Annotated in this window: 53 protein-coding genes and 1 pseudogene (2 of these 54 only partly in view); 39 read left to right on the top strand and 15 right to left on the bottom strand. The window is 70.2% G+C overall.

Annotation, left to right across the window (positions count from 1 at the left end; translation table 11 throughout):
- Nucleotides 1-541, top strand: the 3' portion of a protein-coding gene (locus OQ789_RS15815) for an aldolase (RefSeq protein ID WP_324686915.1). 245 nt of this gene lie to the left of the window's left edge; 541 of the gene's 786 nt are visible here — the last part of the coding sequence; its start codon lies beyond the left edge, outside the window; the stop codon is at nucleotides 539-541.
- An 11-nt stretch (nucleotides 542-552) separates the two neighbouring features.
- Nucleotides 553-1428, top strand: a complete 876-nt coding sequence (locus OQ789_RS15810; protein ID WP_324686914.1) for a dihydrodipicolinate synthase family protein — start codon at nucleotides 553-555, stop codon at nucleotides 1426-1428.
- Here the strand turns inward: OQ789_RS15810 and OQ789_RS15805 are convergent.
- Genes OQ789_RS15805 through OQ789_RS15790 form a run of 4 tightly spaced genes read right to left on the bottom strand, consistent with a single transcriptional unit; the run spans nucleotide 1425 to nucleotide 4684 of the window.
- The gene (locus OQ789_RS15805; protein ID WP_324686913.1) at nucleotides 1425-2300 is read right to left on the bottom strand and encodes a neutral zinc metallopeptidase; all 876 of its coding nucleotides are present in this window, start codon (nucleotides 2298-2300) and stop codon (nucleotides 1425-1427) included. The two genes, OQ789_RS15810 and OQ789_RS15805, sit on opposite strands and share 4 nt — an antisense overlap.
- Before the next feature lie 9 nt (nucleotides 2301-2309).
- Nucleotides 2310-2819 (bottom strand): SRPBCC family protein, encoded by a 510-nt coding sequence (locus OQ789_RS15800; protein ID WP_324686912.1) that lies wholly within the window; start codon nucleotides 2817-2819, stop codon nucleotides 2310-2312.
- Nucleotides 2820-2828: 9 nt separating this feature from the next.
- Complete coding sequence (locus OQ789_RS15795; RefSeq protein WP_324686936.1) at nucleotides 2829-3716, bottom strand: oxidoreductase; 888 nt, start codon at nucleotides 3714-3716, stop codon at nucleotides 2829-2831.
- A gap of 26 nt (nucleotides 3717-3742) precedes the next feature.
- Complete coding sequence (locus OQ789_RS15790) at nucleotides 3743-4684, bottom strand: alpha/beta hydrolase (protein ID WP_324686910.1); 942 nt, start codon at nucleotides 4682-4684, stop codon at nucleotides 3743-3745.
- 170 nt (nucleotides 4685-4854) lie between these two features.
- On the opposite strand from OQ789_RS15790, the gene aspS reads away from it, so the two are divergent.
- From aspS to OQ789_RS15775, 3 genes are read left to right on the top strand one after another with little or no spacing between them, the layout of a single operon-like run.
- Complete coding sequence (gene aspS / locus OQ789_RS15785; RefSeq protein WP_324686909.1) at nucleotides 4855-6630, top strand: aspartate--tRNA ligase; 1776 nt, start codon at nucleotides 4855-4857, stop codon at nucleotides 6628-6630.
- Nucleotides 6627-7058 carry a nitroreductase family deazaflavin-dependent oxidoreductase gene (locus tag OQ789_RS15780; RefSeq protein ID WP_324686908.1) on the top strand — a complete coding sequence of 144 codons (432 nt, stop codon included), beginning with the start codon at nucleotides 6627-6629 and terminating at the stop codon, nucleotides 7056-7058. The genes aspS and OQ789_RS15780 overlap by 4 nt, the downstream gene beginning before the upstream one ends.
- Nucleotides 7059-7061: 3 nt before the next feature.
- The gene (locus OQ789_RS15775; RefSeq protein WP_324686907.1) at nucleotides 7062-8132 is read left to right on the top strand and encodes an FUSC family protein; all 1071 of its coding nucleotides are present in this window, start codon (nucleotides 7062-7064) and stop codon (nucleotides 8130-8132) included.
- Nucleotides 8133-8136: 4 nt separating this feature from the next.
- On the opposite strand, the gene OQ789_RS15770 is transcribed toward OQ789_RS15775, so the two are convergent.
- The gene (locus tag OQ789_RS15770) at nucleotides 8137-8526 is read right to left on the bottom strand and encodes an MmcQ/YjbR family DNA-binding protein (protein WP_324686906.1); all 390 of its coding nucleotides are present in this window, start codon (nucleotides 8524-8526) and stop codon (nucleotides 8137-8139) included.
- A 99-nt stretch (nucleotides 8527-8625) separates the two neighbouring features.
- Here OQ789_RS15770 and OQ789_RS15765 point away from each other — a divergent pair, with 99 nt between their 5' ends.
- Entirely contained in the window at nucleotides 8626-9609 is a 984-nt protein-coding gene (locus tag OQ789_RS15765; protein WP_324686934.1) for a transglutaminase family protein, read from the top strand.
- Complete coding sequence (locus tag OQ789_RS15760; RefSeq protein ID WP_324686905.1) at nucleotides 9602-10666, top strand: putative zinc-binding metallopeptidase; 1065 nt, start codon at nucleotides 9602-9604, stop codon at nucleotides 10664-10666. Before OQ789_RS15765 ends, OQ789_RS15760 begins: the two co-directional genes overlap by 8 nt.
- A 52-nt stretch (nucleotides 10667-10718) precedes the next feature.
- Here the strand turns inward: OQ789_RS15760 and OQ789_RS15755 are convergent, their stop codons facing one another.
- The 3 genes from OQ789_RS15755 to OQ789_RS15745 all read right to left on the bottom strand — a co-directional run bounded on the left by OQ789_RS15755 (nucleotide 10719) and on the right by OQ789_RS15745 (nucleotide 17853).
- Nucleotides 10719-13376, bottom strand: a complete 2658-nt coding sequence (locus OQ789_RS15755) for a circularly permuted type 2 ATP-grasp protein (RefSeq protein ID WP_324686903.1) — start codon at nucleotides 13374-13376, stop codon at nucleotides 10719-10721.
- Entirely contained in the window at nucleotides 13376-16720 is a 3345-nt protein-coding gene (locus OQ789_RS15750) for a transglutaminase family protein (protein WP_324686902.1), read from the bottom strand. Before OQ789_RS15750 ends, OQ789_RS15755 begins: the two co-directional genes overlap by 1 nt.
- A 74-nt stretch (nucleotides 16721-16794) precedes the next feature.
- A complete protein-coding gene (locus tag OQ789_RS15745) occupies nucleotides 16795-17853 on the bottom strand; it encodes a hypothetical protein (RefSeq protein ID WP_324686901.1) in 1059 nt (352 codons plus the stop codon).
- A gap of 111 nt (nucleotides 17854-17964) precedes the next feature.
- Between OQ789_RS15745 and OQ789_RS15740 the strand changes: the two genes are divergently transcribed.
- Entirely contained in the window at nucleotides 17965-19320 is a 1356-nt protein-coding gene (locus OQ789_RS15740) for a replication-associated recombination protein A (RefSeq protein ID WP_324686899.1), read from the top strand.
- A 9-nt stretch (nucleotides 19321-19329) separates the two neighbouring features.
- On the opposite strand, the gene OQ789_RS15735 is transcribed toward OQ789_RS15740, so the two are convergent.
- Entirely contained in the window at nucleotides 19330-19953 is a 624-nt protein-coding gene (locus OQ789_RS15735) for a hypothetical protein (RefSeq protein ID WP_324686898.1), read from the bottom strand.
- Nucleotides 19954-20118: 165 nt separating this feature from the next.
- On the opposite strand from OQ789_RS15735, the gene OQ789_RS15730 reads away from it, so the two are divergent.
- The 6 genes from OQ789_RS15730 to OQ789_RS15705 all read left to right on the top strand — a co-directional run bounded on the left by OQ789_RS15730 (nucleotide 20119) and on the right by OQ789_RS15705 (nucleotide 26323).
- Nucleotides 20119-20508 (top strand): secondary thiamine-phosphate synthase enzyme YjbQ, encoded by a 390-nt coding sequence (locus OQ789_RS15730; RefSeq protein WP_324686933.1) that lies wholly within the window; start codon nucleotides 20119-20121, stop codon nucleotides 20506-20508.
- Between the two features lie 97 nt (nucleotides 20509-20605).
- Nucleotides 20606-23308: an alanine--tRNA ligase gene (gene alaS, locus OQ789_RS15725; protein WP_324686897.1), complete on the top strand. Its 2703-nt coding sequence runs from the start codon at nucleotides 20606-20608 to the stop codon at nucleotides 23306-23308.
- Nucleotides 23309-23827: a Holliday junction resolvase RuvX gene (gene ruvX, locus OQ789_RS15720; RefSeq protein ID WP_324686895.1), complete on the top strand. Its 519-nt coding sequence runs from the start codon at nucleotides 23309-23311 to the stop codon at nucleotides 23825-23827.
- Nucleotides 23820-25070, top strand: coding sequence for an endolytic transglycosylase MltG (locus tag OQ789_RS15715; RefSeq protein ID WP_324686894.1), 1251 nt, complete (start codon nucleotides 23820-23822; stop codon nucleotides 25068-25070). Before ruvX ends, OQ789_RS15715 begins: the two co-directional genes overlap by 8 nt.
- On the top strand, nucleotides 25045-25875 hold the full coding sequence (locus tag OQ789_RS15710) for a shikimate dehydrogenase (RefSeq protein WP_324686893.1): 831 nt from the start codon (nucleotides 25045-25047) through the stop codon (nucleotides 25873-25875). The genes OQ789_RS15715 and OQ789_RS15710 overlap by 26 nt, the downstream gene beginning before the upstream one ends.
- A 10-nt stretch (nucleotides 25876-25885) precedes the next feature.
- Nucleotides 25886-26323, top strand: coding sequence for an A24 family peptidase (locus OQ789_RS15705; protein ID WP_324686892.1), 438 nt, complete (start codon nucleotides 25886-25888; stop codon nucleotides 26321-26323).
- Nucleotides 26324-26327: 4 nt separating this feature from the next.
- Here OQ789_RS15705 and OQ789_RS15700 read toward each other — a convergent pair whose 3' ends face one another.
- Nucleotides 26328-27401 (bottom strand): LLM class flavin-dependent oxidoreductase, encoded by a 1074-nt coding sequence (locus OQ789_RS15700; protein WP_324686891.1) that lies wholly within the window; start codon nucleotides 27399-27401, stop codon nucleotides 26328-26330.
- Between the two features lie 226 nt (nucleotides 27402-27627).
- Here OQ789_RS15700 and OQ789_RS15695 point away from each other — a divergent pair, with 226 nt between their 5' ends.
- The 5 genes from OQ789_RS15695 to aroQ all read left to right on the top strand — a co-directional run bounded on the left by OQ789_RS15695 (nucleotide 27628) and on the right by aroQ (nucleotide 32173).
- Entirely contained in the window at nucleotides 27628-28824 is a 1197-nt protein-coding gene (locus OQ789_RS15695; protein ID WP_324686890.1) for an acyl-CoA dehydrogenase family protein, read from the top strand.
- A gap of 73 nt (nucleotides 28825-28897) precedes the next feature.
- Nucleotides 28898-30103, top strand: coding sequence for a chorismate synthase (aroC, locus tag OQ789_RS15690; protein WP_324686932.1), 1206 nt, complete (start codon nucleotides 28898-28900; stop codon nucleotides 30101-30103).
- The gene (locus OQ789_RS15685; protein WP_324686889.1) at nucleotides 30103-30627 is read left to right on the top strand and encodes a shikimate kinase; all 525 of its coding nucleotides are present in this window, start codon (nucleotides 30103-30105) and stop codon (nucleotides 30625-30627) included. The genes aroC and OQ789_RS15685 overlap by 1 nt, the downstream gene beginning before the upstream one ends.
- Entirely contained in the window at nucleotides 30624-31715 is a 1092-nt protein-coding gene (gene aroB / locus OQ789_RS15680; protein ID WP_324686887.1) for a 3-dehydroquinate synthase, read from the top strand. The genes OQ789_RS15685 and aroB overlap by 4 nt, the downstream gene beginning before the upstream one ends.
- On the top strand, nucleotides 31712-32173 hold the full coding sequence (gene aroQ, locus OQ789_RS15675; RefSeq protein ID WP_324686886.1) for a type II 3-dehydroquinate dehydratase: 462 nt from the start codon (nucleotides 31712-31714) through the stop codon (nucleotides 32171-32173). The genes aroB and aroQ overlap by 4 nt, the downstream gene beginning before the upstream one ends.
- Here aroQ and OQ789_RS15670 read toward each other — a convergent pair.
- Nucleotides 32170-32871: a B-4DMT family transporter gene (locus tag OQ789_RS15670; RefSeq protein ID WP_324686885.1), complete on the bottom strand. Its 702-nt coding sequence runs from the start codon at nucleotides 32869-32871 to the stop codon at nucleotides 32170-32172. The genes aroQ and OQ789_RS15670 overlap by 4 nt on opposite strands.
- A gap of 33 nt (nucleotides 32872-32904) precedes the next feature.
- On the opposite strand from OQ789_RS15670, the gene OQ789_RS15665 reads away from it, so the two are divergent.
- The 7 genes from OQ789_RS15665 (at nucleotide 32905) to OQ789_RS15635 (ending at nucleotide 40307) form a co-directional block, all read left to right on the top strand.
- Nucleotides 32905-34014 (top strand): aminopeptidase P family protein, encoded by a 1110-nt coding sequence (locus OQ789_RS15665; protein ID WP_324686884.1) that lies wholly within the window; start codon nucleotides 32905-32907, stop codon nucleotides 34012-34014.
- A gap of 109 nt (nucleotides 34015-34123) precedes the next feature.
- Nucleotides 34124-34687 (top strand): elongation factor P, encoded by a 564-nt coding sequence (efp, locus tag OQ789_RS15660; RefSeq protein ID WP_066945215.1) that lies wholly within the window; start codon nucleotides 34124-34126, stop codon nucleotides 34685-34687.
- A complete protein-coding gene (gene nusB, locus OQ789_RS15655; protein ID WP_324686883.1) occupies nucleotides 34684-35193 on the top strand; it encodes a transcription antitermination factor NusB in 510 nt (169 codons plus the stop codon). The genes efp and nusB overlap by 4 nt, the downstream gene beginning before the upstream one ends.
- The gene (locus OQ789_RS15650; RefSeq protein WP_324686882.1) at nucleotides 35190-35591 is read left to right on the top strand and encodes an antitermination protein NusB; all 402 of its coding nucleotides are present in this window, start codon (nucleotides 35190-35192) and stop codon (nucleotides 35589-35591) included. Before nusB ends, OQ789_RS15650 begins: the two co-directional genes overlap by 4 nt.
- A 95-nt stretch (nucleotides 35592-35686) precedes the next feature.
- Entirely contained in the window at nucleotides 35687-38545 is a 2859-nt protein-coding gene (locus tag OQ789_RS15645; RefSeq protein ID WP_324686880.1) for an aminotransferase class I/II-fold pyridoxal phosphate-dependent enzyme, read from the top strand.
- Between the two features lie 104 nt (nucleotides 38546-38649).
- Nucleotides 38650-38835: a hypothetical protein gene (locus OQ789_RS15640; protein ID WP_324686878.1), complete on the top strand. Its 186-nt coding sequence runs from the start codon at nucleotides 38650-38652 to the stop codon at nucleotides 38833-38835.
- A 41-nt stretch (nucleotides 38836-38876) separates the two neighbouring features.
- Nucleotides 38877-40307, top strand: coding sequence for a HAMP domain-containing sensor histidine kinase (locus tag OQ789_RS15635; RefSeq protein ID WP_324686877.1), 1431 nt, complete (start codon nucleotides 38877-38879; stop codon nucleotides 40305-40307).
- Here OQ789_RS15635 and OQ789_RS15630 read toward each other — a convergent pair.
- Entirely contained in the window at nucleotides 40289-40957 is a 669-nt protein-coding gene (locus OQ789_RS15630) for a response regulator transcription factor (RefSeq protein WP_324686876.1), read from the bottom strand. The two genes, OQ789_RS15635 and OQ789_RS15630, sit on opposite strands and share 19 nt — an antisense overlap.
- A 195-nt stretch (nucleotides 40958-41152) precedes the next feature.
- On the opposite strand from OQ789_RS15630, the gene OQ789_RS15625 reads away from it, so the two are divergent.
- Genes OQ789_RS15625 through OQ789_RS15600 form a run of 6 tightly spaced genes read left to right on the top strand, consistent with a single transcriptional unit; the run spans nucleotide 41153 to nucleotide 47871 of the window.
- Entirely contained in the window at nucleotides 41153-41926 is a 774-nt protein-coding gene (locus OQ789_RS15625) for a GntR family transcriptional regulator (protein WP_324686875.1), read from the top strand.
- Nucleotides 41923-42153 (top strand): ferredoxin family protein, encoded by a 231-nt coding sequence (locus tag OQ789_RS15620; RefSeq protein ID WP_324686874.1) that lies wholly within the window; start codon nucleotides 41923-41925, stop codon nucleotides 42151-42153. The genes OQ789_RS15625 and OQ789_RS15620 overlap by 4 nt, the downstream gene beginning before the upstream one ends.
- 27 nt (nucleotides 42154-42180) lie before the next feature.
- Entirely contained in the window at nucleotides 42181-43566 is a 1386-nt protein-coding gene (locus OQ789_RS15615) for an ABC transporter substrate-binding protein (protein WP_324686873.1), read from the top strand.
- Nucleotides 43563-44438, top strand: coding sequence for an ABC transporter permease (locus OQ789_RS15610; RefSeq protein ID WP_324686871.1), 876 nt, complete (start codon nucleotides 43563-43565; stop codon nucleotides 44436-44438). The genes OQ789_RS15615 and OQ789_RS15610 overlap by 4 nt, the downstream gene beginning before the upstream one ends.
- Complete coding sequence (locus tag OQ789_RS15605) at nucleotides 44435-45187, top strand: ABC transporter ATP-binding protein (RefSeq protein ID WP_324686870.1); 753 nt, start codon at nucleotides 44435-44437, stop codon at nucleotides 45185-45187. Before OQ789_RS15610 ends, OQ789_RS15605 begins: the two co-directional genes overlap by 4 nt.
- Entirely contained in the window at nucleotides 45184-47871 is a 2688-nt protein-coding gene (locus tag OQ789_RS15600; protein WP_324686869.1) for a fumarate reductase/succinate dehydrogenase flavoprotein subunit, read from the top strand. The genes OQ789_RS15605 and OQ789_RS15600 overlap by 4 nt, the downstream gene beginning before the upstream one ends.
- Here the strand turns inward: OQ789_RS15600 and OQ789_RS15595 are convergent.
- The 3 genes and pseudogenes from OQ789_RS15595 to OQ789_RS15585 form a co-directional block, all read right to left on the bottom strand.
- Nucleotides 47838-48855 (bottom strand): annotated as a pseudogene (locus tag OQ789_RS15595) (FAD-dependent monooxygenase). The gene OQ789_RS15600 and the pseudogene OQ789_RS15595 sit on opposite strands and share 34 nt — an antisense overlap.
- Nucleotides 48856-48870: 15 nt before the next feature.
- On the bottom strand, nucleotides 48871-49410 hold the full coding sequence (locus OQ789_RS15590) for a GNAT family N-acetyltransferase (protein ID WP_324686868.1): 540 nt from the start codon (nucleotides 49408-49410) through the stop codon (nucleotides 48871-48873).
- Between the two features lie 4 nt (nucleotides 49411-49414).
- Nucleotides 49415-50629 (bottom strand): serine hydrolase domain-containing protein, encoded by a 1215-nt coding sequence (locus OQ789_RS15585; RefSeq protein ID WP_324686867.1) that lies wholly within the window; start codon nucleotides 50627-50629, stop codon nucleotides 49415-49417.
- A gap of 99 nt (nucleotides 50630-50728) precedes the next feature.
- Between OQ789_RS15585 and OQ789_RS15580 the strand changes: the two genes are divergently transcribed.
- From OQ789_RS15580 to carB, 7 genes are all read left to right on the top strand, one after another.
- Nucleotides 50729-51010: a hypothetical protein gene (locus OQ789_RS15580; protein WP_324686866.1), complete on the top strand. Its 282-nt coding sequence runs from the start codon at nucleotides 50729-50731 to the stop codon at nucleotides 51008-51010.
- A 217-nt stretch (nucleotides 51011-51227) separates the two neighbouring features.
- Nucleotides 51228-51806 carry a bifunctional pyr operon transcriptional regulator/uracil phosphoribosyltransferase PyrR gene (pyrR, locus tag OQ789_RS15575; RefSeq protein ID WP_324686864.1) on the top strand — a complete coding sequence of 193 codons (579 nt, stop codon included), beginning with the start codon at nucleotides 51228-51230 and terminating at the stop codon, nucleotides 51804-51806.
- On the top strand, nucleotides 51803-52756 hold the full coding sequence (locus OQ789_RS15570; protein ID WP_324686862.1) for an aspartate carbamoyltransferase catalytic subunit: 954 nt from the start codon (nucleotides 51803-51805) through the stop codon (nucleotides 52754-52756). Before pyrR ends, OQ789_RS15570 begins: the two co-directional genes overlap by 4 nt.
- Nucleotides 52753-54054, top strand: a complete 1302-nt coding sequence (locus tag OQ789_RS15565) for a dihydroorotase (protein WP_324686861.1) — start codon at nucleotides 52753-52755, stop codon at nucleotides 54052-54054. Before OQ789_RS15570 ends, OQ789_RS15565 begins: the two co-directional genes overlap by 4 nt.
- Nucleotides 54051-54551 (top strand): transporter, encoded by a 501-nt coding sequence (locus tag OQ789_RS15560; protein WP_324686860.1) that lies wholly within the window; start codon nucleotides 54051-54053, stop codon nucleotides 54549-54551. The genes OQ789_RS15565 and OQ789_RS15560 overlap by 4 nt, the downstream gene beginning before the upstream one ends.
- A 20-nt stretch (nucleotides 54552-54571) precedes the next feature.
- Nucleotides 54572-55693, top strand: a complete 1122-nt coding sequence (gene carA, locus OQ789_RS15555) for a glutamine-hydrolyzing carbamoyl-phosphate synthase small subunit (RefSeq protein ID WP_324686859.1) — start codon at nucleotides 54572-54574, stop codon at nucleotides 55691-55693.
- On the top strand, nucleotides 55693-56709 hold the beginning of the coding sequence (gene carB, locus OQ789_RS15550) for a carbamoyl-phosphate synthase large subunit (protein WP_324686858.1). The gene runs 2358 nt beyond the window's last position; 1017 of the gene's 3375 nt are visible here — the first part of the coding sequence; its start codon is at nucleotides 55693-55695; its stop codon lies beyond the right edge, outside the window. The genes carA and carB overlap by 1 nt, the downstream gene beginning before the upstream one ends.

Raw genomic sequence — 56709 nt, 5'->3', positions numbered from 1 at the left:
GCTTGTGGTCGACGAGGACCTCAATGTCCTCGACGGTGACGGAATCGCCAACCCCGCCAATCGTTTTCATAGCTGGATCTATCGCGCCCGGCCGGACGTCCAATGCATCGTGCATACCCACGCGTTTCACGTGGCGGCACTGTCGATGCTCGAGGTGCCACTGATCGTCTCCCACATGGACACCACGCCGCTCTACGACGACTGCGCGTTTCTGCCCGACTGGCCGGGCGTGCCCGTCGGCAACGAAGAGGGCGAGATCATCACCGCCGCCCTCGGAAACAAGAAGGCGGTGCTGTTGGCGCATCACGGCCACGTCATCGCCGGCGCCAGCGTCGAGGAGGCGTGCTCGCTGTCGATCCTCATCGAGCGCGCCGCCAAACTGCAGCTGGCCGCCATGGCCGCCGGCACCGTCAAGGAACTACCCGCGGAACTGGCGCGCGAGGCGCACGACTGGACGTTGTCACCGCAGCGCAGCCGCGCCAACTTCGCCTACTACGCCCGGCGGGCGCTGGCCCGCCATCCCGACGTCCTGACCGGCTGAGGAGCCCGTTCGTGCCCGAAACTCCCGAATTTCACGGCATCATCGCCTACCCGGTGACTCCGTTCGCCGGCCAGGGGGTCGACACCGAAAGGCTTGCCGGGCTGGTCGAGCGGCTGGTGTCCGCCAAGGTGCACGCGATCGCGCCGCTGGGCAGCACGGGCGAACTGGCGTACCTCGACGAACCCGAATTCGACACCGTCGTCGACACCACGATCGCCGCCGTCGCCGGCCGCGTCCCGGTGATCGTCGGGGTGTCAGATGTGACCACCGCCAAGACTGTTCGGCGCGCCGAGTACGCACAGCGGGCCGGGGCCGACGCGGTGATGATCCTGCCGGTGTCCTACTGGAAGCTCACCGAGCGAGAGATCTTCCAGCACTACCGCAGCGTCAGTGGCGCCATCTCCATTCCGATCATGGCCTACAACAACCCGGCCACCAGTGGCGTCGACATGCCTCCGGAGCTACTCGTGCGCATGTTCGACGGCATCGACAACGTCACCATGGTCAAGGAATCCACCGGTGACCTGACCCGCATGCGGCGCATCGCCGAACTGTCCGGCAACCGGCTGCCCTTCTACAACGGCAGCAACCCGCTGGTCCTCGACGCGCTGAAGGCCGGGGCCTCCGGATGGTGCACGGCCGCACCGAATCTGCGGCCGCAACCCTGCATCGACCTCTACGAGGCGGTCCGCACACACGACCTCGACACCGCGCAGAAGCTCTACGACGACCTCAAGCCGTTGCTCACCTTCATCGTCGCGGGGGGACTGGCCACCACCGTGAAGGCCGGCCTGGCGCTGCTCGGCTTCCCGGTAGGCGATCCGCGCGCACCGCTGTTGCCGCTCGACGATCAGGGCCTCGCCCAATTGCGGGGCCTGCTCGCCTAATTCAATTCGGGCGCGGCAAAGGTGTCACACTTGTGCGGGTCGCCGGTCTGATACCCGATGGTGAACCACTTCTGCCGCTGTTCCGACGAACCGTGCGTCCAGGACTCGGGGTTGACCCGCCCGGTGGACTCCTTCTGGATGCGGTCATCGCCCACCGATGCCGCGGCGGAGAGCGCATCGGCAATGTCCTTGTCGCTCAATGGATTCAGGTAGGGCACCCCGGTGCTCTCCTGCTTGACGGTGGAGGCGTAGTGCGCCCAGATCCCGGCGTAGCAATCGGCCTGCAACTCGGTGCGCACGCCGTTGCCGCCCGCGCCCTGCGCACCCTGCTGCGCTCGGCCCAGGATGCCCTGCAGGTTCTGCACGTGGTGGCCGTATTCGTGGGCGACCACGTACTCCTGGGCGAACGGCCCACCGCTGGAACCGAATCGGTCGACCAGCTCCTTGAAGAAGTCGGTGTCGAAGTACGCCGTCCGGTCGACCGGGCAGTAGAACGGCCCGACCGCGGTGGTCGCGTGCCCGCAGCCGGTCTCCACCGATCCGGTGAACAGCCGGACGTTGGGGCGGGTGTAGCCATGCAGCAGTTGGTGCCACACCGCGTCCACCGAGTTGCCGGTGGCGACCACGCGGCATTGCACGTACTTGTTCGCGTCGGCGCCGGTCTTGCACTGGTTCAGGTCGAAGCCGGGTGCGGAGTAGCCGCTGGTGCTCTGCTGCGGCGGCATCACGCGACCGGGGTCGACGCCCAGGAGCAGCGCCCCGATCAGGATGAGCAGCCCGAGGCCCCCACCCCCGAGGGCCATTCCCATCCCGCCCCCGCCGGACGAGGACGCGGTGCTGGTGTCGATCTGCATGCCCTCGTTGAAGGTCATGACACTCTCCTAACGTTGCCGGGTCGCGAAGGAGTCGGTGAGGCTGCGCAGGTTGCGTAGGTAACGGCGCAGGGCAAGGTTGAGCAGCGGTCCCACCACGACCATCACCAGCTTTGCCGGGCCGGCGGGCTTCTGGGCCATGGTCCACGTCAGTCGGCAGCCGCCCGGGATGGCCTCCACCCGGTAGTCTTCGGCGAAGGCCGCCACGGATCGGGTCGAGCATTCGTTGAACCGAAATGCCATGCGCGTGAACGGTTCCCAGACGAGAAATTCTTCGTTGCCGACGATCCCGCCGCGCATCTCGACGACCCGGGTGGTCCCGACGCCGCGCGGCTCGGGGCTGGTCCAGGTCACCTTGGTGATCACCTTCGCCCACCGTGGCCAGGACGCGGCATCGGACAGGACCTCGAACAGTTGCTCGGGGGTGACGGCCAGGTCGACGCTGTTGCGGAAGCGGTGACGGCCCTCGGCGGAGTCAGCGTTGATGAAGTCGGTGTCGACCCGTTCACAGGGGAACATGACAACAACTTAGCCGGGGCCGTCACTGGCCGCGGCCATTAAGGGCACGATGACGTCGCTGATCGGTGTCGCCAGGCCGTGCGCGCGGCCCTTCCGGACGATCACGCCGTTGCGGATGTCCCATTCCATCGGCCGCCGGTGTTCCGCATCGGTCAGGATCGACGTACTCATGTCCTCGGCGACGTTGCGGAACATCTCGACCAGCTCGTCGACGACGCCGTCGCCCAGCCGGGCGCCCTCGGCCCGCGCGACGGCCAGGCACTCGGCGACATAGGTGCGGGACAAGGCGGCGACGTCGTCGCGGCGGAACATCCCGGACCGCCGCCGGGCCAGCGCCATGAACCCGGCCAACGCGTTGGTGAGCAGCTTGCGCCAGGCCGCGGTGACGATGTCGGACTCGCAGTCCACCCGGCACCCGGCGCCGCGCAACAGCCCGGCGACGGTCTCGCCGGACGGTCCGCTGGGCAAAACCAGCGCCGCCTCGCTGCGCAGTCGCACCCAGCCGCCGGGCTGGCTCTGGGCCGAATACCACACGATGCCGGGGAGGACGGTCGACCGCGGGCAGTGTGGCTGCACCTGCTCGACCTGCTCGACACCGTTCTGCAGCACCACGACGTCGGTGTGGGCGTCGCAGAGCCGGGCCAGCCAGCCGGCCGCCGCCTCGTTCTGGGTGGCCTTGACGGCCAACAGGACAACGTCGACCGGGCCGGGCACCCGGGCGGGATCGGTGAGCACCGGACCGGGCACCACGATCGGATCCTGGCCGTCGGGGCGCAGCTCGATGCCGTCGCGGGCGGTGCGGCCGCACACCAGGACCGAATGGCCCGCCCGGTGCAGCAGCGCGGCGGCCGTGGTGCCGACGGCGCCCGGGCCGACGAGTGCGATGTTGGTGGTGATGCCACCGAAACTACCGCCCGCCGCGGCTACAGCGCGAGCGCATGACGCAGCACGGCGACCTTCTCCGCCGCCTCCCGCTTCGAGACCGCCGCGTCCTGGATCAGCATCGAGCCGTGGAAAGTCCCAGGGAACAAATGCAATTCGACGCTCACGCCCGCGGCGAGCATGGCCAACGCATAGGCCACACCCTCGTCGCGCAGCGGGTCGAAGTGCATGACCGACACGTAGGCGGGCGGCAGCCCGGCCAGATCGGTGGCGCGAGCCGGCGCGGCGTAGATCGGGACGTCGCCGGCGCCGGCGCGGCCGGGCCCCAGATAGCAGTCCCAGCTCAGGATCGCCCGAGGGCGACTCCACAGCGGGGTGTCGGTGAAGTCGGTCATGCTCGCCGTGGTGAGCCGATCGTCGAGTTCGGGCACGGAAAGACACTGGAAGACGATCTGCGGGCCGCCGCGGTCACGGGCCAGCAGTGCCAGCGCCGCACACAGCCCGCCGCCGGCGCTGGTGCCCGCAATGGCGATCCGCGCGGGGTCGATGCCCAGCTCGCCGGCGTGCCCCGCGGTCCACGCCAGGCCGGCGTAGCAGTCTTCCAGCCCGCCGGGGAAGGGTGTTTCGGGCGCCAATCGATAGTCGACCGATACCACCACGATGCCGAGTTCGCGGGCGAGCATGACGTTGGTGGCGTGTTCGGTCTCCAGATCGCCCGCGACGAACCCGCCCCCGTGCACGCTGTACACCGCGGCCGGGGCGCTGCGCCGGTCGGGGCGGTAGATGCGGATCGACACCGCGGGATCGCCTCCCGCGCCCGGGATTTGGCGGTCCTCCAGCTGCACGCCGGTGGTGTCCGGCGGCGGCATTTGGGCGATCATCGTCGACAACGCCGCGCGGATCGCCAGGGGATCGTTGGCCGGGAGATCGGGAAGCAGCGGCACCACCGCGGCGATTTCCGGATCGAACGCATACGTCGTCATGTGCACTCCCCAATCCATCGGCGGCTGCGTCGCCTGAGTAATCCTGCCCGCGGGCCCGCGATCTGGCTAGATCCCCTCGGCGTCGTCCCGCGGTCCCACGGCGCTGCGTGCCGGCCCGGTCGCGCCCTTTAGACTGATCCCTCGTTTAGCCGGGTGAAAGGGAGTGTTTCGTGCTGCGCAGTCATGCCGCGGGTGCGCTGAGGAGTAGCGACGCCGGGCAGCAGGTGACGCTGGCGGGCTGGGTGGCCCGTCGCCGCGACCACGGCGGCGTCATCTTCATCGACCTGCGCGACGCCTCCGGTATCGCCCAGGTGGTATTCCGCGACGAGCAGGTGCTGGCCCAGGCCCACCGGCTGCGCGCCGAGTTCTGCATCGCGGTCAGCGGTGTGGTGGAGATCCGCCCCGAGGGCAACGCCAACCCCGAGATCGCCACCGGCGACATCGAGGTCAACGCCACCTCGCTGACCGTGCTGGGGGAGAGCGCCGCGCTGCCGTTCCAGCTCGACGAGCCTGCCGGGGAGGAAACCCGGCTCAAGTATCGATACCTCGACCTGCGCCGCGATGCCTCCGCTGCGGCAATTCGGTTGCGCTCCAAGGTGAATGCCGCCGCTCGGGGCGTGCTGGACACGCACGACTTCGTCGAGATCGAGACGCCGACGATGACGCGTTCGACACCCGAAGGCGCGCGCGACTTCCTGGTGCCGGCCCGGCTGCAGCCGGGCTCGTTCTATGCCCTGCCGCAGAGCCCGCAGCTGTTCAAACAGCTGCTCATGGTGGCGGGCATGGAGCGCTACTACCAGATCGCGCGCTGCTATCGCGACGAGGATTTCCGCGCCGACCGCCAGCCCGAATTCACCCAGCTCGACATGGAGATGAGCTTCGTCGACGCCGAGGACGTCATCGCCATCTCCGAGGAGATCCTGTCCGCGCTGTGGGCGTTGATCGGCTACCAGATCCCGCGGCCCATCCCGCGGATCAGCTACGCCGACGCGATGCGACGATTCGGCTCCGACAAGCCCGACATGCGCTTCTCGCTCGAGCTCGTCGACTGCACCGAGTTCTTCAAAGACACCACATTTCGCGTTTTCCAGGCCCCCTACGTCGGTGCCGTGGTGATGCCCGGCGGCGCCTCGCAGCCGCGGCGCACGCTGGACGGCTGGCAGGAGTGGGCCAAACAGCGCGGCCACCGCGGCCTGGCCTACGTGCTGATCGCCGACGACGGCACGCTGGGCGGCCCGGTCGCCAAGAACCTGTCGGACGCCGAGCGCGCCGGATTGGCCGCCCACGTCGGGGCGAAGCCGGGCGACTGCGTGTTCTTCTCCGCGGGCCCGCCCAAGCCGTCGCGGGCCCTGCTGGGGGCGGCGCGCGGCGAGATTGCCCACCGGCTGGACCTGATCGACCCCGACGCCTGGGCGTTCGTCTGGGTGGTGGACCCGCCGCTGTTCGAGCCGGCCGGCGACGCGACCGCCGCCGGCGACGTGGCCGTCGGGTCGGGGGCATGGACCGCCGTGCACCACGCGTTCACCTCGCCCAAGCCCGGGCATGAAGACGCCATCGACGCCGACACCGGCAACGTGCTCGCCGACGCCTACGACATCGTCTGCAACGGCAACGAGATCGGCGGCGGATCGATTCGTATCCACCGCCGCGACATCCAGGAGCGGGTGTTCGCGGTGATGGGCCTGGACCACGCCGAAGCAGAAGAGAAATTCGGATTCCTGTTGGAGGCGTTCACTTTTGGCGCGCCCCCGCACGGCGGGATCGCGTTCGGGTGGGACCGGATCAACGCCCTGCTTTCCGGGGTGGACTCCATCCGCGAGGTCATCGCCTTTCCGAAGACCGGCGGCGGTGTGGACCCGCTCACCGACGCCCCGGCGCCGATCACCGCCCAGCAGCGCAAGGAGTCCGGAATAGACGCCAAGCCCAAGCGGGTTGACGAGGCATGACCGACTTCCATGACGCCGCAACCATCAAGGCGCTCAACAACAACGTCGTCGAGGAATTCCGGGCCAATGGCGGCAAGGTCACGGGGCCCTTCGCGGACGCCGAGTTGCTGCTTCTGACTTCAACCGGCGCCAAGTCCGGCCAGCCCCGGGTGTCTCCGCTGGCCTATTTCCACATCGATGACAAGCTGATCGTCATCGGCTCCTTCCACGGCGCCGCATTCGATCCGGCCTGGGTGCACAACCTGCGGGCCGACCCGCGGGCACGCATCGAGGTCGGGACCGACGCGTTCGGTGTGACGGCGCGCGAACTGCCCGCCGCGGAACGCGAGCGCCTCGTCCCGAAGCTGACCGCGCTGGCGCCGGTCTTCGCCGAGTCCCAGGCCAAGGTCAGCAGGGTGATTCCGCTGTTCGAGTTAATCCGGACCTAGCCGGTGGGCGCTTCGCGGCCGGCGGTGCCCTCGAGGGTGGCCGCCGCCGCGCGCGCTGGCGCCAAGCGGTTGCGCGCGGTGTGGTTCAACCTGGTGCAGGCCGGGGTGGCTGCGGGCCTCTCTTGGTATCTGGCCCACGACGTACTGGCGCACCCACAGCCGTTCTTCGCGCCGATCGCCGCCGCGGTGTCGTTGTCGACCAGCAACGTGCTGCGCGCGCAACGCGCCGTCCAGATGATGATCGGGGTGACCCTCGGGATCGGGCTGGGTTCGTTGGTGCAGGGCCTGCTCGGGCCCGGCTCTGTGCCCATCGCGCTCGCCGCGCTGGTGGCGCTGGGCGCGGCGGTGTTCATCGGCGGCGGCTTCATCGGGCACGGGATGATGTTCGCCAACCAGACCGTGGTGTCGGCGATCCTGGTGCTGGCCCTCTACCGCAGTGGCGTGGGGCTGGAACGGATCTTCGACGCGCTGATCGGCGGTGCGGTGGCCATCGCCTTCGCCGTGCTGCTGCTCCCCGCCGACCCGCTGACGCTGCTGCGCGACGCCCGCGTCGGCGTGCTCGGGGTGCTGCACGACGTCCTGTCCCGCGCCGCGGACGTCGCCGCCGGCCGCAAAGAGGCGCCGCCGGACTGGCCGCTGTCGGCCGTCGACCGGGTGCACGCACAGCTCGGCGGGCTCCTCGAGGCGCGCACCACCGCCCGTTACGTCGTCACCATCGCGCCCCGCCGATGGGGGCTGCGGACCGCGATCCGGGCCGCCGACCACCAGGCCGTACACGTGGCCCTGCTGGCCGGTTCGGTGCTGCAACTGGCCCGCGCCGTCGCGCCCGAAACCACCTCGGCGGGCCGCGCACCCCTGCCGCAGCCGATGCCGACCGTGCTCGTGGTGCTGGCCGCCGCGACCGCGCTGGCCGACTCCGATCCCGCCGGCGCGTGCGCGTACACGGCGTCGGCCCGTCAGCACGCCGCCCGACTGCAGTCCGGGGCGGACGAAACGACGCACGTGATCCTCGCCGACGTCGTCACCGTCTGCGTCGACGACCTGCAGCGCGTCATCGACCTCCGGCCCGTCTGAGCCGTCAGCGCGACTCGGCCAGGTACTCCTGAACCAGTTTCCGCGGCGCCTGCGTCAGCCACGCCTCGGTGATGAGCTCTTCGAGGTCGCGCGCCGCGATTGCGGCCAGGTTGACCAAGACCGCGGGATAGCCGTCGAAATGCGGGGTGGTGAAGTAGATCCCGGGCTCATCGTCGATCAGCGCGAACTTGACGCCCTCGTCGGACACCCGAACCCCGAGGATGTCGCCGCGCGGTGGCGGCGAGCCGCTGCGCTCCAGCGCCTCGCGCTCCGAGGGTCGCAACGGCCGCTCCCAGGCCAGCATCTTCTTGCCGACCCGCCAGTCATGCGGTGACGGTTCGGAGGTGAGTGCCAACTCACCGACGATGCGGGCGACCTCGCCCCACGTGGCCACCCCACGATTGTGCTCCCGTTTTGGCGGAAGTGCCGTCGGATGGGCAAACGGTGGCCGATCCGCGTCGCGCGTGATCCGCACACCGCGGGCCGCCGTGTGATGAGATCAGCGGTGACGAGGAGGACGCGCTTGCCAGCAGAACCAGGCGGAGCAGGGGCCGGGGCAGCCCGCCGCCACCGCGTGACCCACCGCACGGAGTATCACTACTCCGACGTCGTGACCAGTTCTTATGGCCGCGGGTTCCTCACCCCGCGCGACTCGCTGCGGCAGCGGCGGGTCGCGCACCGGCTGATCATCGAGCCGGCCCCCGCCGACAGCTCGACCAGCGTGGACACCTACGGCAACACCAGCTCTTATTTCCACGTGACCGAGCCGCACCGCACCCTGAAGGTGACCAGCGATTCAATCGTCGACGTCTATCCGCCCGGCCCGGATACCTACACCGGCGGGGCCGCGGTGCGGCCCTGGGAGCAGGCCCGGCCCGCCGGGCGCGGCGGGGCGCTGGCGACCGAGTTCACCCTCGACCTCAATCCACCCGAGATCACCGACGACATACGCGACTACGCGGCACCCAGTTTCATCCCGGGGCGCCCCTTGGTGGAGGTGCTGCGCGACCTGGCGTCGCGGATTTTCACCGACTTCACCTACCGCTCGGGGTCGACGACGATTTCCACCGGGGTCAATCAGGTTCTGGCCGCCCGGGAAGGGGTATGTCAAGACTTTGCCAGGCTGGCGATCGCCTGCCTGCGAGCCAACGGGCTGGCGGCCGGTTACGTATCCGGGTACCTGGCCACCGACCCGGCACCGGGAAAGGATCGGATGATCGGTATCGACGCCACCCACGCCTGGGCGGCGGTGTGGACTCCCCAGCAGCCCGGCCGCTTCCACTGGCTGGGACTTGATCCCACCAACGACCAGATGGTCGACGAGCGCTACATCGTCGTGGGCCGAGGTCGTGACTATGCGGACGTTCCGCCGCTGCGCGGCATCATCTACACCGACTCGGAGCACAGCGTGATCGACGTCGCCGTCGACGTGGTGCCCTACCCAGACCCGATAGAAGGCGATTCCTTGCATGCGTGATTTCACCTGCCCCAACTGCGGCCAGCGGCTCACCTTCGAGAACTCCACCTGCCTGAATTGCGGGAGCGCACTGGGCTTTTCGCTCGACCAGATGGCCCTGCTGGTGATCTCGGAGGGCTCGGACGACAACGGCACCGACCACGCCGGCTTCGTACGCGCCGACGAGTATCAGCTCTGCGCCAACCTGCTGCTGGCCGAATGCAATTGGCTGGTCCCGGTCAATACCCCCCGCCTGCTGTGCGCGTCGTGCGCGCTGACGATCGAGCGGCCCAACGACGCCGACACCGTCGGGATGGCGGAGTTCGCCCGGGCCGAGGCGGCCAAACGCAGGCTGATCGCCGAGCTGAGCGAGCTGAAGCTGCCGATCGTCGGCCGGGACACCGACCCGGACTACGGGCTGGCCTTCCGGCTGCTGTCCAGCGCACACGAACAGGTGATGACCGGACACGAAAACGGGGTCATCACCATCGATTTGGCCGAGGGTGACGACGCCCACCGCGAGCAGCTGCGCGTGGAGATGGAGGAGCCGTACCGGACCCTGCTCGGGCACTTCCGCCACGAGATCGGGCATTACTACTACTACCGGCTGATCGCGCCGTTCGCCGACTACGTGGAGCGGTTCCACGAGCTGTTCGGCGACCACGAAGCCGACTACCAGGAGGCGCTCGACCGCCACTACAACGAGGGTGCGCCCGAGGGCTGGCAGGAGGACTACGTGTCGTCCTATGCCACCATGCATCCGGCCGAGGACTGGGCCGAGACGTTCGCCCACTACCTGCACATCCGCGACACGCTGGACACCTCGGCGTGGTGCGGACTGGCGCCGGCATCGGCCACTTTCGACCGGCCGGCCTTGGGCCCCAGCGCGTTTCAGACCATCATCGACATGTGGCTGCCGTTGTCGTGGTCGCTGAACATGGTGAACCGGTCGATGGGTCACGACGACCTCTACCCGTTCGTGCTCCCGGTCACGGTGCTGGAAAAGATGAAGTTCATTTACACCGTGGTCGACGAGGTGACCTCGGAGTCCCGCGGCCCCGCCTCGGTGGCCGGCTGAGTGGCGATCGCGAGCGCGGCGAAGCCGGGCGAAGCGGGTCGCCACCATCGGGCTAGGCCGGCATAACCCGGCGTTCGTCGGGACCCCAAATCGGTTGCATGCCACTGGGCAACGCAAGCTGGGTGGTGCTGATGGCCTCGGCCAGGTTGCGCAACTCGGCGTGCACCCCCGCGAGCAGCTCGGCCAACTCGGTACGACGGCCGTCGTCGCCGACCTGCTCGAGCTCGGCGGGGATGGACCGCCGGAGCATGGTGCCGACCTCGTCCACCAGCCGCTCCGGGCGCGACGAGCCCGACGAGCCGGGCAGGTCCTTGAGATTGGCCCGCAGCCGCTCCACCTGGTACAGCAGCGACCGCGGGTTCTGCGCGTCGAACAGCATCAGCTCGGCCATGGCGGCCACGCTGATCTTGCCCACCGTGCGGCGCCGGTAGATGACCGAGGACTCGCACGCCACCAGAGTGGACTCGATGACGGTCTGTTCGGCCGCGGCGCCGCGGACCACGGTGAGTGTGGCCTGCAGCAACGCCGTCAGCCACAGCCCGCGTTCGATCCGTTTGCCGATGTCCATCATCGTCCAGCCCACGTCGCGCACCATCGACTCGCCGGCCACCCCCGACAGGGTCAGCATGCCGGCCAGCGTCTGCGCGTGAGCCCCGGCCAGCAGGGCGTCGGCCTCCGAAAGTGAGTCCGGCGGTTCGCTTTTCAGTGCCAGCGCGCGCTCCACCGCGGCCAGTACCATCCAGGTGTCGTTGGACATCTGGTCGCGCACCGCCCGCGCGGCCAGCGCCAGGCCCTCCACCGATTGCACCAGGGAGCCGGGCCGGTCCGGGTCGACGGTCAGTGACCACAGCGTGGACGGGGCGATGGCGATCATCTCGGCGTGGTCGCCGTCGCCGGGCGCCGCGATGTCGGTTCCGGTGATCCGGCCCAGGGCGGTCATCAGCACCGGCACGCATTCGCTTTCCTCGCTGTGCTGGTGGTGGCGGTAGACGTGGAACCGGTCGCGGGTGACGATGAGCAGCCGCGCCATGCTTTCCGCACGCTCACCGTAGCGGCCGATCCAGAACAGGTCGGACAGCACGCGCGGGGAACTGATGCCCCAGGTGCCCGCGGCCGTCTTCACCGGCTGCTCCGGCGTCGGCAGGCTGATCGCCTCGACGTGCGCCCGTTCGGTGGGGCGAACCCAAACATCCTTTGCTGCAATGGTTTTCAGTGTGTAGGCGGCGGACCCGGCCGCCAGCACATAACCGATGCCGCCGATCATCGGCGCGTAGCCGCCGCGCTGGGCAACGGTGAACAGGCGGATGCCCACGCCCGCCGACGACAGCACCCCGGCGTGATCGGTAGGCGCGGACGAGAACTGCGGCAGCTCCTGGCCGACCCACTGCCACGGCATCCGCTCGATGCGGGCCGCCAACTGCGACAGCTGCTGAGACGAAAGTGTGGGCCCCACAAGGGTTGTCTCGCCGGCGGTCGACCTCACCAACAACGACGACAGGTTCGCCAGCAGGTGGGAGCGTTCGCCGGCGATGCCGCCCCAGTACACCTCGGTGCTCGGCAGCTCTAGCGTCTCCGACAGCAGGTGCTCGGCCATCGCCGGCAGGAAACGCAGCAGCCCGGGGCTTTCCAGAATTCCGCTGCCCAACGTGTTGACCACGGTCACCGTCCCGCGGTGCTGCGCCTCCACCAGACCGGCCACCCCGAGCCGGGAGTCGGCGCGCAGGTCCAGCGGGTCCGTGTACTCGGCGTCGACGCGGCGCAGCACCACGTCGACCCGTTTCAGGGTGCCCAGCGAGCGCATCCACAACATGCCGTCGCGCACCACCAGGTCGGCGCTCTCCACCATCGGGAAACCCAGCAGGGTGGCCAGATAGGCCTGGTCGAACGCCGTCTCGGAGTAGATGCCCGGGGACAGCACCACCACGACCGGGTCCTGGGCGTCATCCGGTGCGGCGTCGATCAGCGCCAGCCGGAGCGCCTGGGCGAACGGCGTGGTCGGACGCGGCGCGATGCGTTCGTAGAGGTCGGGGATCGAGTGCGCCACGACACGCCGGTCGGCCAGCGCATACCCCGCGCCCGAGGGTGCCTGGGTGCGGTCGCCGTTGACGACGAAGGTGCCGTCCGGTCGCCGGCCGACATCGCAGGCGTGCATGAAAAGCTGGTGGCGCCCGGGGATTTCGATGCCATTGGCCGCGCGCACGTACCCGGGATGGCCGAACAGCAACTCGGGGGGCAGGACGCCCTCGGTGAGCAGGCTGCGCGGGCCGTACAGGTCGGCCAGCACCGCGTCGAGCACCCGCGACCGTTGCAGCAGACCGGCCTCGAGCACCTCCCAGTCGGCCGCGGACAGCACGATCGGCAAGGTGTCCAGCCGCCACGGCCTGGGCTCCTGGCCGCGACCGCCGGGCTCGACGTCGGTGTAGGTGATGCCGTCGTTGTCGATGAGGTCGTGCACCACCGAACGCAGCCGGTCCAGCCCGGCGCGGCCGCGCTCCGCGATGGCGTCGGCCAGCTCGACCCACGCCGGGCGCACATCGCCGTCCCTGTCGACGAATTCGTCGTAGCCCGTTGCCGGGCCGTGCCGGAGATCGAAGAGCGCCTCCTGGGCCCGCGCGGCGCGGTATCCGGCCAGCAGGCGGTCGGCGTCGTAGCGCGCGGTACCGGCGCCCGGCGGCGCGCCGGAGCCGAATGTCATGTCCGCAAACGTCATTACTGCGAAACGGTACGCACGCGACGCAGGTCGAGGATGCCCGGCGCGCCGACATCGGTGAAGATCCGCGCCTGCTTTTCCCGGATGTCGGACAGGTCGAGCTTGCCGGGGGTGAACCCGGTTGCCTCGAACCGGCGCGCGCGGCGCGCCTCGGCCTCCACCGCGTTGACCGGTGGCGTGTCGTACGCCCGCCCGCCGGGGTGGGTGACGTGGTAGGTGCAGCCCCCGCGCGACGTGCCGGTGCTCAAGTCGATCAGCTCGAACTGCAACGGCCCGTCGGTCGAGATGGTCGGGTGCAGCGCGCTGGGCGGTTGCCAGGCCTTGAAGCGCACCCCGCCGACGTGGATGTCGGGATTATCGGTGGCCAGCAACGGCACCGGGTAGCCGTTGACCGTGACCACATAGCGGTGGCGGTCGGCCCCGATGATGCGGACCTGGATGCGCTCGACCGAAGAGTCGACGTAGCGCGCGGTGCCCGTGGCGGTGGCCTCCTCGCCCAGCGTGGTCCACGGCTCGATCGCGCCGCGCAGCTCGATCTCCACGCCGTCGAACACCGCCGTTCCGATGCGCGGGAACCGGAATTCGGTGAAGGGGTCCAGCCAGCTGGTCTCGAAGGCGATGCCGTGCGCGCGCAGGTCGGCGGCGACGTCGGCGATGTCATGAATCAAGAAGTGCGGCAACAGGTATCGGCCATGCAGGTTGGCGCCGTGGCGGATCAGCGGCGCGCGCAGCGGCTCGTCGAAGAACCACGCGACCAGCGCTCGCACCAACAGCGACTGCACCATGGCCATGTGCAGGTGCGGGGGCATCTCGAAGCCGCGCAGCTCCAGCAGGCCGAGCCGGCCGCGGGCGCTGTCGGGGCTGTAGAGCTTGTCGATGCAGAACTCGGCGCGGTGCGTGTTGCCGGTGATGTCGGTGAGCAGGTGGCGCAGCGCGCGGTCGACCACCCACGGCTTGGCGGTGTTTATCGACCCGCCGCCCCCCAGCCGGGCGATCTCGGCGAACGCGATCTCCAGCTCGTAGAGGGCCTCGGTCCGGCCCTCGTCCACCCGCGGCGCCTGCGACGTGGTGCCGACGAAGCGCCCGGCGAACAGGTAGGACAGCGACGGGTGACGCTGCCAGTACGTCAGCAGCGACACCAGCAGGTCGGGACGGCGCAGCAGCGGCGAGTCCGCGGGCGTCACGCCGCCCAGCGTGATGTGGTTGCCGCCGCCGGTGCCGCCGTGCGTCCCGTCGACGTCGAAGGACTCGGTGGACAGGCGTGCCAGCCGGGCTTGCGCGTACAGCGCTTCCAGCTGTTGGCATTGCTCGGCGAAGCTGGCGGTGGGCGCGACGTTGACCTCGATCACCCCGGGATCCGGGGTGATGGTGGTCGAGCGCAGCCGCGGGTCCGGCGGGGGATCGTAACCCTCGATCACCACCGGGCAGTCGGCCTTCGCCGCCGCGGCTTCGACCCGCGCGATGAGGTCGACGTAATGCTCGAGCGCTTCGGTGGGCGGCAGGAAGATGTAGAGCAGCCCGTCGCGGATCTCGGTGACCAGCGCGGTCGGCGGCGCCCCGTCGGGGTCGACGACCTCGGCGCTGGCGGCGGCCTCCGCCGCCAACTCGTCGCCCGCCGAGAGGGGATCGGCGTCCAGCAGCGGCCGGGGCGGTGCCCAGCTGATCGAGTCCAGCGGCAGCCGCAGTCCCGCCGGAGAATCCCCGGGCAGCAACACGATCCGGCCGCGCCGCAGCCGCCAGTCGGCGCTGGCCCACCCGAGGCCGTCGTCGCGGCGGTGCAGGGGGAGCACGAACGCCGCTGGCGCCGCGACGGATTCGTCCAGGCGGGCCAGCAGCGCGGCCCGGCCCGCGACGGAATCGGCTTCGAGATCGTCGTCGGCGTCCACCGGAACCCCTTCGGGCTCGAGAACTTTGGTCAACAGCCGATGCAGTGGGTCCTCGAATGCCGGCCGCGCCTGCGTGGCAGGCAGCCCGAGGCCGTCGGCGATCCCGGCGAGCACCTGGTAGGCCGCCTCGTTGTCGGCGGGGCGGCGCGGCCCGTCGCCCCACGGGTCGGCCAGCAGCGTCTGGTCGGTCCACAGCGCCCGCCCGTCGGTGCGCCAATACAACGCAATTTGCCAGCGCGGCAACGGTTCTCCGGGATACCAGCGCCCCTGCCCACGGTGGAGCACGCCGTCGGGCGCCCACAACGACTTCAGCCGCGCGGCCAGGTCGGAGGCCCGCCGCCGCTTGTGCGGGCCGTCGGCCGCCGTCGTCCATTCCTCGGCGACCTGGTCGTCCACCGACACGAAGGTGGGCTCACCACCGATGGTCAGCCGGACGTCGGCCGCCGCCAGCCGCTCGTCGACGCGACGGCCGACCTCGCGGATGGTGCGCCACGCGTCGTCGGTGTATGGCAGTGTGACGCGCGGGTCTTCGTGCACGCGGGTGACGGTGTTGGAGAACTCCAGCGTCGACGTACACGGCTCGGTGCCCCCGGTGATCGGTGCCGCCGACGTCGGGTGCGGCGTGGCCGCCAGCGGGATGTGGCCCTCGCCGGCGAACAGCCCGGACGTCGGGTCCAGGCCGATCCAGCCCGCGCCGGGGATGTAGACCTCGGTCCAGGCGTGCAGGTCGGTGAAGTCGGCCAGCGGTCCCGACGGCCCGTCGAGCGCCTCGATGTCGGACGCCAACTGCACCAGGTATCCGGACACGAACCGGGCGGCCAGCCCCAGCTGGCGCAGGATCGACACCATCAGCCACGCCGAGTCGCGGCACGAGCCGACCCCGGCGCGCAGCGTGTGATCCGGTGTCTGCACACCGGGTTCCATCCGCAGGCTATAGGCCACCTCGGCGTTGACCGCGCGGTTGAGCTCGACCAGCATGTCGATGGTGCGGGTGCCGGCGCGCACCGAGAAATTGCTCAGCCAGGCCCGCACCAGTTCACCCGGGCCCGAGCCGCCGGAGTCTGGATCCTCGTCGACCGGCCGCAGGTACGGCTCCAGGTCTTCGGCCAGTGCTTTGGGATACGTCAGCCCGGCCCGGCCCGGGGCGGGGGACCATCGTTCGGCCCACTCCTCGATGAAGAAGTCGAACGGGTTGACCACCTTGAGGTCGGCGATCAGCCCGACGGTGATGCTCAATCGCTGCATCGGATTCGGAAACACCAGGCGGGCAAGGAAATTACCCATCGCGTCCTGTTGCCAGTTGATGAAGTGGTCGTCGGGCTCGACGCGCAGCGAGTAGGCCTCGATGGGGGTGCGGGTGTGGGGCGCCGGGCGCAGCCGCACCACGTGCGGAAACACCCGGACCAGCCGGTCAAAGGTGTAGCTGGTGCGGTGCTCCAGCGCAACTTTGATGCTCATAGTCGCTGATCCCACCACACCCGCGGACGCGGCGCAGCGCACCGCAATTGCGGCTTACCCGGCCGTAATACGAGTCACGGCGCCACCGTTCCGCCGGACAGGCGCCGGTAGGTGTAGACCTGGATCAACAGCGCGACCGGGACGGCGACGACGAGCCCGACGAAGCACAGCAGAAAGCCGACCAGCACGACCGCGATCTGCACCAGCCAGGACAGCAGGGTGCTGCCCGCGTTGGAGCGCACGGTGGCCAGGCTCGCCATCAGCGCCGCGATCGCCGGCAGCCCGCGATCCGTCGCGAAGGCGATGGTGAACAGCGCGAAGAAGCTGAACACCGCGACGGCCAACAGCGCCAGCAAGTTGAAGACGATCGTCGGGGGGATCAGCGCCAGCGCGTCCAGCGCCGCGGTGATCACGCTGAGCAGCGCCGCGGCGAGCAGCACGTTGGCGAAGTGGCGCGGCCGGAAGAACGAACCGACGGTCACCGGCCTGCCGTCGGCGATGTCGAGGGCACCCGACAGGAACGCCGCCTGCACGAAGATGCCGTAGACGAAGAACACGATCTGCAGGACGATCGAGCCGACGCCGCCGGTGCTTCCGGAGTAGGAGAAGCCGTAGTTTCCGTCGGAAGTGGTCGTTGTGGAGCCGCCGCTGCTCAGCAGCAGAAACACAAGGCCGTGCAGGATCAGCCCGACCACGGCGTACACGAGCAACGCGACGATCATCGGGACGGCGTTCTTGCCGAACTTGTTGAACGCCCACGAGAAGGCTTCACCGATGCTGAACCGCTGCGGGCCGCCCGCAGGGTAGCCGGGCGGCGGGTAGCCCGGTGGTGGCCCGTAGCCGGGGGCGCCGTAGCCGGGGGGCGGCGCGCCGTAGCCCGATTGTGGGGGCGGCCCGTAGCCGGGCCCCGGCCCCGGCCCGGAACCCGGCGGTGGGCCATAGCCGGGCGGTGGGCCATAGCCGGGGGGCTGGCCGTAGCCGGGGGGTGCGCCGTGGCCCGGTGGCGGGCCGTAGCCGGGCGGTGGTCCATAGCCGGGCGGTGGACCATACCCGGGTGGCGGGTAGCCGCTGGCTGGATCGGGGTGACCTTGCGGCCCGGTCGGATTGCCGGGGTACTCCGGGGGTTGGCTCATGGCCACTCCTACGTCGTCGACGTTCTGGGGCATGCGTCGCAGAACTTAACAAGAATCCGGCGGCTTCGGGAGCCTGCCATGTGAGTCGCCGCCGTGTCGCGGCTTCGTGGTATGCCTGAAGCCGTGTCCGACGGTCTGTTTGACCTGCCCGGCGCGCCGCAGTCAAGCGATCATGGGCTGGGCGTGTCGGGCACCGCGCCCCTGGCGGTCCGGATGCGTCCGGCGTCGCTGGACGAGGTGGTCGGGCAGGACCACCTGTTGGCACCCGGGTCGCCGCTGCGCCGCCTGGTAGAGGGATCTGGCGTGGCGTCGGCCATCCTGTACGGGCCGCCCGGCAGCGGCAAGACGACGCTGGCCGCGCTGATCTCGCAGGCGACCGGCCGCCGGTTCGAGGCGCTGTCGGCCCTGTCGGCCGGCGTCAAAGACGTCCGGGCGGTAATCGAAAAAGCGCGCACCGGGCTGCTTCGCGGCGAGCAGACGGTGCTGTTCATCGACGAGGTGCACCGGTTTTCCAAGACCCAGCAGGACGCCCTGCTGTCCGCCGTGGAGAACCGGGTGGTGCTGCTGGTGGCGGCGACCACGGAGAACCCATCGTTCTCGGTGGTGGCGCCCCTGTTGTCGCGCTCGCTGATCCTGCAGTTGCGGCCGCTGAGCGCCGACGACGTCCGGGCCGTGGTGCAGCGCGCGGTCGGCGACCCGCGCGGGCTGGGCGGCCAGGTCACGGTCGCGCCCGAGGCGGTCGACCTGCTGGTGCGGCTGGCCGCGGGCGACGCCCGCCGCGCGCTGACGGCGCTGGAGGTCGCAGCCGAGGCGGTCGAGCCCGGCGGCGAGTTGACCGTCGCGGCCGTCGAGCAGTCCCTGGACGAGGCCGCGGTGCGCTACGACCGCGACGGCGACCAGCACTACGACGTCATCAGCGCCTTCATCAAGTCCGTCCGCGGCTCCGACGTGGACGCCGCGCTGCACTACCTGGCCCGCATGCTCGTCGCCGGCGAGGACCCGCGGTTCGTGGCACGCAGGCTGATGATCCTGGCCAGCGAGGACATCGGCATCGCCGACTCGGCCGCGCTGCAGGTCGCGGTCGCGGCCGCGCAGACGGTGGCGCTGATCGGTATGCCCGAGGCGCAGCTCACCCTGGCGCACTGCACGATCTATCTGGCCACCGCGCCGAAATCGAACGCGGTCACCACGGCCCTGGCCGCGGCGATGGCAGACATCAGGGCCGGCAAGGCCGGCCTCGTTCCACCTCATCTGCGCGACGGGCACTATTCGGGTGCCGCGGGGCTGGGTAACGCGCAGGGCTACCAGTACTCCCACGATCACCCGGATGGTGTTGTCGCGCAACAATATTCGCCGGACGAGCTGGTGGGAACCGACTACTACCGGCCCACCGGCCGCGGCGCGGAACGCGAGATGGCCGGCCGGCTGGACCGGCTGCGCGCGATCATCCGCCGCGCCCGGGGCTGACCGCCGGGGTCAGACCAGCTCGGGCACCCGCAGCTGCGCGATCGCCAACTCGAACTCGGCGACGTCGATCACCTCGGCGCCCAGCTCGCGTACCCGCCTGCTGCGCAGTTCGCTGGCGCGGTCGCGGTTGCGGGCCATCGCCTCCATGGAGTCGAACGTGGAACAGGTCACCGCGCGACGGCAGGCGGGGTGGTCGACCATCAGGCTGGCGCTGCAGAACCCGTCGAGGTGCTCCAACTCGGGCAGCACAGCCATCCGGTAGAAGTCCAGCGACCGGCTCAGCTGATCCGGCACCACTTTGAGCCAGGTGGCGCGCACGCACGCGCCGGGGCGGGAGGGGTGGTCGCGGTGCAGCAACGGGATGTCCCATTCCTCGACCCGGGCGCTGCCGTCGAACATCAGCGCGGCGCGGTCACGGATGGGCGCGACCCGCTCGGCGCTGCCGCGCATCGCGTCGATGCTTTCCCAGGAGCTGGTCGCGATGCAGGTGCCGGATTGCCGGTCGACCAACAGCGACAGCCCCACACACCCGTCGAGCTCGGTGAGGGCGGGCATGACGACATCGCGAACGTGCGCAATTCCGATGTCGACCGACAGGGGTTGCGCCTGGATGGTGGTGGAGCGTGCGTACACGGTCGGCCCCTCCTGTGTCGGGGCGGCGCCCCGGTGGCGCCACCGGTCTCACCCGATACCTTCCTCCTGCCGGTTAGTCACCGCAATGCCCAATTGTGGCGGCGCTCACAGTGGATTGGCCGGTGTCGCGGCCCGCGCCGTAGGCTGGGCCGGGTGCACACCGATGTGTTGGACGTCGACACTTCGCGCCGCCGCGTCGTCGATCTGACCGAGGCGGTGCGCGGGTTCTGCTGGTCGCGCGGGGACGGTCTGTGCAATGTTTTCGTCCCGCACGCGACGGCCGGTGTGGCCATCATCGAGACCGGCGCGGGTTCCGACGACGACCTGGTCGACACGCTGGAACGGCTGCTGCCGCGCGACGATCGGTACCGGCATGCGCACGGCTCCGCGGGCCACGGCGCCGACCACGTGATGCCGGCGCTCGTCGCGCCGTCGGTGACGGTTCCGGTGTCGGCGGGGGAACCGATGCTGGGCACGTGGCAGAGCATCGTCCTGGTCGACCTGAACCGGGACAACCCGCAACGCTCGGTCCGGCTGAGCTTCCTGGAGGGTTAGCGGCCAGGGACTGGGCGGCGGCGGTGCAGGTACTGTTTGCGGTCGACAGCGTCGTCAGACAGCCTTGGAAGTAATAGGGAAGAAGCGGACTCCGAAAGTGCAGACACACGAGATCAGGAAGCGGTTTCTTGATCATTTCGTGAAGGCGGGCCACACCGAGGTGCCGAGCGCATCGGTGATCCTCGATGACCCCAACCTGCTGTTCGTCAACGCGGGCATGGTCCAGTTCGTGCCCTACTTCCTGGGGCAGCGCACGCCGCCGTACTCGACCGCCACCAGCATTCAGAAGTGCATCCGCACGCCCGATATCGACGAGGTCGGCATCACCACCCGGCACAACACGTTCTTCGCGATGGCCGGCAACTTCTCGTTCGGGGACTATTTCAAGCGCCGCGCCATCGAGCTGGCCTGGACCCTGCTGACCAACAGCGTCGAGCGGGGCGGTTACGGCCTTGAGCCCGAACGGCTTTGGGCGACGGTCTTTTTCGACGACGACGAGGCCGTGCAGCTGTGGCGGGAGATCGCCGGGCTGCCCGAGGATCGCATCCAGCGCCGCGGCATGGAGGACAACTACTGGTCGATGGGCATCCCCGGCCCGTGCGGCCCGTCCTCGGAGATCTACTACGACCGGGGGCCGGAGTTCGGTGTTGAGGGCGGCCCGGTGGCCAACGAGGACCGCTACATCGAGATCTGGAATCTCGTGTTCATGCAGAACGAACGCGGCGAGGGCACCGGCAAGGCCGACTTCGAGATCCTGGGGCCGTTGCCCCGCAAGAACATTGACACCGGCATGGGTGTGGAGCGGGTCGCCTTCATCCTGCAGGGCGTGCACAACGTCTACGAGACCGACCTGTTGCGGCCCGTCATCGACGCGGCGGCGGCGCGGGCGCCGCGCGGGTACGACGCAGGCAACCACGACGACGACGTGCGCTACCGGGTGATCGCCGACCACAGCCGCACCGCGGCCATCCTGATCGGCGACGGCGTCACGCCCGGCAACGACGGCCGCGGCTATGTGCTGCGCCGGTTGCTGCGCCGGGTGATCCGCTCGGCCAAGCTGCTCGACATCGAGGGGCCGATCGTCGGTGACCTGATGGCCACCGTGCGCGACGCGATGGGTCCGTCGTATCCCGAACTGGTCGCCGACTTCGACCGGATCCGGCGCATCGCCGTCGCCGAGGAGACCGCCTTCAACCGCACGCTGGCGGCGGGCTCGAAGCTGTTCGACGAGGTCGCCGGCACCACTAAAGCCTCTGGCGCCAAAGCTATTTCAGGATCTGACGCGTTCACGCTGCACGACACGTACGGGTTCCCGATCGAGCTCACGCTGGAAATGGCGTCCGAGGCCGGCCTGCGGGTGGACGAGGTCGGCTTCCGGGAGTTGATGGCCCAGCAGCGCCGCCGCGCCAAGGCCGACGCCGCGGCGCGCAAGCACGCCCACGCCGACCTGACGGCTTACCGCGAGCTCGTCGACGCCGGACCCACCGAGTTCACCGGCTTTGACGAATTGACTTCCGAGGCAAAGGTTCTGGGCATCTTTGTGGACGGCAAGCGGGTTCCGGTGGCCACCCACGGCACCGAGGGGGCCGACCGGGTCGAGCTCGTGCTGGACCGCACCCCGCTGTATGCCGAGGCCGGCGGCCAGATCGCCGACGAGGGCACCATCAGCGGGACGGGCGCCGGGCAGAGTGCCCGAGCCGCGGTCACCGATGTGCAGAAGATCGCCAAAACCCTGTGGGTGCATCGGGTCAACGTCGAGTCAGGTGAGTTCGTGGAGGGCGACACCGTGGTCGCTGCGGTCGACCCGCAGTGGCGCCGGGGCGCCACCCAGGGGCACTCGGGCACCCACATGGTGCACGCCGCGTTGCGACAGGTGCTGGGCCCCAACGCCGTTCAGGCCGGGTCGCTGAACCGGCCGGGCTACCTGCGGTTTGACTTCAACTGGCAGGGGCCGCTGTCCGAGGAGCAGCGCACCCAGGTCGAAGAGGTGACCAATCAGGCCGTGCAGGCCGACTTCGAGGTGCACACCTTCACCGAGCAGCTGGAGAAGGCCAAGGCGATGGGCGCGATGGCCATGTTCGGGGAGACCTACCCCGACGAGGTCCGGGTGGTGGAGATCGGCGGCCCGTTCTCGCTGGAGCTCTGCGGCGGAACCCACGTGCACAACTCGGCCCAGATCGGTCCGGTGACGATCCTGGGCGAGTCCTCGGTCGGTTCGGGGGTGCGCCGCGTGGAGGCCTACGTCGGGCTGGAGTCGTTCCGGCACCTGGCCAGGGAACGCGCGCTGATGGCGGGGCTGGCGTCGTCGCTGAAGGTGCCGTCCGAAGAGGTGCCCGCCCGGGTGGCCAACCTGGTGGAGCGGCTCAAGGCCGCGGAGAAGGAACTCGAACGCGCCCGGCTGGCCGGCGCGCGGGCCGCCGCGACCAACGCCGCGGCCGGCGCGGAGCGTATCGGTAACGTCCGGGTGGTGGCGCAACGGATGTCGGGCGGGATGACGGCGGGCGACCTGCGCTCCCTGGTCGGCGACATCCGCGGCAGGCTGGGCAGCGATCCTGCCGTGGTCGCGCTCATCGCCGAGGGAGACGGCGGGTCGGTGCCCTACGCGGTCGCGGCCAACCCGGCCGCCCAGGATCTCGGGCTGCGCGCCAACGACCTGGTCAAGCAGCTTGCCGCGACCGTCGACGGGCGCGGCGGCGGCAAGGCGGACTTGGCGCAGGGTTCCGGCAAGGATCCGGCCGGCATCGACGCGGCGCTGGACGCGGTGCGTTCCGAGATCGCCGTGATAGCGCGGGTCGACTGAGTGGTCGCCGCACAGCACCGCGTGCCTGACCGGCCCGGCGATCCGCACCAGGACCCGGGCCGGGGACGACGCCTCGGCATCGACGTGGGCAGCGTCCGCATCGGCGTGGCCTGCAGCGACCCGGACGCCATCCTGGCCACTCCAGTCGAAACCGTCCGCCGTGACCGCAACGGCAGGCACCTGCGCCGGCTGGCCGCGCTGGCCGCCGAGCTCGAGGCCGTCGAGGTGGTCGTCGGGCTGCCGCGCACGCTGACCGACCGGACCGGGCCGTCGGCGATCGACGCGATCGAGGTGGCCGGCGAACTGGCGGAAGTGCTGGCCCGCCGAGTTCCGCCCACTCCGGTGCGGCTGGCCGACGAGCGGCTCACCACCGTGGCCGCGCAGCGGTCGCTGCGCGCGGCGGGGGTGCGGGCCAGAGAGCAGCGTGCGGTGATCGATCAGGCGGCGGCGGTGGCGATCCTGCAGAGCTGGCTGGATCAGCGCCGGGCGGCGCTGGCGGGGGAGCCCGGCGATGGTTGACAGCGCACGCCGGGAACGGGCGGAGCCCGAGGCGGTGGGCCCGCCGCCCCGGCGCAAATCGAGCCGCGTCGCCCGCAACAAGGCCGAGCGGGGCCGCAGGCGGCGCCGATTCGTTGTCAAGGTCGCGCTCGCGTTGTTCGCCGTGGTGGTGCTCGCCGCCGTCGTGGTGGGCGGCAGGGTGTGGCACGTCCTGTTCGGCGCCGGTGACGACTACAGCGGCAGCGGCAAGCGGGACCTGGTGATCCAGGTTCAGTCCGGCGACTCGACCACCAACATCGGCGAGACGCTGCAAAAAGAGCAGGTCATCAAGACGGTGCGGGCGTTCGTCAACGCCGCGCACGGCAACAGCGCGATCAACGCGATTCAGCCCGGCTTCTACCGGATGCGCACCGAGATCCCGGCGGCCAACGCGGTCGCACGGCTGACCGACCCGAACAGCCGGGTGGGCCGGCTGGTCATCCCGGAGGGCCGTCAGCTCGACGACACCACCGACATGAAGACCAACGTGGTGACGCCGGGCATCCTGACCCTGATCTCGCGCGCGACCTGTGTGGACCTCGACGGCGACACGCATTGCGTCTCGGCGCCCGACCTGCGCGCGGCCGCCACCAACAGCAGCACGACGGCGCTGTCGGTGCCGCCGTGGGCCCTCGAGCCGGTCAACGAGCTTGGCAAGGACCACCGCCGCATCGAGGGCCTGATCGCACCCGGCACCTTCAACGTCGATCCCTCCGCGTCGCCGGAGAGCATCCTGGCGACCCTGATCGGGGCCGGAGCCGAGGACGACGCGAAGTCCGGGCTGGTGGACACCGCCCAGGCGATGGGCCTGTCGCCGTACGACATCCTGGTGGTGGCGTCGCTGGTGCAGCAGGAGTCCAACGCCCAGGACTTCGCCAAGGTCGCACAGGTCATCTACAACCGCCTGCACGCCCGCCACACGCTCGAGTTCGACTCGACGGTCAACTACCCGCTGGACCGCCGCGAGGTGGCCACCAGTGACGCCGACCGGGCGCTGAAGACGCCGTGGAACACCTACGTGTCGCAGGGCCTGCCTGCCACCGCGATCTGTTCGCCCGGCACCGACGCGCTCAAGGCCGCCGAGCACCCGCAGCCGGGCGATTGGCTGTACTTCGTCACCATCGACGCCCAGGGCACCACGCTGTTCACCCGCGACTATCAACAACACCTGGCCAACATCGAGCTGGCCAAGCACAACGGTGTCCTCGACAGCACACCCCGCTAGCGCGGGCCCACGTAAGGCGGCCGTGCTCGGCAAGCCGATCGCGCACTCGAAGTCCCCGCAACTGCACCTGGCCGCCTACCGCGCGCTCGGCCTGGCCGGCTGGACCTACGACCGCATCGAATGCGACGCCGGCCAGCTGCCCGGCGTGGTCGGCGGGTTCGGGCCCGAGTGGGTCGGGGTGTCGGTAACCATGCCCGGCAAGTTCGCCGCCCTGCGCTTCGCCGACGAGCGCACCGACCGTGCGCAGCGGGTGGGGTCGGCCAACACTCTGGTGCGCACGCCGACGGGTTGGCGGGCCGACAACACCGACATCGACGGGGTCGCCGGGGCGCTGGGCACCGCCTCTGGATGGGCGCTCGTCTGTGGATCGGGCGGCACCGCGCCGGCCGCCGTCGCCGGGCTGGCGCAATTGGGCGTCGCGGGCATCACCGTGGTGGCCCGCAATCCCGGCAAGGCGGCCCGGCTGGTGGACCTGGGCGCGCAACTGGGCGTGCCGACGCGGTTCTGCGCCCTGGGCGGTGACGGGCTGGCCGACGAGGTGGCCGGCGCCGAGGTGCTGGTCAGCACCATCCCGGCGGACGTGGCCGCGCGCTACGTGGGCACCTTCGAGCGCATCGGGGTGCTGCTGGACGCGGTCTACGACCCGTGGCCCACGCCGCTGGCCGCCGCGGTGAGCGCCGCGGGCGGCCGGGTGGTCAGCGGTCTGCAGATGCTGCTGCATCAGGCTTTCGCGCAGGTGGAACAGTTCACGGGACTGCCCGCCCCGCGCGAGGCGATGACTTGTGCGGTGAGCCCACCGAACTAGCCTGCCGCGGATGGGGATTGTGGCGGCGGCCGCGGTGCTGGCCTGGCTGGCGGCGTTGAGCCGCCACGACCTGCGCGAACGGCGCCTGCCCAACGCGCTGACGCTGCCCGGGGCCGCGGCGGTCCTGGCGGTCGCGACGGCGGCCGGGCGCGGGCCGGCGGCGCTGGCCGGAACCGTGGCGTTGACCACGATCTACCTGCTGGTGCACTGCGCCGCACCGGGCGCGATGGGCGCCGGTGACGTCAAGCTGGCCCTCGGCCTGGGTGCGCTGACCGGGTGCTTCGGCGTGGGCGCCTGGTTTCTCGCGGCGCTGGGCGCGCCGCTGCTGACCGCGCTGCTCGGGGTACTGGCCCGGCTTCGCGGCGGTGCCCACACCCCGGCGGCGGTGCCGCACGGACCGTCGATGTGTCTGGCCAGCGCGGCGAGTGTGGCGCTGGCGTTGCTGTGACGTCTCAGTTCGCCCCGGCGGTGGGCCGCAGCAGCGGCAACAGCTGGTCACCCAGCCTGACGGCCTCGGACTTGTACGGGGTGTCCGACAACACGAAATGGCTGACCCCGAGGTCGGCGTATTTCTGCAGCGCGGCGGCGACCTCGACGGCCGAGCCGACCAGCCATGTCGTGCCCGCGCCCTCGCCGCCGTACCTGCTCGGCGCCGTGTAGAGGCAGGAGTCGAGCACCTCCGCGCGTCCGGCGAGGTCCTTGAGCCGGCGCTGACCCTCCGACCCCGCCGGGTCGTGCAGCAGCAGCATGGTCGGCGTGCCGGCCAGCGTGGCGACCTTCGCCTCGGCGTCGCGCCAGGCCTGCTCGGACGTGTCGCGCACCAGGGTCGTCACCCGGAGGCCGAACTCCAGCGGCGCGTGCTCGCGACCCAGCTTGGCGGACAACGACTTCAGCCGGTCGATGCGCTCGGCGATCCCGTCGAGCGACTCGCCCCAGAACAGTTGGACGTCGGCGTCGGTCGCGGCGACCTGCTCGGCGGCCGCCGACGCCCCGCCGAAGTAGAGCTTCGGGTACCGGCCGTCGGCCGCGCCGAGCGGGCGCGGCCGCAGCGTCGAGTGTTCGACGCCGAAGAATTCGCCGCGGAAGGTGATGTCGTCCTCGCTCCACAACCGGCGAACCAGCCGGATGAACTCGCGGGTGCGCTCATAGCGGCGCGCTTTGTCGAGGTCGGCGTCGCCGTAGGCCGCCACGTCGTCGGCACCGCTCACGATGTTGATCAGCAACCGGCCGTCGTTGAGCCGATCCAGGGTCGCCGCCGCGCTGGCGAACTGCGCCGGATGCCAGTAACCGGGCCGGACCGCCACCAGCGGGGCGAAGCCGGTGGTGCGCGCGGCGATCGCGGTCGCGACCGTGAACGTGTCCGGGCGCCCCCAGCCGGTCCCGATCAGCGCGCCCTCCCAGCCGTGTCGCTCGGCGCGCAGGGCGAGATCGACCGAATAGTCCAGGCTGCCCCAGCCGTCGACGGTGTCGTCGCCCCGATGGCCCGGCTCGACGGTATTCGGTATGTACCAGAGAAATTGACCCACCGGGCACCATCGTGGCACACGACCGCGGTGGCGCGACCCGGGCCGCGGCTCGTCTGGTGCTCATCGCAGGAATCAGCCCGGATGAAAGTCCATGCGCAGGCGAAAAATTCAGCACGCAGCAAACCGTTGCCGGGTAACGTTCGCTCCTGGCAGCCTCTCAGGGCTGGTTGTCGTTCGCACGACTCGTTCGCACGACACTGACTCGCCCAGAAGGACTTTGATTCGCATGGCCCCTGCATTCCACGAGCCTGCGGCGGCAAGCGACGGGGTGCTCGCCGAGATCGCCGCCGACTACCGACGGCGGTTGGCCGGCGGCGAAACCCAGCCGCCGCTGCACGGCCTGAAGCTGGTCCGGGACCGGCGGTGGGGCGCGCTGCGATTGGCCCGCGAGCACGGCGGCGCCGGCTACTCGGTGGCCCAATTCTTCGACCACCTCATCGCGCTCGCCGCGGCCGATCCCGACCTGGCGCACATCCTGCGGATCCACTACGCGCTGGTCGAGGAGCTACAGGTGCGGCCTCGACAGCCGGGCAGCGATCGGTGGCTCGCGGTGGTCGCCGACGGCGGGCTGATCGGCGGCGCCAACGCGGAAAAGAGCCAGAAGTCGGTGGGCGGCAACGACCGTGATACCCGGCTGACGGCCACCAGGGACGGGCTGCGGCTGCGCGGCCGGAAGTTCTACAGCACCGGCGCGCAGTTCTCCGACTATCTGCGCGTCACCGCGCAGGACGACGACGACACCCCGACCGCCGTGGTGATCCCGGCGGACCGGGCCGGCGTCGAGCACCTCGACGACTGGGACGGCATCGGCCAGCGCCAAACGGGCAGCGGCACAACGGTATTCCACGACGTGGCCGTTGCGCCCGACGAAGTGTTCCCGATGGCCGACACCATCGGGGTGAACCGCGCCCGGGGCGCGCTGATGCAGCTGTACCTGCACGCGATAGCCGCGGGCATCCTGCGGGCCCTGACCGAGGACGCCGCCGCGCTGGTGCGCGGTCGGGGCCGCACCTACACCTTCGCCAGCGTCGACACGCCCACCGCCGACCCGCAGCTGCTGGCGATCGTCGGCGAGATCGACGCGGTGGCCTACGCCGCGCGGGCGCTGGTGCACAGCGCCGCCGCCGAACTCGCGCCCGCGCTGGCGGCGGCGCACGACACCGGGATCGATCCCGAGCTGGAAACCAGGGCGTCGATCGCGGCCGCGCGCGTCAAGGTCGCGATGCAGGAGCCGGCGCTGCGGGCCGCCTCGCGCGTCTTCGACGCCGGGGGCGCCTCGGCCGTGCAGGCGTCGGCGTCGCTGGACCGGCACTGGCGCAACCTGCGGACGCTGTTCTCGCACAACCCGACCGTCTACAAGGCGCGGGTGCTCGGCGATATCGCCGTCAACGGCGCGGACCTGCCCGCGAGCAGTTTCTTCTAGAGCCGCGCGGACCGGGCACCGCCACGGTCTGCGCGAATCGGCTTTCGGAAGCCGCCATGGGAAGATGGGACCCGTGTTGCGTTGGATCACTGCCGGGGAGTCGCATGGCCGCGCACTGGTGGCCGTGCTCGAAGGCATGGTCGCCGGCGTGGAGATCACCTCCCAGGACATTTCCGAACAGCTGGCCCGTCGCCGCCTCGGCTACGGTCGCGGCGCCCGGATGGCGTTCGAGCGGGACGCGGTGAGCGTGCTGTCCGGGGTGCGCCACGGCGTCACCCTGGGCGGGCCCATCGCCGTCGAGATCGGCAATACCGAATGGCCGAAGTGGGAGACCGTGATGGCCGCGGACCCGGTCGACCCGGCGGAGCTGGCGGACAGCGCGCGCAATGCGCCGCTCACCCGGCCCCGTCCCGGCCACGCCGACTACGCGGGCATGCTCAAGTACGGCTTCGACGACGCCCGGCCGGTGCTGGAGCGGGCGAGCGCCCGCGAGACCGCGGCCCGCGTGGCGGCGGCCACCATCGCCCGTTCGTTTCTGCGTCAGGCGCTCGGCGCCGAGGTGCTCTCACACGTGGTCGCGATCGGCCCGTCGCAGCCCTACGACGGCCCGCCGCCGGGCCCGGGCGACCTGCCCGCGATCGACGCCAGCCCGGTCCGCGCGTTCGACAAGGCGGCCGAGGCGGCGATGATCGCCGAGATCGAGGCCGCCAAGAAGGACGGCGACACCCTCGGCGGTGTGGTCGAGGTGGTGGTCGTCGGCCTGCCCGTCGGGCTGGGCTCGTTCACCAGCGGCGACAACCGGCTGGACAGCCAGCTCGCCGCCGCCGTGATGGGCATCCAGGCCATCAAGGGCGTCGAGATCGGCGACGGCTTCGAGACCGCCCGCCGCCGCGGCAGCCGCGCCCACGACGAGATGTACCCCGGCCCCGACGGCGTGGTCCGCTCGACCAACCGCGCGGGCGGGCTGGAAGGTGGCATGACCAACGGCCAGCCGCTGCGGGTGCGCGCCGCGATGAAGCCCATTTCCACGGTGCCGCGGGCGCTGGCCACGGTCGACATGGCGACCGGTGACGAGGCCGTCGCGATCCACCAGCGCTCGGACGTGTGCGCGGTGCCCGCCGCCGGTGTGGTGGTCGAGGCCATGGTGGCGCTGGTGCTGGCCCGCGCGGCGCTGCAGAAGTTCGGTGGCGACTCGCTGGCCGAGACCCGCCGCAACGTCGAGGCCTACCGGCACGCGGTCGCCGAGCGGGAGGCGCCGGCCGCCCGGGGCACCGGGTGATGGCGCCCAGGGCCGTCCTGGTGGGCCTGCCCGGGTCGGGCAAGTCCACCATCGGCCGGCGGCTGGCCAAGGCGCTCGACGTCGATTTCCTGGACACCGACGTGGCCATCGAGCAGCAGACGGGGCGCCGCATCGCCGACATCTTCGCCGCCGAAGGCGAGCCGGAGTTCCGCCGCATCGAGGAGGCCGTGGTGCGCGCGGCGCTGGCCGACCACGACGGCGTGGTGTCACTCGGGGGTGGGGCGGTCACCAGCCCCGGGGTTCGCCAGGCGCTCGCCGGTCACACCGTCGTCTACCTGGAGATCAACGCCACCGAAGGCGTTCGGCGCACCGGCGGCAACACCGTGCGCCCGCTGCTGGCCGGGCCCGACCGCGCCGACAAGTACCGCGCGCTGCTGGCCGAACGCAGCCCGCTGTACCGGCGGGCCGCGACCATCCGCGTCGACACCAACCGGCGAAACCCCGGCGCGGTGGTGCGATACATCGTCTCGCGGTTGCAGGCCCCGGCCGGGGCGGCGACATGAATGATCCCGGTGGCCCCGTCACCATCGAGGTGGCCGTCGACCCGCCGTACCCGGTGATTGTCGGTACCGGCTTGCTGGGCGAGCTGGACGAGCTGCTGCGCGACCGGCACAAGGTGGCCGTCGTGCATCAACCGGTGCTGGCCGAGACCGCCGAGGTGATTCGAACCCGGCTGGTGGACAAGGGCGTCGACGCACACCGCATCGAAATCCCGGACGCCGAAGAGGGCAAGGACCTCCCGGTGGTGGGATTCTTGTGGGAAGTGTTGGGCCGCATCGGGATTGGACGCAAGGACGCGTTGGTCAGCCTCGGCGGCGGCGCGGCCACCGACGTCGCCGGGTTCGCGGCGGCCACCTGGCTGCGCGGCGTCGACGTGGTGCACGTGCCCACCACACTGCTCGGCATGGTCGACGCCGCCGTCGGCGGCAAGACCGGGATCAACACCGACGCGGGCAAGAACCTGGTCGGGTCGTTCCACCAGCCGCACGCCGTCCTGGTCGACCTGTCGACGCTGAAGACGTTGCCGCCCAACGAGCTTGTCGCGGGCATGGCCGAGATCGTCAAGGCGGGGTTCATCGCCGATCCGGTGATCCTCGATCTGATCGAGGCCGATCCGCGAGCCGCCGTCGACCCGTCGGGCGACGTGCTCGCGGAGTTGATCCGGCGTGCGATCGTGGTCAAGGCCGAGGTGGTGGCCGCCGACGAGAAGGAGTCGGAGCTGCGCGAAATCCTGAACTACGGACACACTTTGGGGCACGCGATCGAGCGTCGCGAGCGCTACCGGTGGCGGCATGGCGCCGCGGTGTCGGTGGGCCTGGTGTTCGCCGCAGAGCTGGCCCGGTTGGCCGGCCGCCTCGACGACGACACCGCGCTGCGGCACCGCACCATTCTGTCCGCGCTCGGCCTGCCGGTCAGCTACGACGCCGGCGCGTTGCCGCAATTGCTGGAATACATGGCGGGGGACAAGAAGTCGCGGGCCGGGGTGTTGCGGTTCGTGGTCCTCGACGGCCTGGGCAAGCCGGGCCGGATGGCCGGCCCCGACCCGTCGTTGCTGGCGGCCGCCTATTCCGGGATCGCGGAGGCGTCATGACGCGCCGCGGCGACGACGTCAACGTGCAGGTCATCAACGGCCCGAACCTGGGCCGGCTGGGCCGCCGCGAGCCCGACGTGTACGGCGACACCACGCACGATCAGCTGGCCGCGCTGATCGAACGGGAAGCCGAGGCGCTCGGCCTCAAAGCCGTTGTGCGGCAGAGCGATGACGAAGCCGAGCTGCTGAGCTGGATCCATTCGGCCGCGGACGCGGGCGAACCGGTCATCCTCAACGCCGGCGGGCTCACCCACACGTCGGTGGCGCTGCGCGACGCCTGCGCCGAGCTGAGCGCACCGCTGATCGAGGTGCACATCTCGAATGTCCATGCGCGCGAAGAGTTTCGGCGCCACTCATACCTGAGCCCGGTCGCGACGGGTGTGATCGTCGGGCTGGGCGTGCAGGGCTATCTGCTCGCCCTGCGCTATCTGGCCGGGGAGCCCGGCGCCAACGGCTAAGCCTTATCGGGCTTGGTGTGCTCGTCGTCGCCGCGGGTGCGGATCACCTCGGTCTTGGGGTCGTCCTCGGTCTTGGCGATCGTCTCGGTCGGCGAGTCGGTGGTGGCCACCTTGTCGGTGCGCGCGTCGCGCTCGGCCGTCGCGACCGACCCCGTGCGCTCCTCCGCCCGGGCTCCGGACTGCGTGGGGATCTCGCCGGTGGGCGCGTCGTCGCCGCGCACGGCGGAGAACACGTCGGTGTCGGCCCGCTCGTCATCGGTGCCCGGCCGGCGCGGCGGTGGATTGCGGTCCACCCGCCAGCGCCCGATGGTCACGCCGATGATTCCGGGCAGGAAGACGCACAGCGCGGTGAAGGCGGCGAACGTCGTCAGCTCGTTGATCAGCCCGCCGGTGTACAGGCCCGTGTAGACGAGTGCGAGCAGCCAGGCGACGGCCCCGCTGACCACACCGGCCACCAGGCCGGCCAGCAGCCACGTCATCGCCAGATCGCCGCGGCGGTCCGGGTCCGGGTTGGCGATGGCGTCGGCCCGGCCGTCGCGAATCCCCCAGACGACCACGCCGATGATGAACACCAGCAGCAGTGCGACGCTGAACAACCCGGCCTGTGTTTGCCACGCGTTGATCAGCGCACCCTGGAACAACCTGACGACGACCATCGCCGCGGCATAGACCAATCCGCGCAGCATCCAGTTCCTCATGGGCTCAAAGCGTAGCGAGTACCGTCAAGACCCGTGACACATTCACAACGTCGAGACAGGCTCAGGGCGCGGCTCGAGGCGGGCGGACTGGACGCGCTGCTGGTCACGGACCTGGTGAACGTCCGTTACCTCTCCGGTTTTACCGGCTCCAACGGCGCGTTGCTGGTCTTCGCCGACGACCGGAGCCCCGTGCTGGCCACCGACGGGCGATACCGGACTCAGGCCGCCGAACAGGCACCGGACCTCGAGGTCGCCGTCGAACGGGCGCTAGGGCGCTTCCTGGCCACGCGCGCCGCCGAGGCCGGCGCGCACACGCTGGGCTTCGAAAGCAACGTGGTGACCGTCGACGGCTTCGACGCCCTGACCCGCGAGCTGGACGAGCGGAAGGCGGCCACCGAGCTGGTCAAGGCCGCCGGCACCGTCGAGGCGTTGCGCGAAGTCAAGGACGCCGGCGAGGTCGCCCTGCTGCGGCTGGCCTGCGAGGCGGCCGACGCGGCGCTGACGGAGCTGGTGACGCGCGGCGGCCTGCGGCCGGGCCGCACCGAACGCGAGGTCGGCCGCGAGCTGGAGGCCCGGATGCTGGACCACGGCGCCGACGCGATCTCGTTCGAGACCATCGTGGCCGCGGGCCCGAATTCGGCGATCCCGCACCACCGCCCCACCGACGCCGCGCTGGCCGACGGCGATTTCGTCAAGATCGACTTCGGTGCGCTGGTCGGCGGCTACCACTCCGACATGACCCGCACCTTCGTGCTCGGCAAGGCCGCCGACTGGCAGCTGGAGATCTATCAGCTGGTCGCCGACGCGCAGCGGGCCGGCCGGGAGGCGCTGCACGCGGGCGCCGACCTGCGCGGCGTGGACGCCGCGGCCCGCGGGGTGATCGCGGACGCGGGCTACGGCGAGCAGTTCAGCCACAGCCTGGGCCACGGCGTGGGCCTGGAAATACACGAAGCACCGGGCATCGGTGCCACGTCCACCGGCACACTGCTGGCCGAATCCGTGGTGACCGTGGAACCCGGCGTCTACCTGCCCGGCCGCGGCGGGGTGCGCATCGAGGACACGCTGGTGGTGCCGGACGCGGGGCGCGGCAAACCCCCCGAATTGCTGACCAAGTTCCCCAAGGAGCTGGCCGTTCTGGCCTAGCGCCCCCGCACGCACGGCGAGGGTCTGCCGCGGCGCGCTCTAAACTGGCCGACAAGTTCCAGACAGTTCCGCAAGACGACTGTCCATCCCCGAGGAGATAAACCGAACCGTGGCAAGCACTGCCGATTTCAAGAACGGACTGGTGCTGGTGATCGACGGCCAGCTGTGGCAGATCGTCGAGTTCCAGCACGTCAAACCCGGCAAGGGCCCGGCTTTCGTGCGGACCAAGCTGAAGAACGTGCTCTCCGGCAAGGTCGTCGACAAGACGTACAACGCCGGCGTGAAGGTGGAGACCGCGACGGTCGACCGGCGCGACGCCACCTACCTGTACCGCGACGGCTCGGACTTCGTGTTCATGGACAGCCAGGACTACGAGCAGCACCCGCTGCCCGAGTCGCTCGTCGGCGACGCCGCCCGGTTCCTGCTGGAGGGGCTGCCGGTGCAGGTCGCGTTCCACAACGGGGCGCCGTTATACCTGGAGCTGCCGGTGTCGGTGGAGATGGAGGTCACCCACACCGAACCCGGCCTGCAGGGCGACCGGTCCAGCGCCGGCACCAAGCCCGCCACCGTCGAGACCGGGGCCGAGATCCAGGTGCCGCTGTTCATCAACACCGGAGACAAGCTGAAGGTCGACACGCGCGACGGCAGCTACCTGGGGCGCGTCAACGCGTGAGCAAACCCGTGCGGGGACGCCACCAGGCCCGCAAACGGGCCGTCGACCTGCTGTTCGAAGCCGAGGCCCGTGGGCTGACCCCGGCGGAGGTGGTCGACGTGCGCACCGGGCTCGCCGAGACGAACCCCGACGTCGCGCCCCTGCAGCCGTATACGGCCGCGGCGGCCCGCGGCGTCGGCGAACACGCCGTGCACATCGACGACCTGATCAGCTCGCATCTGCAGGGCTGGACGCTGGACCGCCTGCCCGCCGTGGACCGCGCCATCCTGCGGGTCGCGGTCTGGGAGCTGCTGTATGCCGACGACGTGCCGGAGCCGGTCGCTGTCGACGAGGCCGTCCAGCTGGCCAAGGAGCTGTCCACCGACGACTCGCCGGGCTTCGTCAACGGGGTGCTCGGCCACGTCATGCTGGTGACGCCGCAGATCAGGGCTGCCGCCGAGGCGGTGCGGGGCGCGGTGGGTCCCGATGCCGCCGGCCCGGCGGAGGATGACGGTCCGCGGCCATGACCCGGCTGGAGCTGCGCCTGCTCGTGGCGGCCGTCCTGGCCGCGACGGTGGTGGTGGGCGCGGTGATCTGCGCCGCCTACGGCCTGACGATCGTCGCCTCGGTGCTCTCCATCTACGCGCTCGGGGTGGGCGCCTGGCTGTATCACTGCGTGGAACGGGTGGTGGTCGCCCGCCGGATCAGCACGGTGCGCACGGCGGCCAGGCCGCTGCAGCCACTGCTGCCGGTGATGGCCGCGATCATGGGGCTGACGCAGGGCGTGGTGCGCTCGCTGTCCGATGTCACCGAGTTGCCGGCCCGTCGCTGGGAGCTGCCCGTGCTGCGGTGGGCGGACAGCGCCCGGGGTCGTGAGCGACTCGTCGAGGGTGAGGTGGACAGCGACGACGAGGCGGACCGCTGACCGGGCTGGGGTGAAACGACCACGGGCGTGGCGCGGCGGGTTCACAATACGAGCGGAACGTGAGCGGCGGCGATCCGAGAAGAACAGGTGAGGTCATGATTCGATACACCACCCAGCCGCGACGACTTCGAGTGTCCGCGCTGGCGGCCGTGGCGAACCCGTCCTACGCCCGGGTCGACACCTGGAACCTGCTCGACGACGCCTGCCGTCACCTCGCCGAGGTCGATTTGGCCGGCCTGGACAAGACCCACGACCTGGCGAAGGTGAAGCGCCTGATGGACCGCATCGGCGCCTACGAGCGGTACTGGCTGTACCCGGGTGCGGACAACCTGGCGACCTTCCGCGCGCACCTGGAGAGCCTGTCCACGGTGCGGCTGTCCGAAGAGGTGTCCCTCGCGGTCCGGCTGCTGGGTGAATACGGCGACCGCGCGGGGCTTTTCGACACGGCGGCGCCGCTGGCCGACCAGGAGTTGGTTGCGCAGGCCAAGCAGCAGCATTTCTACACGGTGCTGCTGGCCGATGACGCCCCGAGCACGGCGCACGACAGCCTGGCCGAGAGCCTGCGGGCGCTGCGTTGTTCCTCCGACGACATCCAGTTCGAGGTCCTCGTGGTGCCCAGCGTGGAAGACGCCATCACGGCCGTCGCGCTGAACGGCGAGATCCAGGCCGCGATCATCCGCGACGACCTGTGCCTGCGCTCGCACGACCGGTTGCCGCTGATGAACACCCTGTTGGGGCCCAACGAGGATGCCAGCGGCGTCATCCCAGACAGCGCCAACGACTGGGTGGAATGCGGCGAGTGGATCAGGGAGCTGCGTCCCCACATCGACCTGTATCTGCTCACCGACGAGTCGATCGCCGCAGGCGACGACACCGAACCCGACGTCTACGACCGCACGTTCTACCGGCTCAACGACGTCACCGACCTGTACAGCACGGTGCTCGCGGGCTTGCGGAACCGTTATGCCACACCGTTTTTCGACGCGCTGCGGGCGTATGCCGCTGCGCCGGTCGGTCAGTTCCACGCGCTGCCCGTCGCGCGCGGCGCCAGCATCTTCAACTCCAGATCGCTGCAGGACATGGGGGAGTTCTACGGCCGCAACATCTTCATGGCCGAAACCTCCACCACCTCAGGTGGTCTCGACTCGCTACTGGACCCGCACGGCAACATCAAGAAGGCGATGGACAAAGCGGCGAAGACGTGGAACGCCGACCACACCTACTTCGTCACCAACGGGACGTCGACCGCCAACAAGATCGTGGTGCAGTCGCTGACCCGCCCCGGCGACATCGTGCTGATCGACCGCAACTGCCACAAGTCGCACCACTACGGGCTGGTGCTGGCCGGCGCCTACCCGCTGTACCTGGACGCTTATCCGCTGCCGCAGTTCGCGATCTATGGCGCGGTGTCGCTGCACACCATCAAGCAGGCGCTGCTGGACCTGGAAGCGGCCGGACAGCTGCACCGGGTGCGCATGCTGCTGCTGACCAACTGCACCTTCGACGGCGTCGTCTACAACCCGCTACAGGTCATGCAGGAGGTGCTGGCGATCAAGCCGGACATCTGCTTTTTGTGGGACGAGGCGTGGTACGCGTTCGCCACGGCCGTGCCGTGGGCCCGGCAGCGGACCGCGATGGTGGCCGCCGAGCGCCTCGAGCAGCTGCTGGCGTCGCCGGAATACGTTGCGGAATACCGCAAATGGGCCGCGTCGATGGACGGAGTGGACCGCTCGGAGTGGATCGAGCGCGAGCTGCTACCCGACCCGGCCACCGCGCGGGTGCGCGTGTTCGCCACGCATTCCACGCACAAATCGCTGTCGGCGCTGCGGCAGGCGTCGATGATCCACGTGCGGGACCAGGATTTCAACGCGCTCACCCGCGACTCCTTCGGCGAGGCGTTCCTCACGCACACCTCGACGTCGCCCAACCAGCAGCTGCTCGCTTCCCTGGACCTGGCCCGCCGCCAAGTCGACATCGAGGGCTTCCAACTGGTTCGCCAGGTCTACGACATGGCGCTGGTCTTCCGGCACCGGGTGCGCAAAGACCGGCTGATCAGCAAGTGGTTCCGCATCCTCGACGAATCCGATCTGGTGCCCGAGGAGTTCCGGGCGTCCTCGGTGAGTTCGTACCGCGAGGTGCGGCAGGGGGCGCTGGCCGAGTGGAACGAGGCCTGGCGCTCCGACCAGTTCGTGCTGGACGCGACGCGGGTCACCCTGTTCGTCGGCGCGACGGGGATGAACGGTTACGACTTCCGCGAGAAGATCCTGATGGAGCGCTTCGGCATCCAGATCAACAAGACGTCGATCAACAGCGTGTTGCTGATCTTCACGATCGGTGTCACCTGGTCCAGCGTGCACTACCTGCTGGATGTGTTGCGAAGGGTGGCAACGGATTTCGATCGCACGCAGAAGGAGGCCAGCGTCGCCGACCGGGCATTGCAGGAGCGTCATGTCGAGGAGATCACCGAGGATCTGCCGCATCTGCCCGACTTCAGCGAATTCGACGTGGCGTTCCGGCCGGTCGATGAGTGCAAGTTCGGCGACATGCGCTCGGCGTTCTACGCCGGATACGAGGAGTCCGACCGCGAACACGTGCTGATCGGCATGGCCGGGCGGCGACTGGCCGAGGGCAAGACCCTGGTGTCCACCACGTTCGTGGTGCCCTACCCGCCGGGCTTCCCGGTGCTGGTCCCTGGCCAGGTGGTATCCAAGGAGATCGTGTACTTCCTGGCCCAGCTCGACGTCAAGGAAATCCACGGGTACAACCCCGATCTCGGGCTGTCGGTGTTCACCGATACCGCGCTGGCGCGCATGGAGGCGCAACGCAATGCCGCGATGGCGGCGGTGGGTTCGGTGACCGCGGCGTTCGAGTTGCCGGCGGACGCGTCGGTGACCAACGGGGCGCGCAACGGCGCGGGTGGCACCCGGGCCGTGCCGTCGGCCGCCGAAGGCTGAGCGCTCAACCGGGTGCCGGAGCCGGGTTCACGCCGCAAGTGCTGCGCGCGAAGTTGTGCGGCGCGCTTGGCGACCAGTCGGCGATGCCTCGCCGGATTCCCTGGATGATTGCGTCCCGGCCCGGCGATTGGTTGCAACTCGAACTCAGCGTGCTGAACGGACTCGGGTCGGCGCCTCCCGGCGCCGCCGCCAAGGCGCCGCAGGCGACCACGGCTGCCGCGCTGATCAGCATCCGGGTGATCGAACGGGCCTTCGGGCGCGCGATACCAAGCATGACGGTGCCAGCGTAGGACCCGGCCGCTGAGAGACCGCTGAGAACGCGCGGCGCCCGATGTTCCGGCCCGACCGGCCGGCCTGCAGAATCGAGGGTGTGCACCTGGGCATCTCGGCCCGCTCGGCGGCCGTGTCGGCGATCGTCGTGCTCTGCGCGTTCAGCATGGCCGGCGTGGGTTTGGACGTGATCCTGTACCGCACGGCGCTGGGCGGCGTCGATTACGCCGCCGCCGAGAGGGTCCGCGACATCACCAAGGCACTGCAGTCGGACTCGCCCGACGACCTCGACAACGCGTTGCTGACCACCGACCAGCGGGTGGTCGCAACCCAGGTGATCGGGCCGGACGGCAAGGTGGTCAAGCGATCCGGCTCCGCACCGAAAACACCGCTGGTGGCCGCGAGCGAATTCGGCTTCACCCTGCGCCGCGGCCTGCCCGACGAGGTGGTGGCCGGTGACGACATGCGGGTGAGCGGTCAAAAGGTCGCGACCGGGTCCGGCGTGTACACGGTGCTGGTGGGCGGAGGCACCGAGGCGGTCGAGACGACCGTGCGCACGCTGGCGATCCTGTTGGCCTGCAGCGCGCCGGTGATCGTCGGGGTGGTGGCCGGCGCGACCTACTGGCTGGTGCGCCGGTCGTTGCAGTCGGTGGACGCCATCCGGGCCAGGGTGGCCGACCTCTCGACGTCCGATCTGGCCGAGCGGGTGCCGGTGCCGGGCGGCCGCGACGAGATCGCGGCCCTCGCCGTCACCATGAACGAGATGCTCGCCCGCCTGGAAGCGGGCCACCGTGCGCAGCAACGCTTTGTCGGCGACGCGTCCCACGAATTACGCAGCCCGCTGACCACCATCATCTCCGGGCTGGAGGTGGCCGAGGCGCATCCCGACCTGCTCGACGCCGAACTGGCGGTCAACACTCTGCTGCCCGAGGCGCGGCGGATGCAGACGCTGATCGACGATCTGCTGTTGCTGGCCCGCGGCGACGAGCAGACGCTGCTGCGGCGCAGAGAGCAGGTGGCGCTCGACGATCTCGCGCACGACGAGGCCGAGCGTGCGCGGCACGGCACGCGGTGCGCGATCCACACCGACCTCCGTCCGGTGCGCCTGGAGGGCGATCCGGTGGCACTCTCGCGGATGATCTGTAACCTCGTCGAAAATGCTGTCCGCCATGCGGTTTCGCGTGTCACGATCGAGGTCGGCGGTCACGGGGCTCACGGCGATCATGGCGAGGTGGTGGTCCTCGCCGTCGGCGACGACGGCCCCGGTATCGCCCTCGCCGACCGGGAACGGGTGTTCGAACGCTTCGTGCGCCTGGACTCCGACCGGGCCCGCAGCGGGGGAGGGGCCGGGCTGGGCCTGGCGATCGTCGCCGAAGTCGTTGCCGCACACGGGGGCACCATCGCCGTCGACGATCCGCCCCGCGGGGGCACGACGATGACCGTGACGTTGCCCGTGTCTCAGCACGGCAAATCTCAGCACAGCAACCGGTAACCGGCGCCGCGGATCGTCTCGATGGTGTTGGTGCCGAACGGAACATCGATCTTGCGCCGCAGATATCCGATGTAGACCTCGACCACGTTGTCGGGGCCATGATGGTGCGCGTCCCATACGTTCTGCAGGATCTCGGCCTTGGTCAGCACCGTGTCCTTGTTGCGCATCAAGAACTCGAGCACCCCGAACTCGCGGGGGGTCAGTGCGATCGGGGTCGAGCCCCGGGTGACCGTGTGCCGGGCGGGATCCAGCGCAAGCGTTCCCGCCGTCAACACCACCGGGCGCGCCGGCGCCCCGCGACGATCCAACGCCCGCAGCCGCGCCACCAGCACGCGGAACGAGAACGGCTTCGTCAGGTAGTCATCCGCGCCCAGATCGAACGCGTCGGTTTCGTCGTACTCACCGTCCTTGGCGGTGAGCATGAGCACCGGCGCCCACACGTCGCGCGACCGCATCCGGCGCAGCACCTCGTAACCGCTGAGGCGGGGCAGCATGATGTCGAGAACGATGACGTCGAAAGCGTTTTCGGTGGCCTCGCGCAGGCCGTCGACACCGTTGTCCGCGGCCACGACGACGAACCCCTCCGCCGTGAGCCCGCGAGCCACCGTGGCCGACAGCCGCGGTTCATCCTCGACGAGCAGGACGCGCATGGTCCAACGCTACGTCGGGCGCGGCGGGTTCTGCTCACCGGGATCACAAAGCCGGCGGGTTCGCGCAGGTGGCGCAATACCGCCGCGGGTGGTGGTTTTCGCTGGTCGGGTCCGAAGGCGCCCCGGCGCAATGGGCCCGGCGGCGCGCACGGGGGCCGCACGGCAAGCCCAAAAGCGGCGCTGAGCTGCGCTAGCGTGACTCCCGTGGCGCAACCAGTACCCATTGGAGGACCCCGGGCCGACCGCGCCCGCCGGGTCGCCGACGTGCTGCGCCAGCAGATCCACGCCGACACCTACCCACACGGCCTGCCCGCCGAACTGGAGCTGGCCGCCGAATTCTCGGTATCCCGCAACACGATTCGCGAGGCCTTGGCCGTGCTCAAGCATGAGGGGCTGATCGAGCGCGGGCCCAAGGTCGGCACGCACGTCGCGCAGCGCAAGTACGACCACGGGCTGGACGCGCTGCTGGGTCTGAAGGAGACGTTCAAGGATCGCGGTGAGGTCCGCAACGAGGTGCGCGCCGCGATGCCGGTTACAGCGCCGCCGTCGGTGGCCCGCCGGTTGCAGCTGCGGCCGGGCGAACAGGCGGTGTTCGTCGAGCGGCTGCGCTATCTGGGTGATCTGCCGCTGAGCCTGGACCTCACCTACCTCGCCCCGGGCATCGGCCGCGAGGTCCTGAACCATCCGCTGGAGGACCCGCTCGAAAAAGAAGACCTGTTCGCGCTCATCGAGGAGGTGAGCGGGCAACGGCTGGGCTCGGCGGCGCTGGCGCTCGAGGCCATTCCGGCCGACGCCCACTCGGCGGCCGCGCTGCAGGTGCCCGACGGCGCGGCGCTGCTGATGCTCGAACGGCTCACCAGCCTAGCCGACGGCACCCCCGTCGACCTGGAGTACATCCGGATGCGTGGCGACCGAATCACCATGCGCGGCTCGTTGATCCGAGCTGAGCCGACGAGGAGCAACCCATGACGCTGATCAACAACAACCGCGCCGACGTGCCGGTCACGATCGACGAGTCGCTGTGTATCGACGGCTGCACGCTGTGCGTCGAAGTCTGTCCGTTGGATGCGCTGGCCATCAACCCCGACACCGGCAAGGCATACATGCACGTCGACGAGTGCTGGTACTGCGGGCCCTGCGCGGCCCGCTGTCCCACCGGTGCGGTCACCGTCAACATGCCCTATCTACTCCGCTGAAAAGCGTTCACCCCCAGGATCTTTGAAATGAGACGACGCGCTTTCCGGGCGTCGGTCGTGATCGCGATCGCCGCGCTCACCGCCGCTTGCTCGCTGGAATCCCTGTCGCAGTCATCCGGTGTGGTCAACGTGGTGGTGGGCTATCAGTCCAAGACCATCAACACGGTGACCGCCGGGACCCTGCTGCGCGCCCAGGGCTACCTCGAGCGTCGGTTGGCCGACATCAGCACGCGCACCGGCACCAGATACGCGGTGCGGTGGCAGGATTACGACACCGGCGCCCCGATCACCGCGCAGATGCTCGCCGAGAAGATCGACATCGGCTCCATGGGCGACTATCCGATGCTGATCAACGGCTCCAAGACGCAGGCCAACCCGCTGGCGAAAACCGAGATCGTCTCCGTCACCGGCTACAACCCCAAGGGCGCGCTGAACATGGTGGTGGTGGCGCCCGGGTCGGCGGCGACGACGCTGGGCGACCTGGCCGGCGCCAAGGTCTCGGCGAGCGTCGGATCCGCCGGTCACGGCACCCTGATGCGGGCGCTGGACAGGGCGGGCATCCACGGGGTGGAGGTGCTCAACCAGCAGCCACAGGTCGGCGCGTCTGCCCTGGAATCCGGTCAGGTGCAAGGCCTTTCGCAGTTCGTCGCGTGGCCGGGGCTGCTGGTGTTCCAGGGCAAGGCCAAGCTGCTGTACGACGGCGCCGAGTTGAACACGCCCACGCTGCACGGCGTGGTGGTGCGGCGCTCTTACGCGTCCGCGCATCCGGAGGTGTTGGGGGCCTTCCTGCAGGCGCAGCTCGACGCCACGGATTTCCTCAACGCGAAGCCGCTGCAGGCGGCCCGCATCGTCGCCCACGACAGCGGCCTGCCGCAGGAAGTCGTGTATCTCTACAACGGCCCCGGCGGGACCTCGTTCGACACGACGCTCAAACCGTCACTGATCGAGGCGCTGAAAAGCGATGTGCCGTACCTGAAGTCGATCGGCGACTTCGCCGACCTCGACATACCCGGCTTCGTTCAGGACGGGCCGCTGCGCACGGTGTTCGGCGCCCGAGGCCTGAACTACGATTCGGCCCGGGCCGCCACCGCAAACCCGTCGGCGCTCGCCGGCAATGCCGCCCTGGCAAGCGAACTATGGCTGGACGGCGCCGATTCCACCCAGACGGTCGCCGATCCGACCGCCCTGCTGCAGGCGGTGCGGGACGCCACCGCCCGCGGCGCCAAGGTCCGTGCCGCCTATGTTCCCGACGCCGAACTGGGCACCCGATGGTTCGCTGACAGGGCGGTGTGGGTGCGCGACGGCCGGAACTACCTGCCGTTCGGCACACCTGCCGGCGCGCACCGCTACCTCACCGCACACCCGGGCGGCGCAGTCGTGAATTACCAACAGGCCCTTGGAGGTTCGGTATGACCGCCTATCTGACCGGCGACCCGGCGGCCCCGCTGGCCGCCCACGTCGTCGAGGCTGTTCCGCCGCCGGCCGCCCCGCGGCGTGCCGGCTCGCCGTGGCGGTGGCGGTTGCTGCGCCTCGCGTCGGTGGTCGCGGCGATCGGGTTGTGGCAGGTACTCACCGCGGGCAAGGTCCGGCTACTGCTGCGGTTCGACACGCTGCCCACCGTCACCGAGATCGTGCACGCGCTGACCCGCCGGCTCGCCACCGGCGAGTACTGGCTGGACCTGGCACAGTCGCTGATCCGCATCCTCACCGGCTTCGGGCTGGCCGCGGCGGTGGGAGTCGCGACGGGCGTGCTGCTGGGCCGTTCCCGCTTGTTCGCCAACACCTTCGGCCCGCTGACCGAGTTGGTGCGGCCCGTTCCGGCCATCGCGATGGTGCCGGTGGCGATCCTGCTGTTCCCCACGGACGAGGCGGGGATCGTGTTCATCACCTTCCTGGCGGCGTACTTCCCGATCCTGGTCAGCACCCGGCATGCGGTGCGGGCGCTGCCCACGCTGTGGGAGGACTCGGTGCGCACGCTGGGTGGCAGCCGGTGGGACGTGCTGAAACAGGTTGTGCTGCCGGGCATTCTGCCCGGCGTGTTCGGCGGTCTGTCGGTCGGCATGGGGGTGGCGTGGATCTGCGTGATCTCCGCGGAGATGATCTCCGGCCGACTCGGGATCGGCTACCGCACCTGGCAGGACTACACGGTGCTGGCCTACCCCCAGGTGTTCGTCGGCATCATCACCATCGGCGTGCTCGGCTTCGCGACAGCGGCGGCCGTCGAGGTGGTGGGGCGCCGGGTGACCAGTTGGCTGCCGCGAGCGGAGGAGGAAGGCGGACAATGACCGAAGAGAAGGCCGGAATGAATCTGGAACTGGATCGGGTTCGCTTGTCCTACACCGGGGAACCGGTGATCGACCGGCTGAGCCTGACGGTGCGCCCCGGCGAGATCCTGGTGCTCACCGGGCCCTCGGGCTGCGGCAAGTCGACGGTGCTGCGGGCCCTGGCGGGACTGCTGCGGCCCGACGAGGGTCGGATCGCGGCCGACGGTGCCGCGGTGACGGCGACCTCGGGGGACCGGGGCATGGTGTTCCAGGACAACGCGTTGTTGCCCTGGCGCACGGTGCGGTCCAACATCGAGTTGGCCCTGCGGCTGCGCGGCGTCGCGCGGGGCGGCCGGCGCGCCGAGGCGGACCGCTGGATCGCCGAGCTCGGTCTCACCGGCTTCGGCGACTACCTGCCCAAGAGCTTGTCCGGCGGCATGCGCCAGCGCGTCCAGTTGGCTCGCGGCCTGGCCGGGGCGCCGCGCGCGGTGATGATGGACGAGCCGTTCGGCGCGCTGGACACCCAGACCCGGGCGGCCATGCAGCGGCTGCTGATCGACGCCTGGCGTGCCCACCCGACGACCATCGTCTTCGTCACGCACGACGTTGACGAGGCGCTGCTGCTGGGTGACCGCATCGCCGTGCTGGGCAGGGCCGGTCAGCCGCTGCGCGCCCTGATCGACGTGCCGGACCCGCGCGCGGATCGGCAGCGCGGCCCGTTGCGTACCGAAGTAATTGCGGCACTGGATCACTCGGCGGTGGCGGCATGATGCAGATTCCCGACCCGGCGGCCCCGTCCCGGCTCGACTGTGACGTCCTGGTCATCGGCGGGGGCACCGCGGGCACCATGGCGGCGCTGTCGGCAGCCGAACACGGCGCGCAGGTGCTGCTGCTGGAGAAGGCCCACGTGCGCCACTCCGGCGCCCTGGCGATGGGCATGGACGGTGTGAACAACGCGGTGATCCCCGGCAAGGCCGAGCCCGAGGACTACGTGGCCGAGATCACCCGCGCCAACGATGGAATCGTCAACCAGCGCACCGTCTATCAGACCGCCACCCGCGGCTTCGCCATGGTGCAGCGCTTGGAGCGCTACGGCGTGAAGTTCGAGAAGAACGAGCACGGGGAGTACGCGGTGCGCCGGGTGCACCGCTCGGGCTCCTATGTGCTGCCGATGCCCGAGGGCAAGGACGTCAAGAAGGCGCTCTATCGCGTGCTGCGGCAGCGGTCGATGCGCGAGAAGATCCGGATCGAGAACCGGCTGATGCCGGTGCGGGTGCTGACCCAGGAGGGCCGCGCCGTGGGCGCCGCCGCCTTGCACACGCGCACCGGCGAATTCGTCACGGTGGCCGCCAAGGCCGTCGTCCTGGCCACCGGGGCCTGCGGCCGGCTCGGCCTGCCCGCGTCGGGTTACCTGTACGGCACCTACGAGAACCCCACCAACGCCGGCGACGGCTACTCGATGGCCTACCACGCGGGTGCGGAGCTGTCCGGCATCGAGTGCTTCCAGGTCAACCCCCTGATCAAGGACTACAACGGCCCGGCGTGCGCGTACGTCGCCAATCCCTTTGGCGGGTATCAGGTCAACTCACTCGGCGAGCGGTTTGTCGACTCCGACTACTGGTCGGGGCAGATGATGGCCGAGGTCAAATCCGAGATCGACTCCGCGCGCGGACCCATCTATCTCAAGGTGTCGCACCTGCCCGACGAGACGCTGACCGCCCTGGAGAACATCCTGCACACCACCGAGCGGCCGACCCGGGGTACCTTCCACGCCAACCGCGGACACGACTACCGCACCCACGACATCGAGATGCACATCTCCGAAATCGGCTTGTGCAGCGGTCATTCCGCTTCCGGTGTATGGGTCGACGAGCACGCCCGCACCACGGTGCCCGGCCTGTACGCCGCAGGCGACATGGCCTGCGTGCCGCACAACTACATGATCGGGGCGTTCGTGTTCGGCGATCTGGCCGGCACGCACGCCGCCTCCACCCTGGCCGATGTCGCAGCGCCGCAACAGCTCCCGGCCGACCAGGTGCGCGAGGCGCACGAGCTGATCTACCGGCCGCTGCGGCATCCGGACGGCCCGCCGCAGCCGCAGGTCGAATACAAGCTGCGCCGCTTCGTCAACGACTACGTCGCGCCCCCCAAGACCGGGGCCAAGCTGTCGCTGGCCATCCGCACCTTCGAGCGGATGAGCGCCGAGATCGCCGAGATGGGCGCCCGCAATCCGCACGAGCTGATGCGCGCGGTGGAGGTGTCGTTCATCCGGGACTGCGCCGAAATGGCCGCCCGCTCGTCGCACACCCGGACCGAATCGCGCTGGGGCCTCTATCACGATCGCGCCGACCTGCCCGGCCGCGACGACAGTCAGTGGGGCTATCACCTCAATCTGCGCAAGGGTGACGGCGGCGAGATGGTGTTCCTCAAGCGCCCGGTGGCACCGTATTTCGTGCCGGTCCCGGAGCTCGACGGACTGCCGCCCACCGACCGGACCGTGTACCCGGTGGCGCAACCGCCATTGGTCGGCGGCCAGGCGCCGGCCACCGCGGTGTCCCGAGTCGGCTCGGCCACAACGGCATTCGAACCGCCATCCCCGCGCATCGCCGCGGTCCTGGCACTCGAGGAGCCCACGGTGGCCGAGCTCTTGCCCTACCTCGCCGACGCCGATCCGGGAGTGCGCCGCACCGCGGTGTCGACGCTGACCGAGCACATTCCCGACGGCTATGCGCCCGCGCTGGTGGCCGCGCTGAGCGACGACGACGCGGCGGTCCGCCGGACCGGCGCCGACGGCATCCGAGAACTGGTCGAGGTGCTGCCGGAGCCGGAACGCGTTCGGCAACACCTGGATTCGTCGGACCGGGCGGTGCGCGCGGCCTCGCTGTATGTGCTGGCCGCGCGCCGGGCCGGTGACGCCGCGCTCTACCGGCGTGCCCTCGACGACGTCGACCATCGGGTCCGCATCGAGGCGGTGCGGGCGCTGGTGTCCGTCGATGACGTCACCGGCGTCGTCGCCGCCGCCGGCGACGAGAACCGTGAGGTGCGGATCGCGGCGGCGGCCGGGCTGGCGACGCTGCGCGGCGGCGCCGACACGGTGCGCCGGCTGGTCGCGGACACCGACCCGCTAGTGCGGGCGGCCGCGCTGGCCGCTTTGGGTCAATTGGGTTGTGGCCCGGATGATCACACCGCCGTCAGGCAGGCGCTGCGGGCGCCGGCCTGGCAGGTGCGGGAGGGCGCGGCGCGTGCGCTGGCGGGCGCGCCGGCCGACTTCGCGATGCCGCAGCTGTCCGAGGCGATCACCGACGCGCATCTCGACGTGCGCAAGGCGGCGGTGCTCAGCCTCACCCGGTGGGCCGGTGAGCCCGCCGCCCGCGACGCGCTGCGGCTCGCGCTCAAGGACGGCGACGCCGACGTGCGGGCCTACGCGCGCCGGGCGCTGGACAGCGCCGGGTAGTCGGGCAGCTCGACGGCGTCGCCGGTGGCGAACCACTTGCGTTCGGCGAACCGGCGAAACGGCCGGCCTTGCATGTATTTCATGACCAGGGCGGTCATCGCGATGTCGGCGGCCGAATTGGGTGCGTAGCGTTCGATGGTGTTGCCCAGCGTCTGGCACCGGTCGACGAACGGCCACAGCACCGCCTGGTAGCGCTGCAGCGCCGCGGCCGGCCGGGCGGCGTCCACGTCGCGGGCCGGGCCCAGTTCGCCGGCCAGGACGTACGCCCCGACCAGCGCCAGGGTGGTGCCCATGCCGCTGAGCGGGGACGCGCAGTAGCCGGCGTCACCGATCAGGGTGACCCGCCCCCGCGACCAGTCGTCCATGTGCACCTGGTCGAAAGCGTCGAAGTAGAAGTCGTCGGCCGCGCGGGCGGCCGCCACCAGCGCATCGCAGTGCCACCCGGCGCCGGCGAACCGGGCCGCCAGCAGCTCACGCTGCGCGTCCGGGTCGCGCCGGTCGTAGGGCACCGGCGGTGATTGAAAAGCTAACCCCGCCTTGGCGATTCCCGGGTCGCGCGACGGTCGCAGCGAGGCGAGCAGGCCGCCCGGCGCCTGGTAGATCAAAAACCAGCCGTCCAGACCGGCGGTGTCGGGCGCGGTGAACCAGGCGTGGTAACCACCGAGCGGCCTGACGAATTCCTCCTCGGGCCCGAAGGCCAGCCGCCGCACCGCCGAGTGCGGGCCGTCGGCACCGACGACCAGATCGGCCCGCACGCTGCTGCCGTCGGACAGCGTCGCCGCAGCGGGCCCGCGTCTGCTCCAGCAGGCCCATCCGGTCGATCACCGTGCGCCCGGCGCCGCGCAGGTCTACGGTCTGTCCGCCGGGACGGATCGTGTCCGCGATCTCGAGCACCACCACCTGGTAGCGGCCGCGGCCCAGCCAATATGCCAGGGCGGTCCCGGCGATTCCCGCTCCGCTGATCAACACGGTCGGCCCCGGCATGCGCTCAGCTTAGGTTCAGCGCAGGATCTTGGCGTAGAGCAGGCTGTCCTGGGGCTCGGGCCCCATCGTGGGGTAGACCGCGTGCCGGGCCAGCCGCCCCTCCAGGAAGAAGCCCGCGTGCTCGAGCAGCCGCGCCGAGCGCTCGTTGTCCACACTGCAGGTGGCCCAGACGCGATACACCGCCCGATCGGCGTCGAGCGCGTGCAGCAGCAGGCCGATCACCTCGGACATCAAACCCTTGCCCCACCAGCGGCGGCCCAGGCAGTAGCCGATCTCGACCGAGTGCGGCACCGGACGCCGGCAGCTGGCCAGCCCGACGACGTCGCCGCTGTGCTTGAGCTCGATCACCCAGGTGCGCTCGTCGCCGCCGACGTTGAGCTTCTCGGTGATGACCCGCCGGGTCGCCGCCACGTCCAGGTGCGGCGGCCACAGCAGATATTTGGTGACCTCCCGATCGCGGGCGACCCGCTGGAACAGTGCGCCCGCGTCGTCGAGCATCGGCAGCCGCAGCACCACGCGCGTGCCGACGATGCGGTCGGGTGGGTAATCGACCATCGCGCTAGAGGCCGAGCGCCTGATAGGTGCGGCGGACGAATCTCGGTTGTGCCGTGCGCAGTTTGGCCAGCGACGTGTTACCGGCGACGGCGGTGGCGGCATCGACGGTCATGTCCGGCAGATTCTGAATCAGGTAGATCAGCACCAGGTCCGCGCCGGGGTCGGCCTGCCACCAGGTTCCGTAGGCGCCCGGCCAGCTGAACGTGCCGACACCGCCCGGCCCGAACAACGGGGCGCTCTTGGCCGGATCGGTCACCACCGACAGGTTCAGCCCGAAGCCGCGGCCGACCCAGTACGGGGCGCCCAGGAAGTTGTGCCGCTTCTGTCCCGCGGTGAGCCGGTCGGTCCGCATCAGCCGGACGGATTCTTCCGAGAGCACCCGCACGCCGTCGACCGTCCCGCCGCCGAGCAGCATCCGCACGAACCGCAGGTAATCGTCGGCGCTCGACCACAATCCGCCGCCGGCATTGCAGAACGAAGGCGGGGTGATGTGTGGTGGGCCCATCACCCCGTGCTGCAGCCGGCTCTGCTCGTCGAGCCGGTACATGGTGGCCGCGCGGCGCCGTGCCTCGGGCGAGACGAAGAACCCGGTGTCGGTCATGCCCGCTGGGCCCAGGATCCGTTCGTCGAGCACCTGGTGGAACGGTTTGCCCTCGATGCGGGCGGCGATGACGCCCAGCAGGTCGATGGAGTGGCTGTAGGTGACGCGCTCACCCGGCTGGTGCACCAGCGGCAGCTTCGCCAGCTCGGCCAGCCAGGCGTCCGGCCCTTGCTGGAACGGCAGCCGCAGGTAGGCCTTGGCGATCGGCCCGGACACCGAGAAGCCGTACGCCAGCCCGCTGGTGTGGGTGAGCAGATCCTCGATCAGGATGGCGCCCTCGCGCGGGCGGGTGCGGTCCAGCGGGCCGTGCGGATCGTCGAGCACCCGCACGTCGGCCAGCTCCGGCGCCCAGCGGGTGACCGGGTCTTTGAGCGTCACCTTGCCCTCGTCGACCAGGCTCATCACGGCCGCGACGGTCACCGGCTTGGTCATCGACGCGATGCGAAACAGCGTGTCGCGCCGCATCGGCAGACCCGCGTCCACGTCGCGGTAGCCGATTTCGTTGACCTGCAGCAGTTCTCCGCCCTGCCAGACCATCGTCACCGCACCGGCGAGCAGGCCTGCGTCGCACACGTCGCGAATGGAGGCGGCATTGCCATCGAGGGTCGCGCGATTCACCCGGTCAGGTTAGCGGGCCGGTGGCAACGCCCGATCGGCCCACCGGCCCCCGCGCATTCGGCGCGCGCATCCGGCGTGGGCAAATTAGACTCTGGCGTCATGGTCAAGCGGACGGTCGGGACGATTGCAGCGGCGTGTGGTGGGGTTGCCGTGTTTGCCATGGCGCTCCTCGGAGTCGACGGCGCTGAAGCGCCGCGCGTCACCGCGGACCCGTCGACGACGGTGGAGCCGACGCCCTCGTCGCCGGACGAGTGCTGCGACACGAGCCAACCCCAGGCAAGCGAATGGAAGTGCAAGATCGGCCTGAACTGCGGGAAGATCACCCCGCGCCGCACCGCGCCGCCGGCCGAGCCTCCTCCGCCGAACCCTCCGCCGCCGTAGCCGGCCCGGCGTTCTCAACGGCTTGTCGCGCTGAGGCGGGCACCTATCACGTGCCCGCCCCCAGTGACTCCTGGGGCTGGTGTGGCCAGGGCGGGGGTGGCGCGACGGCACCGCACCCGGCAGGCGGTGTCGCGCCGGAAATTAGTGCTACGCTGCCACGCAGTCGACATCCTTTAACGATCCGTCCGGCGAGGCGGAGAAGGAGGTCAAGTTTCGCATGGGTGCTGCGGGCGACACCGGCTCAGGCAGTGATTCCCGGGAGTTGATGTCGGCGGCCGACGTGGGCCGCACCATTTCGCGCATCGCACATCAGATCATCGAAAAGACCGCGTTAGATGACGCGAGCCGGTCCGCGCCCCGGGTGGTGCTGCTGGGCATCCCGACCCGCGGCGTCATCCTCGCCCAGCGGCTGGCCCGAAACATCGGCGAATACAGCGGCGTTGACGTCGGCCACGGCGCCCTGGACATCACCCTCTACCGCGACGATCTGATGCAGAAGCCGCCGCGGCCACTGGAAGCCACCTCGATCCCGGCCGGCGGCATCGACGACGCGCTGGTGATCCTGGTCGACGACGTCTTGTACTCCGGCCGCTCGGTGCGCTGCGCGCTGGACGCGCTGCGCGACGTGGGCCGGCCCCGGGTGGTGCAGCTGGCGGTCCTGGTCGACCGCGGCCATCGCGAACTGCCGCTGCGCGCCGACTATGTGGGCAAGAACGTCCCCACCTCCCGCGCCGAGAGCGTTCACGTCCTGCTGAGCGAGAGCGACGGCGACGACAAGGTGGTGATCTCACGATGACGCGCCACCTGCTGGCCGCCGGCGACCTGAGCCGCGACGACGCCACCGCCATCCTCGACGACGCCGACCGGTTCGCCCAGGCCCTGGTGGGCCGGGAGATCAAGAAGCTGCCGACGCTGCGCGGCCGCACCGTCGTCACGATGTTCTACGAGAACTCGACGCGCACCCGGGTGTCCTTCGAGGTGGCGGGCAAATGGATGAGCGCCGACGTGATCAACGTCAGCGCATCCGGATCGTCGGTGGGCAAGGGGGAGTCGCTGCGCGACACCGCGTTCACGCTGCGCGCCGCCGGCGCCGACGCGCTGATCATCCGGCACCCGGCTTCCGGCGCCGCGCATCTGCTCGCCGACTGGACGTCGGGCGTCGCGGGCGACGGGGCCGGACCGTCGGTGATCAACGCCGGGGACGGCACCCACGAGCACCCGACCCAGGCGCTGTTGGACGCGCTCACCATTCGCCAGCGCCTCGGCGGCATCGAGGGCCGTCGCGTCGTGATCGTCGGCGACATCCTGCACAGCCGGGTCGCCCGTTCCAACGTGATGCTGCTGGCGACCCTGGGCGCCGAGGTGGTCCTGGTCGCACCGCCGACGCTGCTGCCGGCCGGCGTCGAGGGCTGGCCGGTGACCGTGTCCAACGACTTCGACGCGGAGTTGCCCGCCGCCGACGCGGTGCTGATGCTGCGGGTGCAGGCCGAGCGGATGAACGGTGGGTTCTTCCCGTCGGTGCGCGAATACTCCTCGCTGTACGGGCTTTCCGATCGCCGCCAGGCGATGCTGCCCGGGCACGCCGTGGTGCTGCACCCGGGGCCGATGCTGCGCGGCATGGAGATCGCGTCGTCGGTGGCCGACTCACCGCAATCGGCGGTGCTGCAACAGGTTTCCAACGGTGTGCACGTGCGGATGGCGGTGCTGTTCCATGTGCTGGTCGGCGCTGAAGGGGTCGCGGCATGACCGTCTTGATCCGCGGGGTGCGGTTGTACGGCGAGGGCGATCGCGTCGACGTGCTGGTCGATGACGGCCAGATCGCCGAGATCGGCGCGCTCGCCGAGGCCGGAGGCCTCGAAAAAGACCTCGACGTCATCGACGCGACGGATCAGGTGCTGCTGCCCGGCCTGGTGGACCTGCACACCCATTTGCGCGAGCCGGGCCGCGAATATGCCGAGGACATCGAAACCGGCTCGGCTGCAGCGGCTTTGGGTGGGTACACCGCGGTATTCGCGATGGCCAACACCACCCCGGTAGCCGACAGCCCGGTGGTCACCGACCACGTCTGGCACCGGGGCCGGCAGGTCGGCCTGGTCGACGTGCACCCGGTGGGCGCCGTCACCGTCGGGCTGGCCGGCAAGGAACTCACCGAGATGGGCATGATGGCGGCCGGGGCCGCGCAGGTGCGGATGTTCTCCGACGACGGCGTCTGCGTGCACGACCCGTTGGTGATGCGCCGCGCGCTCGAGTACGCCACCGGGCTGGGCGTGCTCATCGCCCAGCACGCCGAGGAGCCGCGGCTGACCGTCGGCGCCGTCGCCCACGAAGGACCGACCGCCGCCCGGCTGGGCCTGGCCGGGTGGCCCCGGGCGGCCGAGGAGTCGATCGTCGCCCGCGACGCGCTGCTCGCCCGCGACGCCGGCGCCCGGGTGCACATCTGCCACGCCTCCACTGCGGGCACCGTCGAGATCGTGAAATGGGCCAAACAGCAGGGGATCTCGATCACCGCCGAGGTCACCCCGCACCACCTGATGCTCGACGACGCCAGGCTGGCCAGCTACGACGGGCGAAACCGCGTCAACCCGCCGCTGCGCGAGGCGGCCGACGCGGAGGCGCTGCGCCAGGCGCTGGCCGACGGGGTCATCGACTGCGTGGCCACCGACCATGCCCCGCATGCCGAGCACGAGAAGTGCTGTGAATTCTCGGCCGCGCGCCCCGGCATGCTGGGGCTGCAGACGGCCTTGTCGGTGGTGGTGGCCACGATGGTCAACCCGGGGCTGTTGACCTGGCGCGACGTTGCCCGGGTGATGAGTGAAAACCCCGCGCGCATCGTGTGCCTGCCCGATCACGGCCGCCCGCTGGAGGTGGGTGAGCCGGCCAACCTCACGGTGGTGGATCCATCGGCCTCGTGGACGGTCGCCGGGTCCGACCTGGCCAGCCGGTCGGCCAACACGCCGTATGAGGCGATGCCCCTGCCCGCCACCGTGACGGCCACGCTGCTGCGCGGCAGGATCACCGCCCGAGACGGCAAGTCCCCGACATGAATTCGGGCACCCTGGTGGGATCGTTGATCTTTGCGGCCGCGGTGGTGGTCGTGATCACGGTGGTGATCCAGCTGATGATGCGGGCCTGGCATCGTCGTTCGCGCCAGCAGGCGGAGCTGATCGGCGCGTTGCCCGAGATCCCCGACCACGTGGGGGCGGTGAGCATCACCAGCCGCGGGCACTACTGCGGTTCCATGCTGGCGCCGGGCTGGCATGAGCGGATCGTGGCGGGTGACTTGGGGTACCGGAGCAAAGCGGTGCTGACCCGCTATGCCGGCGGCATCATGGTGGAACGCATTCGGGCGCATCCCATTTGGATCCCCCGCGAGTCGATCACCGACATCCGCATGGATCGCAGGATGACGGGTCGGATCGGCATTCTGGCGATCCGCTGGCGGCTGGCCTCGGGCGTCGAGATCGACACCGGTTTCCGGGCGAACGACCGAGCCGATTACGACGGGTGGCTCGAGCCCCGCCGGCAGGAGGGGGCCGCGTGAACCGAGGAGGAGAGGCGCTCGTGAGCAAGGCGCAGTTGGTACTCGAGGACGGGCGCGTCTTCACCGGCACGCCGTTCGGCAAGGTGGGCCAGACGTTGGGCGAGGCCGTGTTCTCCACCGGCATGTCCGGTTACCAGGAGACGTTGACCGACCCGAGTTATCACCGGCAGATCGTGGTGGCCACTGCGCCGCAGATCGGCAACACCGGCTGGAACGGCGAGGACGCCGAGAGCCGCGGCGACAAGATCTGGGTGGCCGGGTACGCGGTGCGCGATCCGTCGCCGCGCCCGTCCAATTGGCGGGCCACCGGAACTTTGGAGGACGAACTGGTCCGCCAGCACATCGTCGGCATTGCCGGCATCGACACCCGCGCGGTGGTGCGGCATCTGCGCGCCCGCGGCTCGATGAAGGCGGGGGTGTTCTCCGGTGACGCGCTCGCCGGCGCGGACGAGCTGCTGCGACGGGTGCGCGGCCAGCCGTCGATGCTGGGGGCCGACCTGGCGGGCGAGGTCAGCACGCCGGACACCTACATCGTGGAACCCGATGGCACACCGCGGTTTACGGTGGCCGCTCTGGACCTGGGGATCAAGACCAACACCCCACGCAACTTCTCCCGCCGCGGCGTGCGCACCCATGTGCTGGCGTCGTCGGCGACGTACCGGCAGATCGCCGACCTCGAGCCCGATGGCGTCTTCTTGTCCAACGGGCCCGGCGACCCCGCCACCGCCGATCACATCGTCGCGGTCACGCGCGAGGTGCTGGGCGCCGGAATCCCCTTGTTCGGCATCTGTTTCGGCAACCAGATTTTGGGGCGGGCGCTCGGCCTGTCCACCTACAAGATGGTGTTCGGCCACCGCGGCATCAACATCCCGGTGATCGACCACGCGACCGGGCGAGTGGCCGTCACCGCCCAAAACCACGGCTTCGCGCTCGAGGGGGAGGCGGGCCAATCCTTCGACACGCCGTTCGGCCGGGCGGTGGTGAGCCACACCTGCGCCAACGACGGAGTGGTCGAAGGCGTCAAACTCGCTTCGGGGCAGGCCTTTTCGGTCCAGTACCATCCGGAGGCCGCGGCGGGCCCGCACGACGCGGAGTACCTGTTCGACCAATTCATCGATCTCATGGCAGGGGAGGGCCGCTAGTGCCACGTCGCACCGACCTCAACCACGTGCTGGTGATCGGCTCGGGGCCGATCGTCATCGGGCAGGCCTGCGAGTTCGACTATTCGGGAACCCAGGCCTGCCGGGTGCTGCGCGCGGAGGGGCTGCAGGTCAGCCTGGTGAACTCCAACCCGGCCACCATCATGACCGACCCGGAGTACGCCGACCACACGTACGTCGAGCCGATCACCGCCGCCTTCGTCGAGAAGGTGATCGCACAGCAAGCCGAGCGGGGCAACAAGATCGACGCGCTGCTGGCCACGCTGGGTGGCCAGACCGCGCTGAACACCGCGGTCGCGCTGTACGAGAACGGGGCGCTGCATCGTCACGGCGTCGAGCTCATCGGCGCCGACTTCGATGCCATCCAGCGCGGCGAAGACCGGCAGATGTTCAAGGACATCGTCGCCAAGGTGGGCGGTGAATCCGCCCGCAGCCGAGTGTGTTTCACCATGGACGAGGTCCGCGAGACGGTCGACGAGCTCGGCCTGCCGGTCGTGGTACGGCCCAGCTTCACCATGGGCGGGCTGGGCTCGGGGATGGCGCGATCCGTCGAGGAGGTCGACCGGATGGCCGGCGCCGGGCTGGCCGAAAGCCCCAGCGCCAACGTGCTGATCGAGGAGTCAATATACGGCTGGAAGGAATTCGAGCTCGAGCTGATGCGCGACGGCAACGATAACGTGGTCGTGGTGTGCTCGATCGAGAACGTCGACCCGATGGGCGTGCACACCGGTGACTCGGTCACCGTCGCGCCTGCGATGACGCTGACCGACCGGGAGTACCAGCGGATGCGCGACCTGGGCATCGCGATCCTGCGCGAGGTCGGGGTGGACACCGGTGGCTGCAACATCCAGTTCGCGATCAACCCGGCTGACGGCCGGCTGATCGTCATCGAGATGAACCCCCGGGTGTCGCGGTCGAGTGCCCTGGCGTCCAAGGCCACCGGGTTCCCCATCGCCAAGATCGCCGCCAAGCTGGCCATCGGCTACACGCTCGACGAG

The sequence above is a fragment of the Mycobacterium sp. 94-17 genome (genome assembly GCF_035617725.1).
GTDB lineage: Bacteria > Actinomycetota > Actinomycetes > Mycobacteriales > Mycobacteriaceae > Mycobacterium.
Note: the sequence above shows the minus strand (reverse complement) of the source record. Positions and strands in the feature narration are given on the sequence as shown.

Bases quoted from the DNA above. Each gene is read 5' to 3' on its own strand.
- OQ789_RS15640 (WP_324686878.1), top strand. From the start codon at position 38,650: ATGATTGCGTCCCGGCCCGGCGATTGGTTGCAACTCGAACTCAGCGTG.
- OQ789_RS15590 (WP_324686868.1), bottom strand. From the start codon at position 49,410: ATGGTCGATTACCCACCCGACCGCATCGTCGGCACGCGCGTGGTGCTG.
- OQ789_RS15765 (WP_324686934.1), top strand. From the start codon at position 8,626: ATGAGATCAGCGGTGACGAGGAGGACGCGCTTGCCAGCAGAACCAGGC.
- OQ789_RS15670 (WP_324686885.1), bottom strand. From the start codon at position 32,871: ATGAGGAACTGGATGCTGCGCGGATTGGTCTATGCCGCGGCGATGGTC.
- OQ789_RS15760 (WP_324686905.1), top strand. From the start codon at position 9,602: ATGCGTGATTTCACCTGCCCCAACTGCGGCCAGCGGCTCACCTTCGAG.
- OQ789_RS15800 (WP_324686912.1), bottom strand. From the start codon at position 2,819: ATGTTCCCCTGTGAACGGGTCGACACCGACTTCATCAACGCTGACTCC.
- OQ789_RS15715 (WP_324686894.1), top strand. From the start codon at position 23,820: ATGGTTGACAGCGCACGCCGGGAACGGGCGGAGCCCGAGGCGGTGGGC.
- OQ789_RS15695 (WP_324686890.1), top strand. From the start codon at position 27,628: ATGGCCCCTGCATTCCACGAGCCTGCGGCGGCAAGCGACGGGGTGCTC.
- OQ789_RS15570 (WP_324686862.1), top strand. From the start codon at position 51,803: ATGACGCGCCACCTGCTGGCCGCCGGCGACCTGAGCCGCGACGACGCC.
- OQ789_RS15755 (WP_324686903.1), bottom strand. From the start codon at position 13,376: ATGACGTTTGCGGACATGACATTCGGCTCCGGCGCGCCGCCGGGCGCC.
- OQ789_RS15580 (WP_324686866.1), top strand. From the start codon at position 50,729: ATGGTCAAGCGGACGGTCGGGACGATTGCAGCGGCGTGTGGTGGGGTT.
- OQ789_RS15705 (WP_324686892.1), top strand. From the start codon at position 25,886: ATGGGGATTGTGGCGGCGGCCGCGGTGCTGGCCTGGCTGGCGGCGTTG.
- OQ789_RS15780 (WP_324686908.1), top strand. From the start codon at position 6,627: ATGACCGACTTCCATGACGCCGCAACCATCAAGGCGCTCAACAACAAC.
- OQ789_RS15790 (WP_324686910.1), bottom strand. From the start codon at position 4,684: ATGACGACGTATGCGTTCGATCCGGAAATCGCCGCGGTGGTGCCGCTG.
- aroB (WP_324686887.1), top strand. From the start codon at position 30,624: ATGAATGATCCCGGTGGCCCCGTCACCATCGAGGTGGCCGTCGACCCG.
- OQ789_RS15600 (WP_324686869.1), top strand. From the start codon at position 45,184: ATGATGCAGATTCCCGACCCGGCGGCCCCGTCCCGGCTCGACTGTGAC.
- OQ789_RS15750 (WP_324686902.1), bottom strand. From the start codon at position 16,720: ATGAGCATCAAAGTTGCGCTGGAGCACCGCACCAGCTACACCTTTGAC.
- OQ789_RS15605 (WP_324686870.1), top strand. From the start codon at position 44,435: ATGACCGAAGAGAAGGCCGGAATGAATCTGGAACTGGATCGGGTTCGC.
- OQ789_RS15615 (WP_324686873.1), top strand. From the start codon at position 42,181: ATGAGACGACGCGCTTTCCGGGCGTCGGTCGTGATCGCGATCGCCGCG.
- OQ789_RS15645 (WP_324686880.1), top strand. From the start codon at position 35,687: ATGATTCGATACACCACCCAGCCGCGACGACTTCGAGTGTCCGCGCTG.
- OQ789_RS15635 (WP_324686877.1), top strand. From the start codon at position 38,877: ATGTTCCGGCCCGACCGGCCGGCCTGCAGAATCGAGGGTGTGCACCTG.
- pyrR (WP_324686864.1), top strand. From the start codon at position 51,228: ATGGGTGCTGCGGGCGACACCGGCTCAGGCAGTGATTCCCGGGAGTTG.
- OQ789_RS15685 (WP_324686889.1), top strand. From the start codon at position 30,103: ATGGCGCCCAGGGCCGTCCTGGTGGGCCTGCCCGGGTCGGGCAAGTCC.
- OQ789_RS15620 (WP_324686874.1), top strand. From the start codon at position 41,923: ATGACGCTGATCAACAACAACCGCGCCGACGTGCCGGTCACGATCGAC.
- OQ789_RS15610 (WP_324686871.1), top strand. From the start codon at position 43,563: ATGACCGCCTATCTGACCGGCGACCCGGCGGCCCCGCTGGCCGCCCAC.
- OQ789_RS15740 (WP_324686899.1), top strand. From the start codon at position 17,965: ATGCCTGAAGCCGTGTCCGACGGTCTGTTTGACCTGCCCGGCGCGCCG.
- OQ789_RS15560 (WP_324686860.1), top strand. From the start codon at position 54,051: ATGAATTCGGGCACCCTGGTGGGATCGTTGATCTTTGCGGCCGCGGTG.
- OQ789_RS15630 (WP_324686876.1), bottom strand. From the start codon at position 40,957: ATGCGCGTCCTGCTCGTCGAGGATGAACCGCGGCTGTCGGCCACGGTG.
- aroQ (WP_324686886.1), top strand. From the start codon at position 31,712: ATGACGCGCCGCGGCGACGACGTCAACGTGCAGGTCATCAACGGCCCG.
- OQ789_RS15650 (WP_324686882.1), top strand. From the start codon at position 35,190: ATGACCCGGCTGGAGCTGCGCCTGCTCGTGGCGGCCGTCCTGGCCGCG.
- OQ789_RS15565 (WP_324686861.1), top strand. From the start codon at position 52,753: ATGACCGTCTTGATCCGCGGGGTGCGGTTGTACGGCGAGGGCGATCGC.
- OQ789_RS15805 (WP_324686913.1), bottom strand. From the start codon at position 2,300: ATGACCTTCAACGAGGGCATGCAGATCGACACCAGCACCGCGTCCTCG.
- OQ789_RS15745 (WP_324686901.1), bottom strand. From the start codon at position 17,853: ATGAGCCAACCCCCGGAGTACCCCGGCAATCCGACCGGGCCGCAAGGT.